General features: G+C 68.7%; 52 protein-coding genes. 21 read left to right on the top strand and 31 right to left on the bottom strand.

Annotated elements, in window-relative coordinates:
• The first annotated feature begins 109 nt into the window (after nucleotides 1–109).
• From mutY to Q4I23_RS02775, 3 genes are all read left to right on the top strand, one after another.
• A complete protein-coding gene (mutY, locus tag Q4I23_RS02785; RefSeq protein WP_498525232.1) occupies nucleotides 110–1,186 on the top strand; it encodes an A/G-specific adenine glycosylase in 1,077 nt (358 codons plus the stop codon).
• Between the two features lie 38 nt (nucleotides 1,187–1,224).
• A complete protein-coding gene (locus Q4I23_RS02780; RefSeq protein WP_498525231.1) occupies nucleotides 1,225–1,986 on the top strand; it encodes a DUF1194 domain-containing protein in 762 nt (253 codons plus the stop codon).
• A 158-nt stretch (nucleotides 1,987–2,144) separates the two neighbouring features.
• A complete protein-coding gene (locus tag Q4I23_RS02775) occupies nucleotides 2,145–4,655 on the top strand; it encodes a sensor histidine kinase (protein WP_498525230.1) in 2,511 nt (836 codons plus the stop codon).
• Nucleotides 4,656–4,659: 4 nt separating this feature from the next.
• On the opposite strand, the gene Q4I23_RS02770 is transcribed toward Q4I23_RS02775, so the two are convergent.
• From Q4I23_RS02770 to Q4I23_RS02755, 4 genes are all read right to left on the bottom strand, one after another.
• Nucleotides 4,660–5,043, bottom strand: a complete 384-nt coding sequence (locus Q4I23_RS02770) for a dihydroneopterin aldolase (protein ID WP_040134860.1) — start codon at nucleotides 5,041–5,043, stop codon at nucleotides 4,660–4,662.
• Between the two features lie 133 nt (nucleotides 5,044–5,176).
• Entirely contained in the window at nucleotides 5,177–6,262 is a 1,086-nt protein-coding gene (locus Q4I23_RS02765) for a site-specific DNA-methyltransferase (RefSeq protein ID WP_145627156.1), read from the bottom strand.
• A gap of 90 nt (nucleotides 6,263–6,352) precedes the next feature.
• On the bottom strand, nucleotides 6,353–7,042 hold the full coding sequence (rnhB, locus tag Q4I23_RS02760; RefSeq protein ID WP_498525229.1) for a ribonuclease HII: 690 nt from the start codon (nucleotides 7,040–7,042) through the stop codon (nucleotides 6,353–6,355).
• Entirely contained in the window at nucleotides 7,039–7,815 is a 777-nt protein-coding gene (locus tag Q4I23_RS02755; RefSeq protein WP_498525228.1) for a cyclic nucleotide-binding domain-containing protein, read from the bottom strand. The genes rnhB and Q4I23_RS02755 overlap by 4 nt, the downstream gene beginning before the upstream one ends.
• A 181-nt stretch (nucleotides 7,816–7,996) precedes the next feature.
• Here Q4I23_RS02755 and Q4I23_RS02750 point away from each other — a divergent pair, with 181 nt between their 5' ends.
• On the top strand, nucleotides 7,997–8,494 hold the full coding sequence (locus Q4I23_RS02750; RefSeq protein WP_498525227.1) for a YchJ family protein: 498 nt from the start codon (nucleotides 7,997–7,999) through the stop codon (nucleotides 8,492–8,494).
• 243 nt (nucleotides 8,495–8,737) lie between these two features.
• Nucleotides 8,738–9,334: a cold-shock protein gene (locus Q4I23_RS02745; RefSeq protein ID WP_498525226.1), complete on the top strand. Its 597-nt coding sequence runs from the start codon at nucleotides 8,738–8,740 to the stop codon at nucleotides 9,332–9,334.
• Between the two features lie 196 nt (nucleotides 9,335–9,530).
• On the opposite strand, the gene Q4I23_RS02740 is transcribed toward Q4I23_RS02745, so the two are convergent.
• The 11 genes from Q4I23_RS02740 to Q4I23_RS02690 all read right to left on the bottom strand — a co-directional run bounded on the left by Q4I23_RS02740 (nucleotide 9,531) and on the right by Q4I23_RS02690 (nucleotide 19,778).
• Nucleotides 9,531–10,979, bottom strand: coding sequence for a S41 family peptidase (locus tag Q4I23_RS02740; RefSeq protein ID WP_498525225.1), 1,449 nt, complete (start codon nucleotides 10,977–10,979; stop codon nucleotides 9,531–9,533).
• A gap of 317 nt (nucleotides 10,980–11,296) precedes the next feature.
• Nucleotides 11,297–12,019 (bottom strand): sugar transferase, encoded by a 723-nt coding sequence (locus tag Q4I23_RS02735; RefSeq protein WP_237905177.1) that lies wholly within the window; start codon nucleotides 12,017–12,019, stop codon nucleotides 11,297–11,299.
• A 174-nt stretch (nucleotides 12,020–12,193) separates the two neighbouring features.
• The gene (gene hypE / locus Q4I23_RS02730; RefSeq protein ID WP_498525224.1) at nucleotides 12,194–13,240 is read right to left on the bottom strand and encodes a hydrogenase expression/formation protein HypE; all 1,047 of its coding nucleotides are present in this window, start codon (nucleotides 13,238–13,240) and stop codon (nucleotides 12,194–12,196) included.
• A gap of 16 nt (nucleotides 13,241–13,256) precedes the next feature.
• On the bottom strand, nucleotides 13,257–13,508 hold the full coding sequence (locus Q4I23_RS02725) for a HypC/HybG/HupF family hydrogenase formation chaperone (protein ID WP_454017039.1): 252 nt from the start codon (nucleotides 13,506–13,508) through the stop codon (nucleotides 13,257–13,259).
• Complete coding sequence (gene hypF / locus Q4I23_RS02720) at nucleotides 13,481–15,748, bottom strand: carbamoyltransferase HypF (RefSeq protein ID WP_498525223.1); 2,268 nt, start codon at nucleotides 15,746–15,748, stop codon at nucleotides 13,481–13,483. The genes Q4I23_RS02725 and hypF overlap by 28 nt, the downstream gene beginning before the upstream one ends.
• Nucleotides 15,745–16,356, bottom strand: coding sequence for a LysE family translocator (locus tag Q4I23_RS02715; RefSeq protein WP_498525222.1), 612 nt, complete (start codon nucleotides 16,354–16,356; stop codon nucleotides 15,745–15,747). Before Q4I23_RS02715 ends, hypF begins: the two co-directional genes overlap by 4 nt.
• Nucleotides 16,353–17,288, bottom strand: a complete 936-nt coding sequence (gene hypB, locus Q4I23_RS02710) for a hydrogenase nickel incorporation protein HypB (protein ID WP_498525221.1) — start codon at nucleotides 17,286–17,288, stop codon at nucleotides 16,353–16,355. Before hypB ends, Q4I23_RS02715 begins: the two co-directional genes overlap by 4 nt.
• Nucleotides 17,288–17,629, bottom strand: a complete 342-nt coding sequence (gene hypA / locus Q4I23_RS02705) for a hydrogenase maturation nickel metallochaperone HypA (RefSeq protein ID WP_454017035.1) — start codon at nucleotides 17,627–17,629, stop codon at nucleotides 17,288–17,290. Before hypA ends, hypB begins: the two co-directional genes overlap by 1 nt.
• A gap of 3 nt (nucleotides 17,630–17,632) precedes the next feature.
• On the bottom strand, nucleotides 17,633–18,808 hold the full coding sequence (locus Q4I23_RS02700) for a nickel-dependent hydrogenase large subunit (RefSeq protein WP_498525220.1): 1,176 nt from the start codon (nucleotides 18,806–18,808) through the stop codon (nucleotides 17,633–17,635).
• Nucleotides 18,805–19,509, bottom strand: coding sequence for a [NiFe]-hydrogenase assembly chaperone HybE (hybE, locus tag Q4I23_RS02695; RefSeq protein ID WP_498525219.1), 705 nt, complete (start codon nucleotides 19,507–19,509; stop codon nucleotides 18,805–18,807). The genes Q4I23_RS02700 and hybE overlap by 4 nt, the downstream gene beginning before the upstream one ends.
• The gene (locus Q4I23_RS02690) at nucleotides 19,506–19,778 is read right to left on the bottom strand and encodes a HypC/HybG/HupF family hydrogenase formation chaperone (protein ID WP_454017032.1); all 273 of its coding nucleotides are present in this window, start codon (nucleotides 19,776–19,778) and stop codon (nucleotides 19,506–19,508) included. The genes hybE and Q4I23_RS02690 overlap by 4 nt, the downstream gene beginning before the upstream one ends.
• 235 nt (nucleotides 19,779–20,013) lie before the next feature.
• Here Q4I23_RS02690 and Q4I23_RS02685 point away from each other — a divergent pair, with 235 nt between their 5' ends.
• Nucleotides 20,014–20,616, top strand: a complete 603-nt coding sequence (locus tag Q4I23_RS02685; protein WP_454017031.1) for a HupE/UreJ family protein — start codon at nucleotides 20,014–20,016, stop codon at nucleotides 20,614–20,616.
• 106 nt (nucleotides 20,617–20,722) lie between these two features.
• On the opposite strand, the gene Q4I23_RS02680 is transcribed toward Q4I23_RS02685, so the two are convergent.
• Entirely contained in the window at nucleotides 20,723–22,786 is a 2,064-nt protein-coding gene (locus Q4I23_RS02680) for a methyl-accepting chemotaxis protein (RefSeq protein ID WP_498525218.1), read from the bottom strand.
• Nucleotides 22,787–23,343: 557 nt separating this feature from the next.
• Between Q4I23_RS02680 and Q4I23_RS02675 the strand changes: the two genes are divergently transcribed.
• Complete coding sequence (locus tag Q4I23_RS02675) at nucleotides 23,344–24,360, top strand: MBL fold metallo-hydrolase (protein ID WP_498525217.1); 1,017 nt, start codon at nucleotides 23,344–23,346, stop codon at nucleotides 24,358–24,360.
• A gap of 22 nt (nucleotides 24,361–24,382) precedes the next feature.
• Here the strand turns inward: Q4I23_RS02675 and Q4I23_RS02670 are convergent, their stop codons facing one another.
• From Q4I23_RS02670 to Q4I23_RS02645, 6 genes are all read right to left on the bottom strand, one after another.
• Entirely contained in the window at nucleotides 24,383–24,862 is a 480-nt protein-coding gene (locus tag Q4I23_RS02670; RefSeq protein ID WP_137105400.1) for a HyaD/HybD family hydrogenase maturation endopeptidase, read from the bottom strand.
• A 153-nt stretch (nucleotides 24,863–25,015) separates the two neighbouring features.
• Nucleotides 25,016–26,719 (bottom strand): nickel-dependent hydrogenase large subunit, encoded by a 1,704-nt coding sequence (locus Q4I23_RS02665; protein WP_498525216.1) that lies wholly within the window; start codon nucleotides 26,717–26,719, stop codon nucleotides 25,016–25,018.
• 18 nt (nucleotides 26,720–26,737) lie between these two features.
• Nucleotides 26,738–27,907, bottom strand: coding sequence for a Ni/Fe-hydrogenase cytochrome b subunit (gene hybB / locus Q4I23_RS02660; RefSeq protein ID WP_498525215.1), 1,170 nt, complete (start codon nucleotides 27,905–27,907; stop codon nucleotides 26,738–26,740).
• A 12-nt stretch (nucleotides 27,908–27,919) separates the two neighbouring features.
• A complete protein-coding gene (gene hybA, locus Q4I23_RS02655) occupies nucleotides 27,920–28,978 on the bottom strand; it encodes a hydrogenase 2 operon protein HybA (protein WP_498525214.1) in 1,059 nt (352 codons plus the stop codon).
• A 36-nt stretch (nucleotides 28,979–29,014) separates the two neighbouring features.
• A complete protein-coding gene (locus Q4I23_RS02650; RefSeq protein WP_237905162.1) occupies nucleotides 29,015–30,178 on the bottom strand; it encodes a hydrogenase small subunit in 1,164 nt (387 codons plus the stop codon).
• A 320-nt stretch (nucleotides 30,179–30,498) separates the two neighbouring features.
• The gene (locus tag Q4I23_RS02645) at nucleotides 30,499–32,190 is read right to left on the bottom strand and encodes a methyl-accepting chemotaxis protein (protein WP_498525213.1); all 1,692 of its coding nucleotides are present in this window, start codon (nucleotides 32,188–32,190) and stop codon (nucleotides 30,499–30,501) included.
• Nucleotides 32,191–32,464: 274 nt separating this feature from the next.
• On the opposite strand from Q4I23_RS02645, the gene Q4I23_RS02640 reads away from it, so the two are divergent.
• From Q4I23_RS02640 to Q4I23_RS02625, 4 genes are all read left to right on the top strand, one after another.
• Nucleotides 32,465–32,683 carry a hypothetical protein gene (locus tag Q4I23_RS02640; RefSeq protein ID WP_498525212.1) on the top strand — a complete coding sequence of 73 codons (219 nt, stop codon included), beginning with the start codon at nucleotides 32,465–32,467 and terminating at the stop codon, nucleotides 32,681–32,683.
• Nucleotides 32,684–32,776: 93 nt separating this feature from the next.
• Nucleotides 32,777–34,486, top strand: a complete 1,710-nt coding sequence (gene ade / locus Q4I23_RS02635) for an adenine deaminase (RefSeq protein ID WP_454017023.1) — start codon at nucleotides 32,777–32,779, stop codon at nucleotides 34,484–34,486.
• A gap of 155 nt (nucleotides 34,487–34,641) precedes the next feature.
• The gene (locus Q4I23_RS02630) at nucleotides 34,642–35,358 is read left to right on the top strand and encodes a hypothetical protein (RefSeq protein WP_454017022.1); all 717 of its coding nucleotides are present in this window, start codon (nucleotides 34,642–34,644) and stop codon (nucleotides 35,356–35,358) included.
• A 60-nt stretch (nucleotides 35,359–35,418) separates the two neighbouring features.
• Nucleotides 35,419–36,228 (top strand): FkbM family methyltransferase, encoded by an 810-nt coding sequence (locus Q4I23_RS02625; protein WP_498525211.1) that lies wholly within the window; start codon nucleotides 35,419–35,421, stop codon nucleotides 36,226–36,228.
• A 19-nt stretch (nucleotides 36,229–36,247) separates the two neighbouring features.
• Here the strand turns inward: Q4I23_RS02625 and Q4I23_RS02620 are convergent, their stop codons facing one another.
• Nucleotides 36,248–37,171 carry an EamA family transporter gene (locus tag Q4I23_RS02620; protein ID WP_498525210.1) on the bottom strand — a complete coding sequence of 308 codons (924 nt, stop codon included), beginning with the start codon at nucleotides 37,169–37,171 and terminating at the stop codon, nucleotides 36,248–36,250.
• A 75-nt stretch (nucleotides 37,172–37,246) separates the two neighbouring features.
• Here Q4I23_RS02620 and yddG point away from each other — a divergent pair, with 75 nt between their 5' ends.
• The gene (gene yddG, locus Q4I23_RS02615; RefSeq protein ID WP_454017019.1) at nucleotides 37,247–38,179 is read left to right on the top strand and encodes an aromatic amino acid exporter YddG; all 933 of its coding nucleotides are present in this window, start codon (nucleotides 37,247–37,249) and stop codon (nucleotides 38,177–38,179) included.
• A 5-nt stretch (nucleotides 38,180–38,184) separates the two neighbouring features.
• On the opposite strand, the gene catB is transcribed toward yddG, so the two are convergent.
• The 4 genes from catB to gloB all read right to left on the bottom strand — a co-directional run bounded on the left by catB (nucleotide 38,185) and on the right by gloB (nucleotide 40,770).
• Nucleotides 38,185–38,826 (bottom strand): type B chloramphenicol O-acetyltransferase, encoded by a 642-nt coding sequence (gene catB / locus Q4I23_RS02610; protein WP_454017018.1) that lies wholly within the window; start codon nucleotides 38,824–38,826, stop codon nucleotides 38,185–38,187.
• 61 nt (nucleotides 38,827–38,887) lie between these two features.
• Nucleotides 38,888–39,316, bottom strand: coding sequence for a cupin domain-containing protein (locus Q4I23_RS02605; RefSeq protein WP_498525209.1), 429 nt, complete (start codon nucleotides 39,314–39,316; stop codon nucleotides 38,888–38,890).
• Nucleotides 39,317–39,330: 14 nt separating this feature from the next.
• The gene (locus tag Q4I23_RS02600) at nucleotides 39,331–39,936 is read right to left on the bottom strand and encodes a glutathione S-transferase N-terminal domain-containing protein (RefSeq protein ID WP_454017016.1); all 606 of its coding nucleotides are present in this window, start codon (nucleotides 39,934–39,936) and stop codon (nucleotides 39,331–39,333) included.
• Between the two features lie 72 nt (nucleotides 39,937–40,008).
• Nucleotides 40,009–40,770 (bottom strand): hydroxyacylglutathione hydrolase, encoded by a 762-nt coding sequence (gene gloB / locus Q4I23_RS02595; RefSeq protein ID WP_498525208.1) that lies wholly within the window; start codon nucleotides 40,768–40,770, stop codon nucleotides 40,009–40,011.
• 61 nt (nucleotides 40,771–40,831) lie between these two features.
• Between gloB and Q4I23_RS02590 the strand changes: the two genes are divergently transcribed.
• Both Q4I23_RS02590 and Q4I23_RS02585 read left to right on the top strand, forming a co-directional pair.
• Nucleotides 40,832–41,608: a class I SAM-dependent methyltransferase gene (locus Q4I23_RS02590; protein WP_035678754.1), complete on the top strand. Its 777-nt coding sequence runs from the start codon at nucleotides 40,832–40,834 to the stop codon at nucleotides 41,606–41,608.
• Between the two features lie 61 nt (nucleotides 41,609–41,669).
• Nucleotides 41,670–42,233 (top strand): RBBP9/YdeN family alpha/beta hydrolase, encoded by a 564-nt coding sequence (locus tag Q4I23_RS02585; RefSeq protein ID WP_498525207.1) that lies wholly within the window; start codon nucleotides 41,670–41,672, stop codon nucleotides 42,231–42,233.
• 4 nt (nucleotides 42,234–42,237) lie between these two features.
• Here the strand turns inward: Q4I23_RS02585 and Q4I23_RS02580 are convergent, their stop codons facing one another.
• From Q4I23_RS02580 to metX, 3 genes are all read right to left on the bottom strand, one after another.
• A complete protein-coding gene (locus Q4I23_RS02580) occupies nucleotides 42,238–42,822 on the bottom strand; it encodes a PRC-barrel domain-containing protein (protein WP_498525206.1) in 585 nt (194 codons plus the stop codon).
• A 97-nt stretch (nucleotides 42,823–42,919) separates the two neighbouring features.
• The gene (gene metW / locus Q4I23_RS02575) at nucleotides 42,920–43,567 is read right to left on the bottom strand and encodes a methionine biosynthesis protein MetW (RefSeq protein ID WP_498525205.1); all 648 of its coding nucleotides are present in this window, start codon (nucleotides 43,565–43,567) and stop codon (nucleotides 42,920–42,922) included.
• Nucleotides 43,564–44,787, bottom strand: coding sequence for a homoserine O-acetyltransferase MetX (gene metX, locus Q4I23_RS02570; protein ID WP_498525204.1), 1,224 nt, complete (start codon nucleotides 44,785–44,787; stop codon nucleotides 43,564–43,566). The genes metW and metX overlap by 4 nt, the downstream gene beginning before the upstream one ends.
• Nucleotides 44,788–44,932: 145 nt before the next feature.
• Between metX and Q4I23_RS02565 the strand changes: the two genes are divergently transcribed.
• From Q4I23_RS02565 to Q4I23_RS02545, 5 genes are all read left to right on the top strand, one after another.
• Nucleotides 44,933–45,847 carry a chorismate mutase gene (locus Q4I23_RS02565; RefSeq protein ID WP_454017010.1) on the top strand — a complete coding sequence of 305 codons (915 nt, stop codon included), beginning with the start codon at nucleotides 44,933–44,935 and terminating at the stop codon, nucleotides 45,845–45,847.
• An 8-nt stretch (nucleotides 45,848–45,855) separates the two neighbouring features.
• On the top strand, nucleotides 45,856–46,950 hold the full coding sequence (gene hisC / locus Q4I23_RS02560) for a histidinol-phosphate transaminase (RefSeq protein ID WP_498525203.1): 1,095 nt from the start codon (nucleotides 45,856–45,858) through the stop codon (nucleotides 46,948–46,950).
• 164 nt (nucleotides 46,951–47,114) lie between these two features.
• Nucleotides 47,115–48,008: a prephenate/arogenate dehydrogenase family protein gene (locus Q4I23_RS02555; protein WP_498525202.1), complete on the top strand. Its 894-nt coding sequence runs from the start codon at nucleotides 47,115–47,117 to the stop codon at nucleotides 48,006–48,008.
• A gap of 193 nt (nucleotides 48,009–48,201) precedes the next feature.
• On the top strand, nucleotides 48,202–49,218 hold the full coding sequence (locus Q4I23_RS02550) for a sulfate ABC transporter substrate-binding protein (protein ID WP_498525201.1): 1,017 nt from the start codon (nucleotides 48,202–48,204) through the stop codon (nucleotides 49,216–49,218).
• Between the two features lie 47 nt (nucleotides 49,219–49,265).
• Nucleotides 49,266–49,877, top strand: coding sequence for a helix-turn-helix domain-containing protein (locus tag Q4I23_RS02545; protein WP_498525200.1), 612 nt, complete (start codon nucleotides 49,266–49,268; stop codon nucleotides 49,875–49,877).
• Nucleotides 49,878–49,900: 23 nt separating this feature from the next.
• On the opposite strand, the gene Q4I23_RS02540 is transcribed toward Q4I23_RS02545, so the two are convergent.
• Entirely contained in the window at nucleotides 49,901–50,857 is a 957-nt protein-coding gene (locus Q4I23_RS02540; protein ID WP_149650118.1) for a hydrogen peroxide-inducible genes activator, read from the bottom strand.
• 222 nt (nucleotides 50,858–51,079) lie between these two features.
• On the opposite strand from Q4I23_RS02540, the gene ahpC reads away from it, so the two are divergent.
• Nucleotides 51,080–51,643, top strand: coding sequence for an alkyl hydroperoxide reductase subunit C (gene ahpC / locus Q4I23_RS02535; protein ID WP_014198402.1), 564 nt, complete (start codon nucleotides 51,080–51,082; stop codon nucleotides 51,641–51,643).
• A gap of 265 nt (nucleotides 51,644–51,908) precedes the next feature.
• Nucleotides 51,909–53,489 (top strand): alkyl hydroperoxide reductase subunit F, encoded by a 1,581-nt coding sequence (ahpF, locus tag Q4I23_RS02530; RefSeq protein ID WP_454017004.1) that lies wholly within the window; start codon nucleotides 51,909–51,911, stop codon nucleotides 53,487–53,489.
• The last annotated feature ends 75 nt before the right edge of the window (nucleotides 53,490–53,564 follow it).

The following is a 53,564-nucleotide window of genomic DNA, read 5'->3' as shown; positions in this document are numbered from 1 at the left end:
CCCCCCCCCCCCCCCCCCCCCCCCCCCCCCCCCCCCCCCCCCCCCCCTTTTTCATGATCCGGCGACCACCGAGATCTACACTCGCGTATAATCGTCGGCAGCGTCAGATGTGTATAAGAGACAGGCCCCGAAGAGTGCCCCCAGGGACGCCGCCCCACGACTGCTCTCCTGGTACGATCACAACCGCCGCGACCTGCCTTGGCGCGCCAAGCCGGGGGAGGTCGCCGACCCCTACCGGGTCTGGCTGTCGGAGATCATGCTGCAGCAGACCACGGTGCCCGCCGCCGCACCCTATTTCCGCGCCTTCACCGAACGTTGGCCGACGGTGCGCGACCTCGCGGCGGCGCCGCTGGACGACGTGCTGGTGGCCTGGGCCGGGCTCGGCTACTACGCGCGGGCGCGCAACCTGTACAAATGCGCGCAGGTGGTGGCGACGGAGCGGGCGGGGCGCTTCCCCGACAAGGAGGTGGCTCTGCTGGACCTGCCGGGCATCGGCGCCTACACCGCGGCGGCGATCACCGCCATTGCCTTCGGCCACAAGGCGACGGTGGTGGACGGCAATGTGGAACGGGTGGTTTCCCGCGTGTTCGCCGTCGAGGAACCGCTTCCCGGCGTGAAGCCCAAGCTGCGCGCGCTGGCCGCCCTCCTGACGCCGGACGAGCGGCCCGGCGACTACGCCCAGGCGATGATGGATCTGGGCGCAACGGTCTGCACGCCGCGCAAGCCGAAATGCATGCTCTGCCCCTGGTCGGACTGGTGCGCCGCCCGTGCTGCCGGCATCCAGGAGCAGCTTCCCCGCAAGGCCGCCAAGGCGGATAAGCCGACCCGGCGCGGCGTCGCCTTCTGGCTGCTGAACCCGGAGGGGGCCGTTCTGCTGCGCCGCCGGGCGGAGGAGGGGCTGCTGGGCGGGATGACCGAAGTGCCCTCCACCCCCTGGGCCGGCCACGCGCCGACCGATGCCGAGATCGCGGCGGCGGCACCGCTGGATTTGTCCTGGCGCCGCCTGCCGGGCGTGGTCCGCCATACTTTCAGCCATTTTCACCTCGACCTTGAGGTCGTCGCGGCCAAGGCCGGCGACGGCTGGCGGATGGCCGAGGGGCTGTGGGTTCCGGTGGACCGGCTGGGCGGGCAGGCCCTCCCTTCCGTCATGATGAAGGTGGTGCGTCACGCCCTGGCTCACGCGTAAACGGGGCGCACGCGTAAACGGAAGGTGGATGGAGCGAGATGAGGCGGCGGACGATCCTGGCCTTGCCGGCCTTCCTGGCCGGCGCGTGGCTTGCCGGACCCCTGCGGGCGGAGCCGCCTCAGCGGGCGGAGGCCAAGGCGAAGAAGGGGCCGGCCCCCGCCGGGCGTCGCGTCGCCTTGGAACTCGTTCTGGCGGTGGACGGGTCGGCGTCGATCACCGATGGGGATCTGGAGTTCCAGTTGCAGGGCCACGCCGCGGCCTTCCGCGATCCGGACGTCCGCGACGCGGTGACCGCGGGTGGCGTTGCGGCGACCCTGGTGGTCTTCTCAGGCCCGCACAGCCTGCGCGTCCTGGTGCCCTGGACTCCGCTGACCAGCGCGGAGGAGGTGGCCGCCTTCGCGGACCGGATCGACAAGGCGCCGCGTGGTTTTCAGGGGGATTCCACGGCGCTGGGCAGCGCCATCGACGAATCGGCGAAGCTGTTCGCCGGCAACGGCTTCGACGCCGCGCGCAAGGTCATCGACATCGTGTCGAACGGCTTTTCCAACAGCGGTCCGGACCCCGCGGGTGTGCGCGACCGGGTCGAGCGGCAGGGGATTACCATCAACGCCCTGGCCATCCTCGACGAGTTTCCGTGGCTGGAAGAGTATTATCAGGAGAATGTCGTCGGCGGCATGAATGGATTCGTGAAAACGGCAATGGACCGCAGCAGCTTCGTCGAAGCGCTCCGGCAAAAACTCATCCAGGAAATCGCCGTTCTTCCTGCGCCGCGCTCGGTTATCACCGCAGCTAATTTTTGAGCAATGCCGCTCAACGGCGCTGAATTTTGGAAAATCGTCTGGAGGAATGAGGCCAAATCGGGATACTTTACCGTTGTTTGCAAAACTCCATTCATGCACATCGCTTGAAGTGTCTTTTTGTGCGATTTTCGTCCTGGGAGATGCGCTGGAACGGTGGGATGGACAATCGAAAGCCGGTGGGGCCGGGCGACATCGCGGTAGCGGACATCGTGGCGGCGGCCGGCGCGCCGGTCACCGGGAGCGCCGACGCCCATGGCGCGGTTCCCCCTCCCAACGGTCCCTCTCGCGACGTTCCAACGGTTGGGGCGGTCAACCGCTCCGGGGGCAAACCCCGTCTGCAGGCTGTGGCGATGATGCTGGCCGCCGCCGTGGTCCTGGTGCTGGGGACTCTGATGGTGGTGGTCGGGTCGGCCTTCCTCGGCATCGCCGGCATCGCGGAGGAGGCGCGCAACGTCACCATGCCGCGCGCCGGCGCGCAGCACCGCGACGCCCTGACCGCCGCCGAGCTGAGCCGGCTGGCCGAGGTGATCCTCAACAGCCGGGACCACGCCCGCCGCGCCGCCGCCCTGGACGAGGCTGAGGCGTTGGCCAGCCGGTTCGCCCTGGTGGTCGATGCCGACGTCTTGGACAAGCTCGACCGTGCGCTGAGCGCCGTGCGGCGCAGCAACCATCGCGCCAACCTGATCGACTCGCTGTCCGCCAGCATCCGCGAGCAGTTGGCCGGGGTCGACGAAGCGCTGGCCGGCGCCACCGCGCTGCTGGCGGAGCCGGACAAGGCGGTCCAGGACTATGCCTTCCTCAGCAACCTGTACCATCTGCGCCGGCTCTACGGGCAGGCGGCGGCCGGTGAAACGGCGGAGCAACTCGCGCTGCTGGACAGCGAGGCCACGGGGCTGCTGCGCAACCAGCAAGCCTTGCTGGACAGCCTCTCCAGCATGAGGACGGGGCCGACGGTCCAACCCAACCGGCTTGCCATCCTTCTGGACCGGTTCGCGGCGGCGCGCACGGTGATCGACCTGCAACGCGGGCGTCTGTCCGTGCTGGCACAGGTTCGGCAGGACGGCGACCTCGTTTATCGTCAACTGAGAACGCTGGCCGACAGCCTGTCCAGCGACGCTGCCGCGACCACCCTGCTGATGACGGACCGCATCGTCGCCGATGGCTGGCGCGGGTTGTGGACCGGGGTGGCGGGAATCGCTGCGGCCATCCTGCTGTTGGGCATCGTGACGGCGCTGCTGCGCCGCCATGTGGTGGCTCCGGTGTTGCGCGTCAGCGACACTCTGCACGCCTTGCAGAAGAGCCCGCAGACGGTGGCCTTGCCGCCGGCCTCGCTGGAGGAATTCGATCGCATCGGCAATGCGGTGGAGCGGTTCGCCGAGGCGATCGGCGCGCTGCACCGCCAGTCCGCGGCTTTGCGGGCGAGCGAAGGGCGGCTGAACGTCATTCTGCAGTCCTCGCCCTTTCCCATCGTCATCGCGCGGGGTAGCGATGGGCGCATCCTGTTCGCGAACGCTTCCGCCGCGGAGCTTCTGGAAACCACGGGCACCGCCCTGCTGGAGCGCGCGATGCCGGATTTTCTGGAGACTTCAGCTGATTGGCAGGGATTCGCCGATGGCGTGTTCCGCTGCGGACGGCGGCCGGATGTCGAGACGCGGCTGAGAACCGCCGAAGGGCGTCCCTTCTGGGGTGTGTTGTCGGCAATGGCGATGGATCACGACGGTGTGGAATCGCTCTTCGTGACTCTTCACGACATCTCCGCTCGCAAATACGCCGAAAAGGCGCTGGTCGCCGCGAAGGAGGAGGCGGAGCGCGCGCTGCGCGACCTCCGGAGGACCCAAAGGAGCCTCGTCCAGGCGGAGAAGCTGGCGTCGCTGGGGGCACTGGTGGCTGGAGTGGCGCACGAGATCAACACGCCCGTGGGAATCGGCGTGACCGCCGCCAGCCATCTCGCCGAGCAGGCGCGGCAGTTCAGGGCCGGCCTGGCGGATGGCCAGCTGCGCCGCCGCGACCTGGAGGACTTCGTGGACCGGATCGAGGAGGGGGCCTCCATCGTCCTGGGCAATCTGGAGCGCGCCTGCGCGCTGGTGCAGAGCTTCAAGCAGGTGGCCGTGGACCAGACGTCGGAGGCGCGGCGGCTGTTCGAACTGCGCGGCTATCTGGACGGCGTGCTCGGCAGTCTGGCCCCACAGCTGAAAGGCACCGGGCATCGGGTGACGCTGGACTGTCCGGACGGGTTGATCATGGACAGCTATCCGGGCGCCCTGTCGCAGGTCGTGTCGAATCTGGTCATCAACGCGCTGCTGCACGCCTTCCGGCCCGACGTGCCGGGGACCATCACCATCGCCGCTGGCACCGGCGGTCCGTCCTCCGCCGGCGCGGGGAGCGTCGTGCTGGACGTCGCCGACGATGGCCGCGGCATTCCGCCGGACCAGATCGAGCGTATTTTCGAGCCCTTCTTCACCACGCGCCGCGCCGAAGGCGGCAGTGGGCTCGGCCTGCACATCGTCTACAACATCGTCACGGGAACACTTGGCGGGCGCATCGCCGTGGCGTCACAACCGGGGTCCGGCTGCCGCTTCACCATCCATTTGCCGCTGACCGCGTCACCCATGGCGCCGCCCGCCGTCACCGCCGGCCGCGTGACGGTGGAGGAAACGGAACCCGCCTGACGGGTCAGGCGCGGGCGCGTTCGATCTCGACGCCGACGCTTGCGGCGTCCGGGAACACGTCCAGCTTCTCCACCCGCACCTTGACGCTGGCGATCCGCTCGTCGGACAGGCAGCGCTCGGCGATCCGTTCGGCCAGCGTTTCGATCAGGGTGACGTGGCCCTGGCTGACCAATCCCTTCACCACCGCCGCCATGTCCTCGCCGGTGACGCCGGGGGCGACGACGTCCAGGTCGAGGCTCAGGCGGATGCGCTGCGGCTTGATCCGTTCGTGGGCATAGACGCCGATCAACGCATCCATGACCAGATCGCGCACGAAGCAACGGGTGGAAAGCGCCGCCGGGGCCGAACGGGGCGCCGGAGCGGTGACGGTGGCGAAGAGCTTGTTCATGGCGGACACGCCTATCACGCCGTCCCCGTCCTGCCAAGGCATGCGGGCGGCGCTTGATGAGGGGCTCCAATGCCGAACTCGCGGGAACGGGGCGGCGTGAACGGCCGCTCCGTCTCCAGTCCGGCGCCGGGGATCAGGCGGAGGCTTCGGAGCGGATGCGCTCGCGCAGCACGTCGATGGGGCGCAGGTCGCCGCCGTCCTCATAGTGCCAGAAGGTCCAGCCGTTGCAGGCCGGCAGCCCGGCCATGGCGGCCCCCACCTGATGGATGGAGCCGCGATGCTCGCCGCGCGGGCCGGCCCCGATCAGCGTGCCGTCGGCGCGCACGCGGGCGACCACCCGGCGGCGCAGGTCGAACAGCGACGTGCCGGGTCGCAGCAGGCCGCGCTCCACCACCCAGCCGAAGGGAATGCGCGGGGCCGACCGCTTCGGCGGCGTGTCGAGAACGGCGGCGTCGGGCGCCTCCTCCACCGCCTCGATGCGGGCGGTGGCCGCCTTGGCGTAGGTCGGGTCGCGCTCCAGCCCGATCCAGTTGCGGCCCAGCCGCTTCGCCACCGCACCCGTGGTGCCGGTGCCGAAGAAGGGGTCCAGAACCGTGTCGCCGGGGCGGGAGGAGGACAGGATGACGCGGTAGAGAAGCGATTCCGGCTTCTGCGTCGGGTGGGCCTTGCGGCCGTCCTCGTCGCGCAGGCGCTCCGCGCCGTTGCAGATCGGCAGCAGCCAGTCGCTGCGCATCTGCAGGTCGTCGTTCAGCGCCTTCATGGCGTCGTAGTTGAAGCGGTAGCGGGCGTCCTTTTCGCGCGAGGCCCAGATCATGGTCTCATGCGCGTTGGCGAAGCGCGTGCCGCGGAAGTTCGGCATCGGGTTGGTCTTGCGCCACACGATGTCGTTCAGAATCCAGAAGCCCAGATTCTGCAGCGTGGCGCCGACACGGAAGATGTTGTGGTAGCTGCCGATCACCCACAACGATCCCTCGGGCTTCAGGATGCGGCGGGCGGCGGCGAGCCAGTCCCGCGTGAAGCGGTCGTAGGTCTCGAAATCCTCGAACTTGTCCCAGTCCTCCTCCACTCCTTCGACACGGGAGTGGTTCGGGCGCAAGAGTTCGCCCCCCAGCTGGAGGTTATAAGGCGGATCGGCAAAGACAAGGTCCACCGATTCAGCCGGCATTTCATTCATGAGGGCGATGCAATCGCCCACGAGAATTTTGTTCAGGGGGAGCATTGACGAAACCAAAACAGCGAATCAGTCGTTGGGACAATGATTCGCCGCCGAGTCGCCGTCAACTGATTTCTTATCCCGGAATCGCGGCGGTCAGCCGGCCCGCTCGATTTGGGCGCGGACTGGTGCAAAAGTGACTCGGTGGTGGGGCGTCACGCCGTGGCGGCGCAGCGCCTCCAGATGCTCCGGCGTCGGGTAGCCGGCGTTGCGGTCCCAGCCATACTCCGGGTGAAGCTCGGCCAGCCGTATCATCTCGCGGTCGCGCGCCACCTTGGCGACGATGGAGGCGGCCGCGATCGACTGGCTGCGCCCGTCGCCCTTGACGATGGCTTCCATCAGGCAGGACAGGTCGGGCTTGAACTTGCCGTCGATCAGCGCGACGGCGGGCGGCTCGCCGGGCAGCGCCTCGTAGGCGCGCTTCATGGCCAGCAGCGTGGCCTTGTGGATGTTGAGGGCGTCGATTTCCGCCGCGGACGCCGCGGCGAGCGCGACGGCCAGGGCGTGGGCGCGGATCTCCGGCTCCAACGCCTCGCGGGCGCGCAGGCTCAGCGCCTTGCTGTCGTTGATGGCACGGGCCAGCGCGTCGGGCAGGCCGCCCGCCGGCAGCACCACGGCGGCGGTGACCACAGGGCCGGCGAGCGGGCCGCGCCCCACCTCGTCGATTCCGCAGACCAGCCGCCCCTGGCCCAGCGCGGTTTCGAAGGACAGGTCGGGCTGCGGGCGGGGAACTTTCGGGCGGGCGGTTTTGACGCGGACGGCTTTGGTGGTGGTCTTGGACGTCATGGAGGGTCGGTTCTTGCGGGTTCGGCGTGGTGGGGCAGGAGCCGTCCGCCGGACAGCTGTTCGATGTAGATGCGCGTCAGCGAGCGCAGGATGGGCGGCATCGTCTCGATGGCTTTGGCGAACTGGTCCTTGCGGATGATTTCGCAGACCGTGGCCTCCAGCGCAACGACGGTGGCGGCGCGCGGCCGGTTTGCGAGGAGAGCCAATTCCCCGAAGATGCGTCCCGGCCCCAGCACGCCGAGGTCGGTCTCGTCGCGCCGAACGCCGACCGAGCCGGACTGGATCAGGTAGGCCGCCGTTCCCTCGTCCCCCTGGCGGAAGAAGCTGTGGCCGTGGCGGAACATGCGGCGGTCCGCCACCGTGGCGAAGGAATCGGAGGAGCGGATGGCGGCGCCGCCCTCCTGCCGCTCGGGCTGGGACAGGCCGTAGCTGCGGCGGATCGCGGCGACGAGGCTTTCCAGCAGGTAGGAGGTCAGCGGCGGGCAGCGGCCGCGCAGCGCGCGGAAGGTGCCGCGGGACAGTTCCACCGCCTCGACGGTGGTCAGGGCGCGCACCGTGGCGCTGCGCAGTCCGTCGTCCAGCAGGGCCATCTCCCCGACGATGGCGTTGGCGCCGACGGTGCCCAGGTGGCGCGGGCCGTCCGGACCGTCCAGCAGAACCTCCAACTCGCCCGACTGGATCAGCCAGGCGCAGTCCCCGGCCTCGCCCTGGCGGATCAGCACGGTGTCGGCGGCGATGCGCCGCGTGGGAAGGTCGGGTCCGCGTCTGGTCATCACCGGTTCCATCGCTCCGGGCCGGGCGCCCCTGTTTTGTACAGGTTAGCGCGAATGCCGGTCCGGTTCAGGCGAATTTGCGGCGGCCAGTTCACGCGGCCAACCGGCGGCGGCCGTGACGCTTGGCGCGCCGCGCCGGCTGCGCTATGCATGGCGCCCTCAAATCGAGAGGCCGGAAGTCATGACCACCACCGCCACCACCGAATGCCCCTGCCGCTCCGGCAAGCCCCTGGACGCTTGCTGCGGCCCCTATCTGGACGGCAGCGCGCTGGCGCCGACCGCCGAAGCGCTGATGCGGTCGCGCTATTCGGCCTTTGCCTGCGGGAAGATCGACTATCTGCAGGAGACGCTGCTCCCGGAGACCCGCGAGGACTTCGACCGCAAGGAGATCGAGACCTGGGCCGCCAACAGCCAGTGGACCGGCCTCGAGGTCCGCAGCACCGAGGCCGGCGGGGCGCAGGACGAGGACGGCGTGGTCGAGTTCGTTGCCCACTTCACCATGAACGGCAAGCCGCAGAAGCATCATGAGACCAGCCGCTTCACCAAGCGGGACGGCCGCTGGTACTATGTGGACGGCACTCTGGGCGCCCGCCCGCGCAGCGGCCCCAAGGTCGGCCGGAACGATCCCTGCCCCTGCGGCAGCGGCAAGAAGCACAAGAAGTGCTGCGGGGCGGTCTGACGGTCCAGTTCTGATAGGGCGGTCTTGAGCGCCCGGACTTGACCGGTAATCCGCCGATTCTCGCAGCAATTGCGATATTTTTGGTCGCCCGGTGACCGCCGGGCGGCCTTCGGCTGGGTTTTTGCCGAATCTTTCTTTCCGGCGCGCGCGATCTCAATTGAAAAGCGCGGCGGAACGGATCATCTTCGGAGGGCCATGTTCCGCCTGTTGGGGCATGGCCTATCACGACAGATGAGACCACGTATGTTCGACCGTCCGCAGCGCAACAGCTTCCGCGCTCCCGAGATCACCCAGCGCAACATCCGCGCCACCGTCAAGTGGTTCAACGCGACGAAGGGCTTCGGCTTCGTCACGCCCGAAGACGGCTCGCCGGATGCCTTCCTGCATTCCACGGTTCTGCAGTTCTGCGGACACGACAGCCTGCCCGAGGGTGCCACCATCACCTGTGACCTGTCCCGCGGCCCGAAGGGCCCGCAGGTCGCCACCATCCACGACGTCGACACCTCGACCGCCAGTGAGTCCCCGCGCCCGGCGGCGCGCGCTCCGCGCGGCGACAGCTACGGCGGCGGTTACGGTGGCGGCGGCAGCTACGGCGGTGGCAGCAGCTACGGCGGCGCCGCCGGCGGCGCCGAGGAGACGGTCGACGGCACCGTGAAGTGGTTCAACGTGTCCAAGGGCTTCGGCTTCATCGCCCCGTCCACCGGCGGCAAGGACATTTTCATCCACATCCGCGCTCTGGAGCGCTCGGGCCTGGACGTGCTCGCCGACGGCGAGCAGGTGCGGGTGACCGTCCGCCAGGGCGTCAAGGGTCCGGAAGCGCAGCGCGTCGAAGTGGTCTGACGTCGAACAGCCGGGTTTGAGGGGGCGGGGCGGACCCATCCCCTCACGTCCGGTCGCGGAAGCAGCACCATTTCCCCCGCCGTCGCGATCCGCCAACACGGTTCGAGACGGTGAGTGGGGCACAAAGAAAAAGCCCTCCGTTCCACTGGAACGGAGGGCTTTTTTGTTGGGTCTCGCCGAGGAGAGGGGCTTTTGCTTATGGCCGCCCGATCAGCGTGCCCATCAGGCGGGTGCGGATAGCGGCGACAGCGCAGTCCAGCGGGCGGTCGGCGTCCGGCTTCGACGGGGCGGCGGCCACGTCCGGGCACAGGTCCTCGATCCTCCAGGCGCGCGGCGGCGGCGGCGGGGTGGCGTGCGGGTCGCAGGTCGCCGGGTCGGGATGCGTTTCCTCGCTGTTGTCGTTGGCCGGCTTGATCTCCAGGTTTGGCGACACGCCGAAGCAGTCGACCAGTCCGCCGGACGGGCGGAAATAGCGTGCGGTGGTCAGGCGAATACCGATGTCGCCGGACAGCGATGAGATGGTCTGCACCGAGCCCTTGCCATAGCTGCGCGTGCCGAACAGCAGCGCCCGGCTGTGGTCCTGAAGGGCGCCCGCCACGATCTCCGACGCCGAGGCCGACCCGCTGTTGATCAGCAGGACGATGGGCAGCCCGGCCAGCAGGTCGCCCGACGTGCCGGTGTAGCGGCGGTTTTCGTCCGGATCGCGGCCCCGCACCGACACGATGTCCACCGCCTCCAGGAAGCGGTCGGCGACGTTCACCGCTTGGTCGAGCAGGCCGCCGGGGTTGTTGCGCAGATCCAGCACCGCCCCGGCCAGCCGGCCATGGGCCTGCCGGCGCATCTCCTCCACCGCCTCGTCCAGCGCGTGGGAGGTCTGCTGATTGAAGGCGGCGATGCGGATATAGGCGACGTCGCCCTCCAGCCGGTAGCGCACGGGCTGGATCTTCACGATCGCGCGGGTCAGCGACACCCGGAAGGGAGCGTCGGGACCGCCGTTCCCGCTGTTGCCGCCGTTGCGCCGCATGGTCAGGGCGACCGAGGTGCCGACCGGGCCGCGCATGCGGGCCACCGCGTCGCGCAGGTTCATGCCCTTGACCTGCGCCTCGTCGATGCGGGCGATCAGGTCGCCGGTGCGCAGTCCGGCGCGGGCGGCGGGGGAGCCGTCGATGGGCGATACGACGCGGATCAGGCCGCTGTCCTCGTCCATGGTCACCTCGATGCCCAGCCCGCCGAACTCACCCTGGGTCTGCTCCCGCATGTAGCGGAAGTGCTCCGAGTCGAGAAAGGCCGAATAGGGATCGAGGGAGGTCAGCATCGCGTCCAGCGCCGCCTCGGTGAGCGTCCGGTCGGTTGCCCCCGGCTCCTCCTTCTTCTTCTTCTGAAGGCCGGCGACGGCCTTTTCGACCAGAACCTGCGGCGTGCCCGGCTTCACATGTTCGGCCAGCACGCGGCGCATGACGTCGGAGAAGAGGAGATAGTTGCGGTCCGCCGGGGAGGGGAGGGTGGAGGTGCCCTTGGCTTTTGCGAATTCCTGCCGGTAATGCTCCAGCGCGATGCTGGTGTCGGCGCGGGAAGCGGGCACCACCGCACAGGCGGGTCCCATCGCCACCATCAGCAGCAACAGCGCCGCCAGCAGTTTCGCCATCCTGCGCCCCTCTTGACTGACCGGCCCGGCCGGCGGAATCAAAGCCATCAACGCGACTGCAAGCCTTATTGTACCAGGGGTTTCGCCTGTCGGACGCCCAAGGCCGGTGCGTCTGTGCTTTCGTACGGCGGAGCATGGCCTTTCGGCCGGTCCCGCCGGTCGTCCATTCGCAACCTAGCACGTTGACCGGGCAATCTCAAATCCTGCCCCCTGGTGCCGCAGGGCCCGTCGCCTCGCCCAGGATAGGATATGTGTCTCTGCCCTCCGCGCCGCCACTCTCCGGGCGAGGGAGGGCGGCGGCGCGGGGATTCTAAGCCTTAATAGGCACCTTTTCCGCTGAGCATCACGCCGACCGTGCGCAGCAGGATGCGGAAGTCGCCCCAGAAGCTCCAGCCCAGCAGATAAGCGGTGTCGAGCTGGACGCGCCGGCCATAGTCCACGTCGTTGCGGCCGCTGACCTGCCACAGTCCGGTCAGGCCGGGGCGGCAGCGCGTGTAGAAGGGGAAGCAGACGTGATAGCGCGCCACCTCCTCCTGCACGATGGGGCGCGGGCCGACCAGACTCATATCGCCGGTCAGGACGTTGAAGAGCTGCGGCAACTCGTCCAGGCTGGTGCGGCGCAGGAAACGGCCGATCCAGGTGATGCGGGGATCGTTGCGCAGCTTGCGCGTGGCCTCCCATTCGGCGCGGGCCTCCGGATCGGATTCGATCAGCTTTTCGAACACCTCAGGTGCGTTGACGACCATGGAGCGGAACTTCCAGCAGGTGAAGTCCCGACCCTCCGTCCCGATGCGCCGGTGGCCGAACACCGCGGGGCCGCCGTCCAGCGTGATGAGGAGCCCGACGATCAGCATCAACGGTCCGAAGAACAGAATCAGCCCGACCGCCCCCACGAGGTCGAAGGCCCGTTTCACCCGGTTGCGGTGCAGCGGTGCCGTGGCCGGCAAGCGCGCGACCAGCTCAGCGGCGGACGCCGTGCCGGCGAGCGTCGCCGGCTCCAGCGGTGCAGCACCCAACTGGATGGACTGCGGAATACCCATCGATCCCCCGTACTCACAATTCGGCTGGCGGAAACACGACCGCCTTCCGGGGGAGGCAACGCGTGAGGCGCGTCCGGGGTCCCCCGGCTGGGCCGATCCGCCACAGTTCCATTGCGGTACGCCGGGTGGCGTGAGCGAAGCCGACGGAGTGCCTCTTCCGGCGCAAGCGGAGGCTCAGCAGATGCGGGGAAGCTGCTCGCCAGACAGCCAATCGACGATGCGCTTGCCGCCGAAGCGCGTCTCCATCTGCACGAAGCGGTGGGAGTCCACGACCACCGTGCCGACGACCGCGGCATCGACCCCCAGCGGATGGGCGCGCATGGCCGACAGAAGGCGTTCGGTGTCCTCGGCTGCGCAGATGGCGATCAGCTTGCCTTCGTTGGCGACGTAGAGCGGGTCGAGCCCCAGGAGTTCGCAGGCGGCTGCGACCTCCGCCTTCAGCGGGATGTCGGCCTCGCGCAGCAGCATGCCGACTCCCGACTGGTGGGCGATCTCGTTCAGCGTCGTTGCCAGACCGCCGCGAGTCGGGTCGCGCAGGACATGCACGTCCGGCACCGCCGCGACCATGCCGGCGACCAGCCCGTGCAGCGCCGCGCTGTCCGACCGGATGTCCGTCTCGAAGCTGAGATTCTCGCGGGTGGACATGATGGCGACGCCGTGGTCGCCCATGGTGCCGCTGACCAGGATCGCGTCGCCGGGCCGCGCCCGCTCGCCGGACGGGGCGACGCCGGGCGGCACCACGCCGATGCCGGTGGTGGTGATGAAGACGCCGTCGCCCTTGCCGCGCTCCACAACCTTGGTGTCACCGGTCACGATGGACACGCCGGCCTCGCGCGCGGCGTGGGCCATGCTGTCCACCAGCCGCTTCAGGTCGGCCAGCGGGAAGCCTTCCTCCAGGATGAAGCCGGCGGTCAGATAGAGCGGCACCGCCCCGGCCATGGCGACGTCGTTCACCGTGCCGTGCACGGCCAACGAGCCGATGTCGCCACCGGGAAAGAACAGGGGCGAGACGACGAAGCCGTCGGTCGTCACCACCATCCGTCCGGCGGGCGGGTCGAAGGCCGCCTGGTCGTTGCCCTGGTCGAGCAGCGGGTTGGCGAAGGCGGCGGCGAACAGTTCCCGCACCAGCTGGGCCATGGCCTTGCCGCCGGATCCGTGGCTCATGTCCACGGTGCCGCGGGCGAGGTCGAGCTTGCGGGTGAAGAGACGGCGGTCGGTCATGGCGGGGTCCACAAAGTCAGGCGGCATCCGAGGCGGGCGGCAAGGCACCGGTGCCAGTGCCGGTTTCGGCGAGCAGGGCAAGCGTGCGCTCCGCCTCTTCCGGGTCGAGCTTGGACAGGGCGTAGCCGACATGCACGATGACGTAGTCGCCCACCGCCACGCCCTCGACCAGCGCCAGGGAGCAGGCGACCTTCACCCCGCCCAGGCTGACGGTGGCGCGGTCGTCCTCCAGAAGCTCGATCACGCGGGCGGGAACGGCGAGGCACATGGGGGCGGTCCTTCCTCAAGCAAACTCTGCATGGCGACCCAGGCCTGTCCCAGGCTGAGCCCGCCGTCGTTGGCCGGTGCCTGGCGCGGCAGCAGCGCGGTGACGCCGCGCGCCGCGAAGCCGGCGCTCAACCCCTCCGCCAGAACGGCGTTCATCAGGCAGCCGCCGGACAGGGCGATGCGGTCGAGGCCGCGCGCCGTCAGCGCCGGCATGGCCCAAGCGACCAGCGCCGCGGCCAGGGTGCCATGGAACCGGTCGGCCCCCTCCTGCGCATTGATCTGCAACAAACTTTCCAGGAGGGGGGTGATATCCAGCACGCCGCCGTCGATCCGCCAGCCGCCCTCCAGCACCGTGGGGCGGCGCACCAGCGATTCCAGGGCCATCGGCGCCTCGCCCTCGAAGCCGGCGTCGGCGCGAATCCCCAGCAGGCCGCAGGCGGCGTCGAACCAGCGCCCGCAGGAGCTGGTGGGCGGCGCGTTGACGCCGGCCTCGATCATCCGCCGCACGCCGTCCGCCGGCCCGCAGGAGGCGAAGCGCCCGGTGATCTCCGCGCCGCGCCCCATGCGGGCCAGCGCCGCCGCCGCCATGCGCCAGGGCTGGCGCGCCGCGACATCGCCGCCCGGCTGGGTCAGCGGCGCCAGATGGCCGAGGCGCGTGAAGCCGGTGCCCTCCGCCAGCAGCATCTCCCCGCCCCAGGACCCGCCGTCCGTCCCCAGCCCGAACCCGTCCAGCGCCAGCCCCAGCGCCGGGCCGTCCAGGCCGTGTTCGGCCAGCACCGCGGCGATGTGGGCGTGGTGATGCTGCACCGGCAGGGTCGGCAGGCCGAGCGATTCGGCGAAGCGGGTGCTCTGGAAGTCGGGGTGGAGGTCGTGGGCGACGGCCACCGGCTCCACCGCCAGGATGCGGCGCAGATGGGCGACGCTGTCCTCAAGGAACGCTACGGTCGCGGCGTTGTCGAGATCGCCGATGTGCTGGCTGAGGAAGGCTTCGTCGCCGCGGGTCAGGCAAACGGTGGCCTTCAGGTGCCCGCCGACCGCCAGCACCGACGGTCCGGAGCGCGGTAGACGGATGGGCACCGGCGCATGGCCCCGTCCCCGTCGCAGGAACGCCGGCGCGCCTGCCACCACCCGCATGACGCTGTCGTCGACGCGGATCAGGATGTCGCGGTCATGATCGACGATCAGGTCGGCGATTCCTGCCAGCCGTTGCCGCGCCTCGGCGTTGCCGATGGCGAGCGGTTCGCCGCCTGGGTTGGCGGAGGTCATGACCAGGGTGAGGTCCTGCGGCCGCTCCAGCCATGCCGTGCCGTCCGGGCGTCCGGCGGCCTCGTGGAACAACAGGTACTGGATCGGCGTGTAGGGCAGCATGACGCCCAACCAGGCGAGACCGGGAGCGATGGCGTCGGGAAGTGTGGGGGCGCCGTCCCGCCGCCGCAACAGCACCACAGGCCGCTCCACCCCCTCCAGCAACGCCCGTTCCGCCTCCCCGATTTCCACGAACCGCTCCGCGGAAGCAGCGTTGGCGACCATCAGGGCGAAGGGCTTGCCGTTGCGCTGCTTGCGCGCTCGCAGCCGTTCCACCGCCGCCGCGTTGAACGCGTCGCAGGCGAGGTGGAAGCCGCCCAGCCCCTTGATGGCAACGATCCGTCCGCCGCGCAGCGCGACCAGCATTTCCTCGATGGAATGGGACAGGCGCGGGCCGCAGGCCGGGCAGGCGGTCGGCTGGGCGTGGAAGCGGCGGTTGGCGGGATCGGCGTATTCGGCGGCGCAGTCCGGGCAGAGCGGAAAGCCCGCCATGGCGGTCTGCGGCCGGTCGTAGGGCAGGGCGCGCGTGATGGTGAAGCGCGGCCCGCAATGGGTGCAGTTGAGGAAGGGGTAGCGGTGGCGCCGGTCCGCCGGGTCGAACAGCTCGGCCAGACAGGCCGGGCAAACGGTGGCGTCGGGGGCGACCCCGGTGGTCACCGTTCCGTGCCGCGACGCAAGGATGGCGAAACCCGCCTCGTCGGGGCGGATGGGGCAGTCTTCCGCCTCGACCGCGTCGATCCGCGCCAACGGTGGGGCATCCTTCGCGAGCGCCGTCAAAAAGCGCTCCAGGGTCTCGCCCTGCACCTCCGCCAGCACCCCGGCCCCGTCGTTCAGCACCCAACCGGTCAGTGCGAGGCGGTGCGCCAGCCCATGCAGGAAGGGCCGGAAGCCGACCCCCTGCACCTGCCCGCGGACCCGGAGGCGAAGCCGTTTCACCGCGCGGCGACCGCCACGCCAGCGCCGATCATCAACGTGCCGGCGCCCTGGTTCAGTGCCTTCATGGCCCGCTCGCTGCGGAACAGATGACGGGCGCGCGACGCCGCCATGGCGTAGGTCAGCAGGACGGCGCTCAACACGCCCACCACGATGCCGGCCATCAGCACGGCGTCGGTGGCGGATACGCGGGTCAGATCCACGAAGGCCGGGAGAAAGGCCATGTAGAACAGGATGGTCTTCGGGTTGGAAAGGGTCAGGGCCAACCCGCTCGCGAAGCCCCGCAACTGCGCGCCTTCGGCCACCGGCGGGTCTCCACCGAGGGTGACGGGCGCGCGCCATGTTCGGATGCCCAGCCAGATCAGGTAACCGGCGGCGGCGAAGCGCAGCAGGGTGAACAACTCCTCGAAGGTGTGGGCGACGGCGGCCAGCCCGCCGAGGGCGAGCGCCAGCAGCACGAGGTCGCCCACCACCATTCCGGCGAGGAAACCCAGATTGCGCCGCCAGCCCAGGGCGAGGGAGCGGGCGACCACAGCGAAAATGCCGGGTCCGGGGGTGGCCATGAAGTACAGGCAGGCCCCGGCCATCAGAAGGAAATCGGCGGGGCTCATGCGCCGCGTCCCGCCACGGCCGTCGCAAGCCCCTCCTCGATCCAGCCGTACCAGTCATCGAGCCCCTGGCCGGCGGTCGCGGAAACCTCGATCACGCGCAGGTTCGGCTTCAACTGGCGGGCGTAGGCGATCATGCGCGCCACGTCGAAGGTCAGATGCGGCAGCAGATCGACCTTGTTGACCAGCAGCAGGTCGGCGCCCGCGAACATCGCCGGGTATTTCAGGGGCTTGTCCTCCCCCTCCGTCACCGAGAGCACGACGACCTTGTGCGCCTCGCCGAGGTCGAAACCGGCCGGGCAGACGAGGTTGCCGACATTCTCGATGAACAGAACGCTGCCCGCCTCCATCGGCAGGCGCCCCATTGCCAGGGTAACCATTTGGGCGTCGAGATGGCAGCCCTTGCCGGTGTTGACCTGGATGGCCGGGGTGCCGGTGGCGCGGATGCGGTCGGCGTCGAAGGAGGTCTGCTGGTCGCCCTCGATCACCGCCATCGGGAACCGCCCCTTCAGGTCGATCAGCGTGCGGGTCAGCAGGGTCGTCTTGCCCGAACCGGGGCTGGACATCAGGTTCAGCACGAACACGCCCTTCGCCGCGAACAGCTGGCGGTTCACCGCGGCGAAGCTGTCGTTCTTGGCGAGGATGTCCTGTTCGATGGCGACCAGCCGGGTCTGCGACATTCCCGGCACCTCCGTCCCCGCCGGGCCGCGGCCGAGGTCGATGGTGCCGTGGTCATGCCCATGATCATGGCCATGGTCGTCGCCGTGCGTGTGCCGGTAGACCTTGCCGTCCGGGCCGAGATGCTCGTGGCTGTGGTCGTGATGATGATGGTGGTCATGATCATGATGATGGTCGTGACCGTGGTGGTGATGGCCGTGCGCGTGGCCGGCTTCGATTTTCGTTTCGCCTTCGGCGCAGCCGCAGACCGTGCACATCACTCCACCTCCAGTTCCTTGACGCGCATTTCCTCGCCGCCGGTCACCATCAGCTGGTGGCCGCCGCAGTCCGGGCAGGGGGCCGACCGCTCGGGCAGCGGGACCGGCTTCTCGCAGGACAGGCAGAAGGCCTGACCCGGCGGGCGTTCGATGTCCAGAACGGCGCCCTCCGCGATGGTGCCGCGGCTGACCGCGTCGAAGCCGAAGGCGATGGCCTCCGGTTCGACGTGGGACAGGGTGCCGATGACCAGACGCACCGTCTTCACCGTCGTGAAGCCCTGGGCCGCGGCCTGATCGCGGATCACGTCGATGATGCCCTGGCTGAGCGCCAGCTCGTGCATGGGTCAGTCCTCGTCCTGAATCGTGATGGCGGAGGCCACGCAGGGATCGAGTGCGGCCACCAGCAGGCCGGCACGTTCGGCCAGACCCGCGTCGGCCGCGGTGCCTTCCAAACCCCGGGCCAGCGGTCCGTCCGCGGCGAAATTCCATTCGGTCGGCGCCGCGATGCGATAATCGGCGATACGACCGTCCTCAAGCCGCAGCCAGTGGGCGAGGCGCCCGCGGGCTGTTTCCACGACGCCACTTCCCGCGCCGCGCCGCGTGGCGCCGGTGTGCGGAGCCGGTTCGGCGTCGTCGAGGCGGTCCGCCCAGGATGCCAAGCGCTCCGCCAGTCCCGCCAGTTCCACCAGCCGGGCGGCGGCATGAGCGGCGAGACCGGAGCCGTGCCGGGCCAGCAACGCGGCGACCAGCGGATGCGCATGCGCGGTGCGGCGGGCCAGCGGCCCGGTGTGGGCCGGGGCACCGTCCTGCCGGGGACGCGCGGAGAACTCCGCGTCGACGGACAGCCGCTCGCCGAACCAGCCCGCCGGACGCGGCTCCAGCGCCGCCACGCCGCAGGCGCCGAAGCCTGCCATGCCCGGTGCCAGGACGCGGCGAATCAGCCGAGCCGCACCGGTTCCGCCCGCCTCGGCCCAGCGCTCCAACGCCGCCACGTCGGTGGGAGCCGGGGCGGCGAAGACGGCGCGCTCCACCCCCTTGCGCAGGGCCGCGATGGCGGCGGTCAGAGCGGCGCGGTCGGGCCGCAGGGAGCCGCCGCCGAGGCGCAGCCCGTCGCGGGCCGGGTAGAGCGCAGGATGGATCGCCGCCGCCGCGGCGCGCAGGACTGCCAACTCCTTGGGCTGCGGCGCCTCGCCGAGCCGTGCCGGCCAGTCCATCAGGACTTGCCACGCGTGGTTCGTCGCGGCTTCCGCCTCGGCCAGCAGGACGCGGGCGGTGATGTGCGGTCGGGCGTCGAGACCGAGCGCACCCTCAAGAGCCTCAAGCGCGGCCAGCGACTGGGCGGTGCCGCACAGGCTGAACAACAGCGGCACGAGGCGCATCGCCTCGTCTGGCGTGCGTCCGCACAGGGCGCGGGCGGCGGCGGGGCGGCGGACCTGCACCGACACGGCGCGCACCCGCCCGTTGGCGGTCCGCAGCCGCACCGACACGGTGCCTTCCAGTCCACCGCCCACCACGCTCATCGGCGCGCTCTCCCGAACAGGGAGCGGCGGGACAGGGCGGGCTTCGCCGCCTCCGCATCGCTTGCCGGCGGCGGCTCGGTCTGTGGCGCCAGTGGCTGCGGCTCCCGCATCAGATGGTCGAGCGCCAGGGCGGCGGCGTCGCGGGCGTCCTGCTGATCGGGAAACACGTTCATAGCCGAGGCGAGCGGGATCACCGCCAGCGTTCCCAGGACGCCCACGCGCGCCGCGGTGAAGCGGTAGGCGCCGGAGGGCAGGGCGATCTCCATCTTGTCGCCGTCGCGCCGCTCCGCCCATAAGGCGGGATCGCGCGGGATCAGCACGGCGTTCAGGAACCAGGGGGCGATGACGCAGCCGATCCAGCCCGGCCCTTGGGGGCGGAACCCCAGCGCCTCCACCGCAAGGGCGGCGTTGCAGATGGGAACGCCGGCCATGTCGCGCTCCGCGATCAGGCGGTAGCTGGCGGTCAGGGCGGCGACGCGCGCGTCCATCGCATCGCCGCCGGGCGGTGCCGCGACGGTGAAGCCATGCTGCGGCCCGCCGCAACCCGGGCAGCGCCAATAGTCCGGCAGGCCGCCGAAGGGCGTTCCCGGCGGCACTTCCCGCCCCGGATCGCCCGCCGTGGGGTTGTAGACCGCGCCGCAAGACCCGCAGGCGGGACGCGCGTCGGCGGCGAAGCCCGCCTCGGGGCCGCCGGGGGTCATGCGGTCGCCTTTTCCATGAGGTCGGCGAACAGGTGGTCCACATTCTCCCCCTTCGCGGCCAGCAGGATGGCGTCCAGCGCGCGGTTCAGCGGCTCCACCTCTTCGAACTCCAGTGGGCGGACGGCGCGGTCGAGATGGACGAGGACCCAGCCGCCTTCCGGCACCTCCTCGATCAGCATGACGTTGACGCGCCGCTCCTCGCCGCGGCCGGTGCAGCGCGCGGTGAAGCCATCGGTTTCCAGGACCTGCATCGGGATGCCGAGACACATGCGCGCGTCCTCACGCGGGGAAGCCGGTCGTCGTGACACTGGCGACGTAACCGCGGCATCTTGACCGGGGGTTGAATCCGCACATTGATGTGCGTCAAACATGCGGTCCGACGCAATTTCATGGCGCTCCGCCATTTCCAATCGGAACGGTTCTGCTAAAGTGGCGACCGCTTCGCGCGCGATGGGGTAGGGGTCGGTCGTGCGCCGCTCAACGATACAGCAGGGGTTTTCACGAATGAAACGCATCGCTCTCGCGTCGGTCACCGCGGCGGCGGCCCTGGCCGCGCTGCCCAACGCGGCGTTCGCCCACACCTTCGGCGCCCATGATGCCGGGTTCGTCCATGGGTTCATGCACCCGGTCGGCGGCTGGGATCACCTGCTGGCCATGGTCGCCGTCGGCCTGTGGGCCGCGCAGCGCGGCGGCAAGGCCCTGTGGGCGCTGCCGACGGCCTTCGTCGGCGCGATGATCGGCGGCGGACTGCTGGGTGTCGCCGGCATCGACCTGCCGCAGGTCGAGCTTGGCATCGTCCTGTCCGTGGTCGCCCTGGGCGCCCTGATCGCCCTGCAGTCCCGGCTGCCGCTGCTGGCCTCCGCCGGTGTGGTCGCCCTGTTCGCCGTGTTCCACGGCCACGCCCACGGCGCCGAGATGCCGGAGGCGGCGGAGCCGCTGCTCTACGGCCTGGGCTTCGCCCTGTCCACCGCGCTGCTGCACGGGGCGGGCATCGGCGCCGCCCTGTCGCTGCGCCGTCTGGTGGAAGGCCGCAGGGGGGCCCTGGCGCTGCGCGGCACCGGCGCCGTGGTCGGTCTGGCCGGCGTGGCGCTGCTCGCGCTGGGCTGATCCGGAGCACCGCCTTCGACGCAATCGAAAAGGCCCGGCGGGTTTTTCCGCCGGGCCTTTTTGTATGCCGCGTTCCACGCGGCGCATCGCATCGACGGCGTTCCGCCTAGGCCGCCCGGATGGCCGCGAGGAAGGTCGAGACTTCCTGATGAAGTGCGTCGGCCCATTGCGACAGGGTTCTGGCGGACTCCAGAACCTCGGCGGCGGCGGTGCCGGCCTGCGTGGCGGCGCCGTTGACGTTGGCGATGTTGCCGCTGACCTCCTGGGTGCCGCGCGCCGCCTCGACGATGTTGCGCGAGATCTCGCCGGCGGTGGCGTTCTGCTCTTCGGTCGCGGCGGCAATGGTGGCGGAGATCTCGTTGATCGACGCGATGGTGGCGCCGATCCCTTCGATCGCCGCCACCGTGCCCTGGGTCGCGGACTGCACGGAGGCGATCTGCGCCGAGATTTCCTCGGTAGCCTTGGCGGTCTGGTTGGCGAGGCTCTTGACCTCTCCCGCCACGACCGCGAACCCCTTGCCGGCCTCGCCGGCCCGCGCCGCCTCGATGGTGGCGTTCAGCGCCAGCAGATTGGTCTGGGCGGCGATGCCCTGGATGAGCTTGACGACGTCGTCGATGCGCCCGGCGGCGCTGGCCAGGCTGCGCACGCTGTCGCTGGTCTGCCCGGCCTCCGCCACCGCCTTCCCGGCGATTTCGTTGGAACGGGTGACCTGACGGCCGATCTCCTGGATCGCGGCGGTCATCTCCTCGCTGGCCGCCGCGACGGTCTGGACGTTGGTGGCGGTCTGCTCGGCGGCGGCGGCGGTGGCGGTCGATTGCCGGTGGGTCTGGTCGGCCAGCGCTGCCATCAGCCCCGCCGACTGGCTCATCCCGGCGGTGGAGGCGCCGAGCTTGCTCAGGATGTCGGCGGACTTGCGGTCGAAGCCGCGGATCAGATCCTCCAGCGCCCGCGTCCGCTTTTCCTTGCTGACAACCTCGGCCTTGCCGGTTTCGGTCAGACGGACGCGCTCTTCGGCGCCGTCCTTCAGAACCTGAAGCGCGCGGGCCATGTCGCCGATCTCGTCGGTGGCGGTGGGTTGCGGAATCTCGACGGCGAGATCGTTTTGCGCCAGCCGCAGGATTGCGGCGGTCAGCCGGTGCAGGCGGCGGATGACCTGCCGGAACATCAGCAGCAGCGCCAGGCCGAAGGCCGCCAGGATGGCCGCGATGACCGTCAACGCGATGCCCAACTGCCACCACGCCCGGCTCAGGGTGTCGGCGTTCTGTTCCTTGGCGTTGACCAGCGCCGCATCCCGCATCACCAGGATGTTGTTCAGCATCGGGCCGGCCCACTTGTTCCATTCGGCATAGGTGACGGGCGGCGGCGCGCGATCCCGCGCCGCGGCGAGGGCGGCCTGGAAGCGCGCCTCGCCATCCGACATCACCGTCGCCTTCATATGGTCCAACGCCTTCACGAGGTCCGGAGGACTGCCCATAGCCTCGACCGCCTTCCCGATCTGCTGCCAGAGCAGGGCGATCTTGCCGGTCATTTCGGTCAGGGTCTTGATGCGCTCGGGGGTCTGCTCCGTGCCATTGACAAAAATGGCGAGGAAGGAGGAGCGAACCCCATCGATGTCACGCAGGTCCTGGGCCGTGCGGGCGAGGCTGGTGGTCGAAAGCAGGGTTTGATCCGCCTTTATCGTCGCGCGGAAGGCTTCGTCGGTGGCTTTTCCTCCCAGATCGCTTGCCTTCGCAAGGCCGTCGACCACGGTGGCATAGGCGTTGGCGGGACGGGAGGAGGGGGGCTGCATCAGCGCATTCCGTCCGTCCGTCCGCATCGTCTTCAATTCCGCGGTGAGACGGTCGATCGTCGCCGTCGGCAATCCAGCCGCCGCGAAGCGCTGCCGCGCCGCGCCGATGGACTCGTCGAGCGCGGCGCCCGTCGTTTCGAGCCGCTTGTTCGTCTCGGCGTCCAACTGGCCGGAAACCCCGAAGGCATAGCCCCACGCCGACCGTTCGGTGGGCACCTTGGAGCCGATCGCGATGGCGGTTTCATACGCGGCAAGGTTGCGTTGCGCTTCCAGTTGCGTGCGCACGTCGGATACCGCGTCGTACGCGATGAACCCAGCCAGGCAGAGTGGGACGACGGCCATAATCGCGTTGGCCGTAATGATTTTTCCGATAATTCTCATCCCGGTCTCCCTATGACCTTCAAGGACGAAGGACACTGCGCGGCTTTTTGTTATGTGCTTGGATTGTTAATTTTCCTATAATTTCATAAACAGGCAAAAATTGAAAATCTTCGATAAGCGAGTGGTGTTTTGGTGACGCGCAAAGCGGCTTTGCTTCCTCGTCGCCCAGTGCTTGTCCGATTGCTTTCAGCCGTGACGCGATCGGACGGGCCGGCCCGTGGTGGTTGAAGCCAGGCTCGCGTCACGACACGTCCGGCGCCGCCTGGTCCGGATGGGGGTGACGGGCTAATCCTCAAGACAACTCTCGCCGGGTGGCCGTTCCGTGCCGATGCCTCGACGATGTCGACTTACCCGCGGGTGTCCGCCGCCTCGTGCAGCGGGGACCGAGTCGCTGGCGATGATCCGGCAGACCTTCCACCGGGCGATCCCATGCGCAGCGGTGACGACATTTCCATGGTCTCGATCAATGCATTGGCGTCATGCGCGCGGTTGCCCTTCCGCCGCGCGGCCAGGACGGCCATGCTGGGCGCCGACCATTCTGAAGGGGAACCTCGCCGATGACTCCGCCGACCTTCGTCACCTTGCGCAGTGCCCTGCTCACCCTGGCTGTCGCCGTTCCCGCCGTCTTGACCGCCGGTGCCGTCCTCGCCCCTGCGGCGCCGGCCCTGGCGGAGGTGCCGGGCCAGCAGCGGACCCAGGCGCCGGGCTACTACCGCATGGCCATCGGCGATTTCGAGGTCACCGCTCTGTATGACGGCTTCATCGACCTCGACCGCAAGATCCTCAGCGGCGCCAGCGCCGACGATATCCAGAGCCTGCTCGCCCGGATGTTCCTGGCCGACACACCGGGCGTCCAGACGGCGGTGAACGCTTTCCTCGTGCACACCGGCGCAAACCTCGTCCTGGTGGACACCGGGACGGCCAAGGCCTTCGGTCCGGCGCTGGGCTTCATTGCCGACAACATCCGCGCCGCCGGCTACAGCCCGGAGCAGATCGACACGGTTCTGCTGACCCACCTGCACCCGGACCACGCCAACGGCCTGCTGCGTCCGGACGGCGCCATGCTGTTCCCCAACGCGACGGTCCAGGTCGCCAAGGCCGACGCCGACTTCTGGCTGAGCGAGGAGGTGGCGGCCAAGGCCCCGGCCGACAGCCAGCCCTTCTTCGCCATGGCCCGCGCGGCGGTGGCTCCCTACGCAGCGGCGGGCAAGCTGAAACCCTACCAGCCCGGCGACAGCCTCGTGCCGGGCGTGGAATCGGTGGCGGCCTACGGCCACACGCCGGGGCACAGCGGCTATCTGTTCACATCGGGGGAGCGCAGCATCCTGATGTGGGGCGACGTCGTGCACAGCCACTCCGTGCAGTTCGCCCGCCCGGAGGTCGTCATCGAGTTCGACGCCGACAAGGCGCAGGCCGTCGCGTCCCGCAAGAAGCTCTTCGCCGACGCCGCGGCGCAGAAGCTGTGGGTGGCCGGCGCCCATCTGCCCTTCCCCGGCATCGGCCATGTCCGCACCGAAGGCAAGGGCTACGCCTGGGTCCCGGTGGAGTTCGGCCCGATCCGCGCCGACCGCTGAGGATTGATCGTGATCGCCACGCTCAGTTTCGGGGCGTGGCGGTCACACCGAGGCGGGCCAGTTCCTCGACGATCATCGTCACCATCCGCGGGATCACCGCCTCGATCTCCGGAGACATCATCAGGCCGGTGCCCAGCGCCATCGGCACGCAGCCGACCACCGTCACGCTCTCCGGCGCCTCGTCCTGCAGGCGCAGCGAGGCCAGCAGGTCGCTGAGGCCGAGTTGGTGGGGCGACAGCTTGCCCTTGAAATAGGCCGGAACCTCGTCGCCGCGCAGCACGGTCAGGCTGGCCGGCGGCGCGCCGGTCTTCACCGCGTCCACCGCGATGAGGTGCTTGTGGCTGGCGATCAGGTCCAGCATGTCCATGCCACAGGTGCCGCCGTCCACCACGCTGACATGGTCGGGCACGCTCCAGGCGGCGTCGAACGCCTCCATGGCGCGCACGCCCACCCCTTCGTCCATCAGGAGGATGTTGCCGAGGCCGAGGACGAGGATGGACATGGCGCGGACGCTCCGTTCGTTGATTTTGAAACAGAAGGATGAGGCCGGATCGGCGCCGGGCGCCGTGAACTGGATCAATCGGCCTGAACAGGCGACGCGAAAAGCCCCTCCTCCATGGGGAAGAGGGGCTTTCGGCCGGTCAGAAGGCTTGGATCAGGCGACCTTCACCTGATAATGCGACTTCGTTTCCGTGTCGGTCAGGTGCACGGCGCAGGCCAGGCACGGGTCGAAGCTGTGCAGGGTGCGGATGATCTCCAGCGGCTGGTCGGCGACCGCCACCGGGTTGTCGATCAGGGCCGCCTCGTAGGCCGAGATGTTCCCGTCCTCGTCGCGCGGACCGGCGTTCCAGGTGGTCGGCACGACCGCCTGGTAGTTCTTGATCTTGCCGTTCTCGATCACGACCCAGTGCGAGAGCATGCCGCGCGGCGCCTCGTGGAAGCCGAAGCCGCGGATCTCGCCCTTCGGGAACACCGGCTTGTTGAAGGTCTTGGTGTCGCCCTTCGCGATGTTCTCCATCAGGAGCTTCCACTGGTTCTGCAATTCCTCGTGCAGGACCACGCAGCGCACCGCGCGGGCGGCGTGGCGGCCGATGGTGGAGTGCAGAGCGTCGACGCCGACCTTGCTGCCGAGATGGCCCGACACCGCGTCCAGCACCGCGTTGACCCAGAACTGCGTGCGCTGGTGGCCCGACGCGTACATGCCCAGCACGTTGGCCAGCGGGCCGACCTGGGCGCGCTTGTCGTAGAAGGTCGGCGACTTGATCCAGCTGTACTTGCCGTCGTCCTGCCAGTCGGTGAAGTTCGGGATCGTCTCGCCGTCGTAGGGGTGCAGGGGACCCTTGCCGCCCTGGTACCAGGAATGCTTCACGCTCTCCTTCACGCCCTTCTCGAAGTAGGGGTCGTGGAAGTCCTTGATCGGGGTGAACTTGGTGAGGTCGCCGCCATCGATGTAGCCGGCGGGCAGGGCGAAGGTGGTGCCCTTGGTGTCCAGCGGCATGTCCGGGATGGACAGGTAGTTCACCACGCCGCGGCCATACTGCGTCCAGTCGGCGTAGAAGGCGCCGATGGCCGCCACGTCGGGGATATAGACCTGGGTGATGAAGTCGCCCACCTCGTCGATCAGCTGCTTGATGTACATCAGCTTTTCGAGGGTCAGGGTGGACTGGCTATCCATGTTGATCGGGTTGGTGACGCCGCCGACCGCCATGTTCTGGATGTGTGGGGTCTTGGAGCCGAGGATCGCCACCACCTTGTTCATGCGCCGCTGGTAGTCGAGCGCCTGGAGGTAGTGGGACGCCGCCATCAGGTTGGCTTCCGGCGTCAGCTTCATCGCCGGGTGGCCCCAGTAGCCCGAGCCGAAGATGCCGAGCTGGCCGGAGTTGATGAAGGCCTGCAGCTTCTTCTGCGCGGTGGCGAACTCCTGCGTGCTGTTCCGCGGCCAGCCGGAGATCGACTGGGCCAGCTTGGCGGTCGCCGCCGGGTCGGCCTTCAGCGCCGAGACGATGTCCACGAAGTCGAGCGCGGACAGGTGATAGAAATGGACGATGTGATCGTGGACGTTGTGGGCGCCCTGGATCATGTTGCGGATGTACTGGGCGTTGAGCGGCACCTCCAGCTTCAGCGCGTTCTCCACCGCGCGGACGGAGGTGATGGCGTGCACCGTGGTGCAGACGCCGCAGATGCGCTGGGCGAAGACCCAGGCGTCGCGTGGGTCCTTGCCCTGAAGGATCAGCTCGATGCCGCGCCACATCTGGCCCGACGCCCAGGCGTTGGTGACCTTGCCGCCGTCCACTTCACAATCGACCCGCAGGTGGCCCTCGATGCGGGTGACCGGATCTACAACAACTCGCTGAGCCATAATGAAACTCTCCTAAACTCAGCCGTGCTCGGGATGGACGGCGTGCATGACGGGCAGCTTCTTCACGAAGAGGAGATACAGCGCGATCTCCAGCGCGAAGACGCCGACGGTGACCATGATTTCCTTGACCGAGGGGAAGTAGTGCCAAGGGCCGACCGCCGGCGTGAAGCCGATGAGATAGACGTTCAGGCGGTAGAGGATGCCCGCCGCCAGCAGGAGCGAGGCCGACAGGAACAGCGCCCGCGACCGGTTGCGGTTGGCCTTGGGGATCAGCAGCACGAGGCCGGAGATCATCAACACCATTTCCGCGATGAACCAGCCGGACTGCGGGCCGCCGAAGATCTGGCCGATCTGGCCGCGCACGATCAGGTCGACGAAGCGCAGCACGACGAACAGCGAGGCGACGACCAGCATCAGGCCCGACAGCTTCGACAGCACCGGCGTTTCCATCGGGCGGCGGAAGTTCAGCGAGGCCATGACCGATTCCCACACCACGATGGCGAAGCCCATCAGGATGGCGGTCAGCAGGAAGAAGACCGGCAGCATCTGCGACTGCCACAGCGGCGACAGCTTGTGCCCGACGATGACCATCATGGTGCCGAGCGAGGATTGGTGCATCGTCGGCAGCAGGACGCCCAGCGCGATGAAGACCCACAGCACCTTGTTCAGCTTGGCGCGCAGCCCCTCGATGCCGAAGCGCTCCAGGAAGGCCGGGGCGAACTCCACCACCAGCACCAGCGTGTAGGTCGCCACGCACAGGCCGACCTCCAGCATCACGGAGTTGGGCTGCGCGTACCACGGCAGCATCATGTGGTAGAAGTTCCAGTAGCGGCCGAGATCGACCAGCACCGCCAGACCGGCGAGGCCGTAGCCGAACAGGCTGGCCAGCACCGCCGGACGGACCAGCGGGTGGTACTCGCCGCGGTTCAGGATGTAGCAGAGCAGCGCGATGACGTAGCCGGCGCAGCCGAAGGCCGAGCCGATCACCACGTCGATGGCCACCCAGATGCCCCAGGGATAGCCGTCGTTCAGGTTTGACGCGGCGGCCAGACCCTGCGTGTAGCGCTGGAACAGGATGACGCCGGCGACGGCGACGAGCGCGGCGCAGATCAGGAAGGGAAGGGTGAGGACCCGGCCACCGAGCGGCTGGTGCTCGTGTCCATGATGCTCATGAGCTTGCGAAGACATGGCGTGGCCCCCTCACTCGTCGGTGTGGTTCTTGGTGTTGCGGTGCGCCAGATAGGCGAGACCGGCGAACACCGTGGCGGGGGCGATCATGCCCGCGTAGAGCGTGTGCTGGATCCCTTCCGACAGGGTCGGATAGCCGTTCTCCGGCACGTTGGTGGGCAGGTTCAGCTTGTCGAACGGCACGGCGGACACCGCGAGGCACTGGGTGCCGCCCAGCTCCTTCTCGCCGTAGATGTGCGTCTGGTAGGCCGCCTCGACGAGCTTCTCATGGCCGGAGCGCGGACCGCCGACCTTGCCGGCGATATCGCCGCGCGGGTAGTGGGTGTATTCGCCGACCGTCAGCGCGGTGCGGCGCTTGGCCTCCGCCTTGAGGTCCTCCGTGCGGCCGAACAGCGTCGCCCCAGTGGGGCAGACGTCGGCGCAGCCCGGAAGCTCGTTCTTGGCGAGCTGCTGCTTGCAGAGCTGGCACTTTTTGATTTCGCCGAAGGCGTCGTTGTAGTCGTACTTCGGCACGCCGAACGGGCAGGACAGCACGCAGTAGCGGCAGCCGATGCAGGCGCTCGGGTCGTGGTTGACGATGCCGGTCTTCGCGTCCTTGGTCATCGCCGACACCGGGCAGACCGACACGCAGGACGGATCGGCGCAGTGCAGGCACTGCCGCTTGATGAAGGCGAAGCCGTTCTCCGCCGCGTCCTTGGTGGCGCCGGTGCCGTGGCTGTAGGCCTTGATGACGTTCAGCGTCCTGGCCGACAGCTCCACCGGGCTGTCGTAGATCGGCTTGTCGCCGCCCCCCGCGTTCCAGCCCTGCTGGGCCGGGCCGACGTCGGGCGGCATGTGGTTGACCTCCTTGCAGGCGGTCACGCAGGCCTTGCAGCCGATGCACAGCGTGCTGTCGTAGAGCAGGCCGACCGCGTCGGGCGGCAGCGGCTTGGGCGGGCGGACCAGCGCGTTGGCTTCCGGCGGGGCGGCGACAACCGTGGTGCAGGCCGCGGCGGCGGCGGCCGCGCTGCCCTTGACCGCGTTCCGCAGGAAGCCGCGCCGCGAGACCGATGTCCTGCTTTTCGACATCATGTTCTTTGACATCATGTTTTTCGACATGGCGTCACCTCACTCGGCGGCGGTGGAGGAGGATTCGGTCTTCGCGTCCTGCTTGCCGAGCCGGCTGGAGATGACGGCGCCGGCGCCGACCGCCGCGCCGGCGATGCCGGCGACCACCGCCGCGGCCCCGGCGGAGATGCCCTCGCCCTTGTCCACGGCGACCGCCGGGTAGGTGTTGGGCGGCGCCACCGACTTCAGCGAGGCCAGCTCATGGATGCCCTTGGTGAAGCCGACGCCCTTCTCGGTGCAGCCGAAGCAGGGATGGCCGGTGCCGACCGGCCAAGTGCCCTGGCCGACATCGTTGAAGCCGACGGACGGACAGTTCGCGTAGGTCTCCGGCCCCTTGCAGCCGAGCTTGTAGAGACAGTAGCCCTGGCGGTGGCCGTAGTCGCCGAACTCCATGGCGAAGCGTCCGGCGTCGAAATGCGGGCGGCGCTCGCAATTCTCGTGGATCAGGCGGCCGTAGGCGAACTTCGGGCGCATCTTGTCGTCCAGCTCCGGCAACTTGCCGAAGGCGACGAAATGCAGGACCAGCGACAGGAAATTGTAGGGGTTCGGCGGGCAGCCGGGGACGGAGACGACCGGCTTGTCCTTGATGATCTCGTTCAGCCCGACGGCGCCCGTCGGATTGACGCCGGTCGACGGCCAGCCGCCCCAGGAGGAGCAGGACCCCATGGAGATGACCGCGGCGGCGCCCTTGGCGCACTCCAGCACGGCGTCCTTGTAGGTCTTGCCGGCGACCTTGCAGTAGACGCCCCCATCCTTCGTCGGGATGGAGCCGTCGGTGACCATCAGGTACTTGCCCCAATTGTCCTTCATCGCCTGCTGCTTCCAGTTCTCGGCCTGGTGGCCGGAGCCGGTCATCAGCGTCTCGTTGTAGTCGAGCGAGATGGTGTCGAGGATCAGCGTCTCCAGCGACGGGTGATGGGTGCGCAGCAGCGATTCGGTGCAGCCGGTGCAGGCCTGGCCCGACAGCCAGATCACCGTCGGGCGCGGCGCGGCCACGGCGGCGTTGGCGATCTTCACGCCAAAGGCGGGGGACAGGCCCAGCGTGGCGGCCACGCCCGTGCAGTAGGTCAGGAACTCCCGGCGGGACAGGCCGGCCAGCGCACCCTCATACTCGTCGAGATCGCCGATGTGCTCGGCGTCGAGATCCACATGTCCGTCGGGCATGATTTCCCCCAAAGACCCTTTTGCATTGATCCGCTGGCCGCCCGGTTGCCGGACGCCGGATGCGCAGCACGCCACGGCGCGTCCTGGGGAACCCGATGAGGGAAACCCACGGCGCGGCGTAATCCCTATCAATTGTAGGGGTATTTTGGCGCGAAACGCTCGCCGGCATTGCACCAGCTTCGATGCAGGCGCGGCATTGATCTACATCAAATGGGGTATGAGGCGGGTAAGCTTCGAACGCCGAGGCGGTATCAACGGAAAGGATGCGTCGGGAAAAGCCTCCTCTCCGGCGCGAAAGCCGGAGAGGAGGAGGGAGGGGGTCAGACCGCCTTCATCTGGCGGGTGAAGTCGTCCACATCGGTTTGCAGGGTGCGCGCGTGGACCGACAGGCCCTTGGCGGCGCTCAGCAGGCCACCGGCGGCCTCTCCGGTATGGTCGGCGGACTGCGACACGCCGGAGATGGTCGAGGAGACCTCCTGCGTGCCGATCGCGGCCTCCTGCACGTTGCGGGCGATTTCCTGGGTGGCGGAGCCCTGCTGCTCCACCGCGGCGGCGACGTTGGTGCTGATGTCGCTGATCCGCTCGATGGTGCCGACGATGCCGCTGATTGCGCCGACCGCCTGCTGGGTCTCGCTCTGGATGGCGACGATCTGGGCGGAGATCTCCTCGGTGGCGCGGGCGGTCTGGTTGGCGAGGCTCTTCACCTCCTGCGCCACCACGGCGAAGCCCTTGCCGGCCTCGCCGGCGCGCGCCGCCTCGATGGTCGCGTTCAGCGCCAGCAGGTTGGTCTGGCTGGCGATCTCGGTGATGAGGTTGACCACCGCGCCGATCTTCTCCGCCGCCTGGGCGAGGCCCTGGATGGTGCTGTTGGTGCGCTGGGCCTCCCGCTCCGCCTCGCTGGCGATGCGGGCGGCCTCGCCGAGGCGCTGGCTGATCGAGCCGATGGAGGTGGACAGCTCCTCGGTCGCCGCGGCCACGGTCTGGACGTTGCCGGTGGCCTGCTCCGCCGCCGCGGCGACGGTCGAGCTGCGGCGCGAGGCGTCGGCGGCGGAATGGGTCAGCGATTCGGCGCTGCTGCGGATGCTGTCGGCCTCCCCGTTCAGGGTGCGGCACAGCCCCTCGATCTTCTGGGCGAAGCCCTGGGTCAGGGCCTCCAGCCGTTCCTGACGCTGGCGGCGGACGTCGATCTCGCGGCGCTCCTGCTCGGCCAAGTCATTGGCGCGCCGCAGCCCGTCCCGGAAGACCAGCACGGCCTCCGCCATGTCGCCGACCTCGTCGCCCTGGCCGGTGCCGGGCACCTCGGCCATGGTGTTGCCGGCGGCGATGGTCTTCATCGCCGCGGTCATGCGGGCGATGGGGCGCGCGATCATGTCGCGGGCGACCAGCACGGCCAGCAGGATGCCGAAGAGCACGCCGCCGACGCCGATGGCGAGCATCAGGGTGGTCCAATGCCGGCGGGCCGACTCCAGCTCGTCGTGCAGGCGGTCGATCATGCCGTCCTGACTGGCGCTGAGCGCCTGGATCGCGGCGTTGAGCGCCTGGCGGTTGCTGCGGTTGGCGTCGTTGTCGCCGTAAGTCCGGGCTTCCGCCGACCCTTTCTCACGGGCGAGGCGCACCGTTTCGGTGCGGAAGCGGATGAACTCCTCGGCCTTCGCCGCCACCGGAGCCAGCGCGGCCTGCCCCTCCGCCGGGGTGAGGCGCTTCAGGGTGCCGAGCCGCTCGCCAAGGGTGTTCAGATTGTCCAGCAGGGGCTTGCCGAACTTGTCCACCTCGGCCCGGTCGCGGGCCATGTAGACGCCGCGCGAGTCCATGACGACGGCCAGGACGAGGCCGTTGAGCTGCTCGCCCAGCACTTGGCGGTCCGACGCCCGTTCGATGGCCTCGGACTTGCCGGCCAGATCCTGCATGGCGGCCAGCCCCATCAGGCCGGTCACCGCGGCCACCGCCGCCTGCAGCCCCACGAGAAGATAGACCTTCGGCCCGATCTTTAGATTCTTAAGCGCTTTCAACATGCTGGACGTCCCCATTGCGGCGGTCTTGTGCCGCCTCTGCGTCTGACGATAATGAGGCACCCATTGGTTTCCGAAGCGTTAAATCGTTCCATGACACGTTGCCGCGCCGCCTTTTGGCCAGAACTGGACGAAACGCATATTGTTTTTGGAGCGAACCAATTTTTTCAGGAATAGCCAAAGTCACGGCGTGTTTGTTTTCATGAGGGTGCAACGCGTCGGAGCGGGCGGGTGGATCATGAAACCCATCGCAGCCATCATCGGAACGCTCACGCAATTGTTCATTGCCGTTCTGCTTCTGGTGCTGACGGCATGCGGAGACAATGGTCCGCCCGAGGCGGGCAACTACGGCGTCGGCTATGGTGGAAGCGGGCCGGTCTACACGCTGGGCGGCGGTCTCCCGGCCTACCGGCTGGAGCCGCGCACCTACTGGAACTACCCGGACTATCGTGGCACCGCACCAGTGATCGAACTGGCGAGTCGTCCGGGGGGCTGAGCGCGCAATCGACGTTATGGAATATCCGATTGAAGGGCGCCGTCCGGCCATTTACCTAAAGAAGACTTGGAATGGGCTGGACGAGGCGGAGCGATGGCGGTCACCCGGGACGAATTGAAGACGCGCATCGGCCAAGCCCTGGGCGAGACCAAGGCCGATCTGGTCATCAAGAACACCCGTTTCCTCAACGTCGTCACCGGCGAAACCGCAGCGGGCGACATCGCCATCTGTGCCGACCGGATCGTCGGCACCTATGAATCGTACGACGGGGCGGAGGAGATCGACGGGTCCGGACTGACCGTCGTTCCGGGCTTCATCGACACCCACGTCCATTGCGAATCCACCTGCGTCACGCCGATGGAGTTCGACCGCTGCGTCCTGCCGCGCGGCACCACCACGGCCATCTGCGACCCGCACGAGATCTGCAACGTGCTGGGGGAAAAGGGGCTTCGCTACTTCCTGGACTGCGCCGAGGGAACGGTGCTGGACCTGCGGGTGCAACTCTCCTCCTGCGTGCCGGCGACGGAGCTGGAGACCTCCGGCGCGCGGCTGGAGGCGGCGGATCTGCTGCGCCACAAGGACCACCCGAAGGTGCTGGGGCTGGCGGAGTTCATGAACTTCCCCGGCGTCTTCCACAAGGTGGACGGGGTTCTCGACAAGTTGGCCGCCTTCGACGGCCGCCACATCGACGGCCACGCTCCGCTGCTCAGCGGGCGGGAACTGAACGCCTATCTGTCCTGCGGCATCCGCAACTGCCATGAGACGACCAGCGCGCCGGAGGCGATGGAGAAGCTGCGCAAGGGCATGCAGGTGCTGATCCGCGACGGGTCGGTGTCGAAGGACGTGCACGCGCTGGCCCCGGTGATCCAGCCGGAAACATCGCCCTTCCTGGGCTTCTGCACCGACGACCGCAACCCCCTCGACATCGCCGAGGAGGGGCACATGGACCATCTGATCCGCAGCGCGATCCGGCTGGGCGCCCCGCTGGCCCATGTCTACCGCGCAGCCACTTGGTCGGCGGCGCGCGGCTTCGGCCTGTTCGACCGCGGCCTGATCGCGCCGGGGCAGCGCGCCGACCTCGTCCTGCTGGACGATCTGGAGGAATGCGCGGTCAACCGGGTCATCCGCAACGGGCGGGTGGTGACACCGGAGACTTTCGCCGGCCGTCCGGCGGTCAGCCCGGTGGGCCTGCGCTCCGTCAAGCTCCACCCGGTGACGGCGGAGGACTTCGCGGTGCCCGCCCGCGGCTCTGTCCAGTCGGTGATCGGTGTGCTGCCCGGCAAGATCATCACCGCCCATCTGCGGCTGGAGGTGCCGGCCAGGGACGGCAAGCTGGTGGCCGATCCCGACCGCGACATCCTGAAGATCTGCGTCTTCGCCCGCCACGGCACCAACCAGAATGTCGGGCGCGGCTTCGCCAGCGGCTTTCACATCCGCGAGGGCGCGCTGGCTTCCTCGGTCGGGCACGACAGCCACAACATCTGCGTGGTCGGCGCCTCGGACGAGGACATGGCCATCGCCGTCAACCGCCTGATCGAGCTTCAGGGCGGCTTCGTCGCGGTGCGCAACGGTCAGGTGGTGGGGGAACTTGCCCTGCCGCTGGCCGGGCTGATGAGCCTGGAGCCCTTCGAGACGGTGGAGCGTCATCTGCGCAGCCTGCGCGCCTCGGTGAAGGAGATGGGCTGCCCGCTGGCCGAACCCTTCCTGCAACTGGCCTTCCTGCCGCTGCCGGTGATTCCGCATCTGAAGATCACCGACCGCGGGCTGGTGGACGTCGACACATTCGCGCTGGTGGAAGCGTGACCCCGGCAATTCCTGCCGGACGGGGTGCGGATCTTGCCGGCCCCTTCGGCAGGAGCCCCGGCTCAACCCTTTGAAAGTCATGGAAAGCCTTTTGGCCCGCCTCCTGCAAGGGGCCGCCCGACAAACGCGAAGAATGCCGGTCGGAGGGGCGTGCCATGGTTGGAATGAGCGACATCAGCGGCTTGGCGCAGAGCATCCAGACGTCCATCGACGCGGCGATGAAGCGCGTCCAGGAGCAGGCCAAGCAGGCGACCGACGCCAAGCCCAGCGGCAACGTCCAGGAGTATGAGCAGACCGTCCGCAAGTCGGCCCTGAACGCCGCGCCCTTCGCCACCAACGTCGGCACGCTGGTGAAGGACACCAGCCGCCTCAACGTGCTCAGCACGCTGGCCGCCAACGACCCGGCGGACTTCTACAAATTCAATCTGGCGACGCCCGGCGAGGTCGCCCTCGGCCGCGTCGGCGACACCGGCGTGCGCGTCCAGCTGATGGACAAGCAGGGCAAGATCGTCGCCGACAGCAACAGCGAGGCCGGCTCTACCTACGACGCCTACAAGAAGTTCGAGGCGGGCACCCTGTCGCTCGACCGTGGCGACTACACGCTGCGCGTCTCCCGCGACAAAGGCGTGGCGGCGAAGGAGGAGAAGAACTACGGCCTCCAGCTCCGCATGGGTGATTACAGCAAGGATTACGACACCATCGCCAAGCAGCCGGCCAAGGGCGACAACCCGCTCCAGCAGACGCCGCAGCTTCAGCGCCTGACCTCCCTGCTGACCGGTGGCACGACGACCAGTTCCGGGGCGCTGGGCATCCTCACCGGGGGAAGCAGCGGCTACAGCGGGCGCGGGTCTCTGCTGAACGGGCTTTTCTGAGGCGCGGCGGGGCGGCGGCGGCTACACTGCCGGTCCGCCGCTGCCGGAGACCACGCCGCCATGACCCCTGAAGAGCTGTTCCGCGCCGTCGCCGACTACGTCGCAGAGCATCAGGGAAAGGCCGGCCAGCAGGATTTCTTCCGCGCGATCCACCGGCAGGCCCTGAAGGGGATGGGTCTGGTCAACGACGCCGACATCCAGACCTCGGGCGAGGCCGGAGTCCTCCGCTACATCCAGGGCGAACTGAAGCGGCGCGGCGTCGCCGACGCCGTGATTCTCGATGTTGGCGCCAACGTCGGGGTTTACACGGCGGCGGCGCTCGACCGCTTTCCCGCCGCAACCGTCTGGTCCTTCGAACCGTCGCCGACGGCGTTCCGCGCGCTGCAGGAGACGGCCACGCGTTATCCCGGCCGTTGCCGCCCCGTCAACCTCGGCCTGTCCGACCGGGCCGGCGCAGCCACCCTGCACAGCGACCGGCCCGGTTCGACCCTGGCCTCCCTCCACGATCGCGCGATCCGGGAATTTCAAGAGGGCGGGAGCGGGGAGACCGTTCGTCTGGCGACTCTGGATGGGTTCTGCGCGGAGGCTGGCATCGACCGCGTCCATTTCCTCAAGATCGATGTGGAGGGCCACGAGATCGCCGTCCTGGACGGGGGGCGCGGCCTTCTGGAGCGGCGCGCCGTTGACTTCATCCAGTTCGAGTTCGGCGGCTGCAACCTCGATTCCCGGACCTTCCTGCGCGACTTCTGGAGCCGGCTGGACGGCTTCGCCGTCTGCAAGATCGTCAAGGACGGGCTGTACCGGCTGTCCGCCTATTCCGAGTTCGACGAAATCTTCGCGTACCAGAATTTCCTGGCCATCCGCCAGTAGGGCATCGGGCCGCCGGGCCTCAGGCCGCGAGGCGCAGCGACGCGGCGCCGAGCACGATGACCGCGCCGGAGGCCAGACGTACCGGACCGACCCGCTCCTTGAGCACCAGAGCGGCCAGCGCCATCGCGAACAGGATCGAGGTTTCGCGCAGCGCCGCCACCACCGCGACCGGCGCCAGGGTCATCGCCCAGAGTGCGAGCCCGTAGGAGGCGATGCTGGCCGCCCCGCCGGCCAGCGCCACCATCCAGCGCCGGCAGGCGTGGCTCAGGAAGCCCCGGGCGTCGCTCAGCAGCGCCCCGCCCACCATGGGCACGCTCAACAGCAGGAATCCCCACAGCGTGTAGCCGGCCGCCGAACCGGACAGCCGAACGCCGATGCCGTCCACCACCGTGTAGGCGGCGATCACCAGGGCGTTGGCGAGCGCGCAGGCGGTGCCCCGCCACGATCCCGACGGGGCCGAGCGCCGCCCCAACAGGGTCAGCCCGAGGATTCCGCCGCAGACCAGCAGCGTTCCCATCCAGGCGCCGGTGGATAGCCCCTCGCCCAGCAGCACGCCGCTGCACAGCGCCACGATCAGCGGCGGCGTGCCGCGCATCAGAGGATAGGCGTGGCTCATCGCCCCGTCGCGATAGGCGGCGGCGAGGAGACGGAAATAGGCGACGTGCAGCACCGCCGTCACACAGAGATAAGGTGCGCTGGCGAGCGATGGCGCTGGAACGACGGGAAGCAGCAGCAAGGCGATGAAGGCGGACCCGGCGACCACCAGGACCGCGTCGGACGCACTGCCGCCGCCGGCCTTCAGCGCGGTGTTCCAGCCGGCATGGAGAAGGGCGCCGGCCAGGACGGCGAGAAGGGCTTCGGTGGGCAAGGCGGGAGCCGTGGTTGGGATGGTGACGACCTGGACGGAGGCGCGGCATGGGACCCGCCGGGTGACAGGATACACGCCCAGCTCCGCTGCCGGACAGTCCGATTGCCCGGGCCGATTGCCCGGCGGCGTTCTTTGCGCTAAGCGTTCGCCATGCCGACCGATAGCTTCCCGCCCCAAAGTCTCCCGGCCGCCGCGGCGTCAGCCCCGGCCGCCGTCCGCCGCGCCACCGCCATTGGCGGGCTGGCCATCCTGATGTGGTCCACGCTGGCGCTGCTGACGGCGCTGTCGGGAACCATTCCGCCGTTCCAACTCGTCGCGATGTCCTTCGGCGTCGCCTTCATCGTCGGGACGGCGGCGGGGGCCGCGCGGGGCAAGGACGTAATCGGCGTGCTGCGCCAGCCCTGGCGGGTCTGGCTGCTCGGCGTCGCCGGGCTGTTCGGGTACCATTTCTTCTATTTCCTTGCCTTCCGCCTCGCTCCCGGTGCGGCGGTCGAGGTCAATCTGCTGAATTATCTCTGGCCGCTGCTGATCGTCCTTTTCTCCGCCCTTCTGCCGGGGGAGCGGTTGAAGCGCGGCCATGTGCTGGGCGCGCTGTGCGGGCTGGCCGGGACGGTGCTGATCGTGACCGGTGGCGGGCGCGGCCTGTCGCTCGACGCCGGGGACACGCCGGGCTACCTGTCGGCCATGGCCGCGGCGGTGCTCTGGGCGTCCTATTCGGTGCTGTCGCGCCGTTTCGGCGATGTCCCGACCGAGGCGGTCGGCGGCTTCTGCCTCGCCACGGCGGTGCTGGCCGGGCTGTCGCACCTGCTGTTCGAAACCACCGTGGCGCCGTCGGGCGGCGAATGGCTGGCGGTGCTCGCCATGGGGATCGGGCCGGTCGGCGCGGCCTTCTTCGTGTGGGACCACGGGGTGAAGCGCGGCGACATCCGGGCGCTGGGTGTGCTGTCCTACGCCACGCCGCTGACCTCCACGCTGCTGCTGATCCTGTTCGGGCAGGCGGCGGGAGGCTGGACCGTCTGGGCGGCCTGCGCGCTCATCATGGGCGGCGCCGTGCTGGCCAGCCGCGACGTTCTGCGGGGGTGAGGCTTTTACGGCGCGCGGTCGGTGGTCCTTGACCACTGCGTGTGGAGGGCAGCGATGTCGCCAGCGCAGAGCATCGGCATGGCCTCGGCGATCTGTTCGATCGGCCAATCCCACCAAGCCATCTCCAGAAGTTGGGCGATGTCGGAGTCAGGGAACCGCTTGCGGATCGGCTTCGCCGGATTCCCGCCGACGACCGTGTAGGGCTCGACGTCTTTGGTGACGAGCGCCCGGCTGCCGATGATGGCGCCGTGACCGATTTTGACGCCCGCCATGATCATGGCCTCCGAGCCGATCCAGACATCGTTTCCGACGACCGTGTCTCCGGCGGGTGCGTATCCGTCGCGTGCTCCGACAAAGGCGGCTTCTTCCTTCATGTAGAAGAAGGGGAAGGTCGAAACCCAATCGTTTCGATGTCCCTGGTTGCCCGCCATGATGAAAGAGGCACCCGAACCAATCGAGCAGAAGCTTCCGATGATCAGCTTGTCCACATCGGTTCGGTCGGGTATCAGGTACCGGGCGCAGTCGTCGAAAGAGTGGCCGTGATAATATCCTGAATAATAGCTGTAGCGACCAACAATAATATTTGGATTCGTCACCTGTTCGGACAGTAATTTTCCTTTGAAGGGTGATTCGAAGAAATTCGTCATGATTGCTTTTTCCGTTGCCAATGCAGATAAGTATAAAGAAGATGAGGCGCCCGCTGACGGCTCACCCCGGCTCCCATCCTTCCGGCGCCATTTCGAAGCCGGAGAATTCGAAGGCGGGGGACACGGTGCAGCCCACCAGAACCCAACCTTCCATTGGCCGTGCCGCCTGCCACGCGTGGGCCGGAACGACCCCCTGCGGGCGTTGACCGCCCGCAAGGTCCATCCCGAGGATTACCCGCTCCACCGACCGCCCGTCTTCGGAGATGGACAGCTCCAGCGGCCCCCCGGCGTGCCAGTGCCACATCTCGACCGCGTCCACACGGTGCCAGTGGGAGCGCTCTCCCGCCTGCAGCAGGTAGTGGATGCCGGTCTTGACCCCGCGCCCGCCGCCCGGCGGGGCGTCCCGGAAGGTTTCCACATAGTGGCCGCCTTCCGGATGGGGCTGCATGCCCAGCGTCGCGATGATGCGCTCGGGCGTCAGGGGCTCCATGGCGTCGTCTCCGTTCACGCCAGAGGCGGCGCGGTGCGGCGGAAACTGTCGAGGTCGGAAGCCGAGGCGAACCACGCCGCCAGCTCCGGGCGGCCCACCCGCCAATCCTCATGCCCGAACCGGAAGTCGAGGTAGCCGAGCGCCACCAGGACGGACAGCGTGCCGATGGTCAGCGTGCCGTCGAGGGCCGGCGCCTCCGCCTCCAGCACGTCGAGGGCGCGGGCGACGGCGCGGCGCTGGCGGTCCGCCCAGGAGTCGGAGCGCTCGCCGTCCGGGCGCTGAAGCTCCAGGCGACGCAGGATGGCGGCGTCGCAGATGCCGTCGGCCAGGGCCTGCTGGCGCAGCGCCGTCCAGCGTGCCGGGCCGGAGACCGGGAACAGGCGCGGGCCGTCGTGCAGCGAGTCCAGATACTCGGCGATCACCGGGCTGTCGTAGAGCGTCGAGCCGTCGTCCAGGATCAGGGCCGGCACCTTGCCCAGCGGGTTGTCCGCCGGCAAATCGGTGTCCGGCGCCCAGGCGTTGGTCACCTGTTTCTCGACCGCCGACTCCAGCCCGCATTCGATGAGGACCATCGCGACCTTGCGGACGTAGGGCGAGGTCGGGCTCCAGCGCAGCTTCATGAAAATCTCTCCTCCCGTTTTGTGGGCGTCAGCGTAGCGCGAGGGCGCTCCTTCTTAAAAGCAGTCCTTGCCTTAAAAGCGGTCCTTGCGGCCGCGGATCTCGGCGAAGACCGCCACCGGATCGGCCCCGGCCATGCCAATGGCGGACTGGACCTCCGACACGTCGGCGCGCAGGAAGGGGTTGGTGGCCTTCTCGACGCCCAGCGTGGAGGGGATGGTCGGCTCCCCGCGCTCGCGTTGCGCGGCGATGTCCGCCGCGCGGGCTTTCAGGGCAGCGTTGTCCGGCTCCACCGTCACGGCGAAGCGGGCGTTGGACAGGGTGTATTCATGGCCGCAATAGACGCGCGTGTCGTCCGGCAGGCCGCGCAACTTGACCAGAGAGGTCCACATCTGGGCCGGGGTGCCCTCGAACAGCCGCCCGCAGCCGAGCGCGAACAGCGTGTCGCCGCTGAACAACGCCTTGGCCTCCGGAAACCAGAAGGCGATGTGGCCGGAGGTGTGGCCGGGGACGAAAAACACCTGCGCGGTGAGCGATCCGAACGAAATGGTCTCGCCTTCGCCCAGGCACGTCTCCATATCGGGAATGCGGGCTGCGTCGGCGCGCGGGCCGATCACGTCGGCGCCGTAGCGCGCCTTCAGCGCGTGGTTACCGCCGATGTGGTCGTTGTGGTGGTGGGTGTTGAAGATGTGCGTCAGTGTCCAGTTGCGCCGGTCCAGTTCCGCCAGCACAGGCTGCGCGTCGCCGGGATCGACGACACCGACGGCGCCGCTGGCCGGGTCGTGCAGGAGGTAGATGTAGTTGTCGGCGAAAGCCGGAATAAGATGGATGTCCATGGCCTTGGGCCCCTCCCGCATGAATGGACGTTCAATCGAAACGTGATAGCCTGGGATGACCATGTACACCGATATCGTCGATCTTCGTGAATTCTACGAGTCCGGGCTTGGTCAGGCGGCGCGGCGGATGATCCGCCGGCGCATCCGCACCATCTGGCCCGACCTGCGCGGGCAGATCGTGCTGGGGGTCGGCTACACGACGCCGTACCTGCAACCCTTCCGCGACGAGGCGGAGCGGGTGTTCTCCATCATGCCGGCGACCCAGGGCGTGACCTTCTGGCCGCCGGGTGGGCCGGGCCTGGTGGCGCTGGGCGACGAGGCGGACCTGCCGCTGGCCGACATGTCGGTGGACCGCGTGCTGCTCGTCCATGGGCTGGAGGGGACGGAGCAGCTCCGCCCGATGATGCGGGAGATCTGGCGCGTGCTGGCCGGCGGTGGCCGGGTGCTGGTGGTGGTGCCGAACCGCCGCGGCCTGTGGGCGCGAGCCGACTGGACGCCCTTCGGCCATGGTTTCCCCTACTCGGCTTCTCAACTGAAGCAGGTGCTTCGCGACACGATGTTCGTGCCGGAGCGCACCGGGCACGCCCTGTTCCTGCCGCCGCTGCGTTCCCGCTTCCTGATGAAGACCGCCCCGGCCTGGGAAGAGGTCGGCTGCCGCTGGTTCAAGGCCTTCGCCGGGGTCACGATGATCGAGGCGTCCAAGCAGATCTTCGCCGGGGTGTCGCGCAAGACCCAGCAGCCGGCCAAGCGCCGTCTGATCGTGCCGCTTCCCGGCGGGGCGGCTCCGGCCCGCCGCCCGGCGGGGTCCGGCGCGTGGCGGGTGTCGGAGGAACCGTAAGCCTTGCTCCGGGGGCGTTGCGGTTTGTAACCTCCCTGGTCACCGCAGCGGATCGGACCCTATGGCGAAGGCGAGCGTTCTCATCGTCCCCGGACTCGGCAATTCCGGCCCGGACCACTGGCAAGGCTGGTTGCAGCAGCGTCACCCATCTTTCACGCGGGTCGAGCAGGCCGACTGGGATGCGCCGCTTCTGGAGGACTGGGTGCGGTCGCTGGAGGAGGCCGTGACCGCCGCCTCTGCGCCGGTGGTGCTAATCGCCCACAGCCTGGGCTGCATGACGGTCGCCCATTGGGCCGTGCGGAGCGGATCGTCGGTCGGCAAAGTCGCCGCCGCCCTGCTGGTCGCCCCGCCCGACGTCGAATCGGCGGCGCACACGCCGCCGGAGGTCCACGGCTTCGCCCCGGTGCCCACCGATCCGCTGCCCTTCCGCGCGGTGGTGCTGGCCAGCCGCAACGATCCCTACGCCGCGATCGCGCGCTCCTGCGGGTTCGCGGTGGGGTGGGGTGCCGACTTCATCGACGGGGGCGACCTTGAACACATCAACACCGCCGCCGGCTACGGTCCCTGGCCGGACGGCGAGCGGCTTGTTCTCGATCTGCTGCGCGCGGTGGACAGCGGCGTTTGAGCCGCTATTGCGGCTGGCCGGTCACCGTCTTCACACCCGCGCCATAGGTGAATTCCGGCGCCCGCGCGAGTTCGGCCGCCGGCAGGTCCAGCGTCGGCGGTGTCGAGCCGTCGGCACTGGCGGCCGCGCCCGCGATGTCGGTGCGCAGCATGCTGACCGGCAGGGACCGCAGCTTCCCGTCCGCCCCGCTGCCCTCGGCGGGGGCCAGCACGATCCGTTCGATCGAGGCGGCGCTGCCGTCCAGTGTGAAATCCTTGATGGAGCCGCCGGGCTGACCGTCGCGGGTCCGCACCTCCTTGCCGATCAGGGTCCGCGCCTCCTCCGGCGTCAGCAGATGGGGGATCGCGGCGACGGAGGGAGCCGCGCGCTGCATCTCGTCGGAGGGCGCGTCGCCGCCGAGTCCCTCCGGCGACGACGCGGGCGGGGTGGCCGGTGTGTCGTCCGGGCGCGGCGCCGTCATCAGCGGGGGGCGCGCGGCGTCCGGTGACGCCTGTGGCGTTTGTGCCTGCGATGTTTGGGCCGATGCGGCGCCGGACAGCAGCAGGGCGGCGGCCGATGCGGCCAGGATGGAGGAGGGGACGAGGCGCATGGTGCGTGGCTCCCGCTGGTCTGTTGTTGAACGGACGTTGCCTAACAACAGCGCCAGCGGGGCAGGGGTTGCATCGCCGGGAAGCGGCGGGGTCCGGTCAGTCCCGGCGCAGCAGGAAGACGCCCTGCTCGCCCAGCAGGTTGGCGAGCCCGGAATGGGCGTGGCCGGTGACCCGGCCGGCGCGGTCCACGATCATGCAACGCTCGATGCGGATGCCCATCTCCTCCGCTAGGACGACGAAGTCCTTGATCGTGCAGAAATGGATGTTGGGGGTTTCCCACCACTGGTAGCCCAGCTTCTCCGTCACCGGCATGCGCCCGGTCAGCAGGAGCTGCACGCGGATGCGCCAATAGCCGAAGTTGGGCACCGACACGATGGCCCGCCGCCCGATGCGGGTCATCGTCTCCAGCACCGTCCGCGGCTCGCGCATCGCCTGGAGGGTCTGGCTGAGGATCACGTAATCGAAGGCGCCCGGCGGGTAGTCCTTCAGGTCGGTTTCGGCGTCGCCCTGGATGACCGACAGGCCCTGGGCCACGCACTGGTGCACGCCGTCCATCGACAGCTCGATCCCGCGCGCGTCCACCCCCTTCTGGCGGGACAGGAAGGCGAGCAGGGCCCCGTCACCGCAGCCGACATCGAGCACGCGGCTGCCCGGCTCCACCATCTCGGCGATCAGCTTCAGGTCGGTGCGGATGCCGTTGCCGGAAGCGGTGCGGGCGGCTTGATTCTCATCGAGGGGGCTCATGGCCGGGACGCCCGTGTCAGGCCCCGGTGTTCGGCGCAGCCATCCAGGAAGCCGCGGATCACCTGATGGAATTCCGGCTCGTCGAGCAGGAAGGAGTCGTGGCCCTTGTCGGTGCGGATCTCCACGAAGCTGACGTTGGCCGCCACCGCGTTCAGCGCGTGCACGATGGCCCGCGATTCGGAGGTCGGGAACAGCCAGTCGCTGGAGAAGCTGGCAAGGCAGAAGCGCACCGGCGTGCCCTTGCCGTCCTTGCGGAAGGCGTTGGACAGGGTGCCGCCCCCGTAATCCGCGGCGAGGTCGAAATAGTCCATCGCCCGCGTGATGTAGAGGTAGGAGTTGGCGTCGAACCGCTCGACGAAGGTGATGCCCTGGTGGCGCAGGTAACTCTCCACCTGGAAATCGGCGTCGAAGCCGTAGGTGACGGTCTGGCGGTTCTGCAGGTTGCGCCCGAACTTGCGGTGCAGCGCCGGTTCCGACAGGTAGGTGATGTGCGCGGCCATGCGCGCCACCGCCAGCCCGCGGTGGGGGCGGGTGCCCTCCAGCAGGTAGTTGCCGCCGGCCCAGTCCGGGTCGGCCATGATCGCCTGCCGGCCGACCTCGTGGAAGGCGATGTTCTGAGCGGAGTGGCGGGCCGCCGTGGCGATCGGCACCGCGGCGAACACCGACTCCGGATAGGCGACGGCCCATTGCAGGACCTGCATACCGCCCATGGAGCCGCCGATCACGCAGAACAGCTGGTCGATCCCGAGATGCTCCACCAGCAGCTTCTGCGCGCGCACCATGTCGCCGATGGTGATGACGGGGAAGCCGAGGCCGTAGGGCTTGCCGGTCGCCGGATCGGTCTCCTTCGGGCCGGTGGAGCCCATGCAGCCGCCGATCACGTTGGAGCAGATGACGAAGTAGCGGTCAGTGTCGACCGGCTTGCCCGGACCGACCAGCATCTCCCACCAGCCGGGCTTGCCGGTCACCGGATGCCGGTCGAGCACGTAATGGTCGCCGGTCAGGGCGTGGCAGATCAGGATGGCGTTCGACCGGTCCGCGTTCAGCGCGCCGTAGGTCTGGTAGGCGATCTCGAAGGGACCCAACTCCGCGCCGCTGTCCAGCCGCATGGGCCGATCCACCCCGAGCGTGACCCGGTGGCCGGGCATCGTCGCGGGCTCGGCAGGCGCGGCGGCAGGCACGGGGCCAGACACGGCGGCGGCGGGGTTCGGCGCGGACATGACGGGTCGGTGGCCTCCGGAAAACGGGAGTTCATAGCTACGGACCGGCGGTTGGGAGTGTCAACGTTTTCTTTGATTTCGCTCCGCTTGCGGACTACTACTATCCGGCTTTGGATTCGCCCTGGATTTGACGGTTTCCCGCCCCATGCCTCCGCCCAAGTCCCCGCTCGACGATCTGCGCCGCGAGATCGATCACATCGACGATACGATCCACGACCTGCTGATGCGCCGTGCCGCGGTGGTGGAGCGCGTCGGCGTCGTCAAAGGTCAGATCGAGGCCGCGGAAGGTCAGGTCAGCGGGAATCCCCAGACCCCGATCTATCTGCGCCCGGCGCGCGAGGCGGTCATCCTGCGCCGCCTGATGGCGCGCCACGCCGGCTCCTTCCCGGCGATGGCCGTCACCCGCATGTGGCGGGAGATGATCACCGCCTTCACCCGGCTCCAGGGGCCTTTCGCCGTCGCGGTCTACGCGCCGGAGGACCGCCGCGGATTCTGGGACGTCGCCCGCGACCATTTCGGCAGCGTCGTCCCGATGACCGCCGTCAACTCCCCCGCGGCGGCCATCCGCGCGGTGTCGGAGGGCACGGCCACCGTCGGCGTCGTTCCATACCCGGCGGAGGACGACGCGGACCCCTGGTGGCGCTTCCTGGTGTCGTCCGACGCGCGCACGCCGCGCGTGGTGGCGCGGCTGCCCTTCGCCGGGCGCGGCAATGCCCGCGGCGAGGACCGCGACGCGCTGGCCATCGCGCTGGTCCCGCACGAGCCGACCGGCGACGACCGCACCCTCCTGGGGATCGAGCTGGGGCATGACCTCAGCCGCGGCCGGCTCAAGGACCATCTGGAGACGAGCGGCCTCGCCCCGACCTATTTCTGCACTTGGCACGCCCGCGATCCGTCCGGCCCGTCGATCCATCTGGTCGAGGTCGCCGACTTCGTCGACCACACCGACCCGCGCCTGTCCGCCTTCGCCGGCCGGCTGGGCGAGATCCCGGTGCGGATCAACATCGTAGGCGGCTACGCCGTCCCGCTTCATTTCTCCCACGACGCCCGCAAGGTCTGAGACCTGATATGACCCAGCCGAACAACGGCCCGGCGCCCCGCCCGGGGATTCTCGACATCGCCCCCTACGTTGGCGGCGAGCATGCGGGGCACATCCGCCTCGCCTCCAACGAAGGCGCGCTCGGCCCCAGCCCGCGCGCCGTGGAGGCCTACAAGGCCGCCGCGGGCGAGCTGCACCGCTACCCGGATGGCGGCTCCGCCAAGCTGCGCAAGGCCATCGCCGAGCGCTTCGGCCTGGACGCCGACCGCGTGGTCTGCGGCGCCGGTTCCGACGAGCTGATCGCCCTGCTGATCCGCGCCTATGCCGGGCCGGGGGACGAGGTGCTGTATTCGCAGCACGGCTTCCTGATGTACCCGATCGGCGCCAAGTCGGTCGGCGCCACCCCGGTCCAGGCGCCGGAGACGAACCTGACCACCGATGTGGATTCGCTGCTGGCCCACGTCACGCCGCGCACCCGGCTGGTCTTCGTCGCCAACCCGAACAACCCGACCGGCACCTACATCACCGCCGACGAGATGGCCCGCCTGCACGCCGGCCTGCCGGAAAACGCCATCCTGGTCATCGACGCGGCCTACGCCGAGTACATGAACCACAACGACTATTCGGCGGGGCAGGAGCTGGTTGACCGCTTCCCCAATGTGGTGATGACCCGCACCTTCTCGAAGATCTTCGCGCTGGGCTCGGTCCGGCTCGGCTGGGCCTACTGCCCGGCAGGGATCGCCGACGTGCTGAACCGCGTGCGCGGCCCCTTCAATGTCTCCTCCGCGGCGCAGATCGCCGGTGTGGCGGCGCTGGAGGACACCGCGTTCCTGGAGCGCTCGCACAGCCACAACATCGAATGGCGGGAGTGGTTCGTCCAGCAGGTCCACGGCCTTGGCCTGAAGACCCATCCCAGCGTGACGAACTTCGTTCTGGTCGATTTCGCCGGCCAGACCCCCGGCAAGGACGACGCCGAGGCGGCGCGCCTGTTCCTGAAGGGCCGCGGCATCCTGGTCCGCCAGATGCCCGCCTACGGCCTGCCGAGCTGCCTGCGCGTCACCATCGGCACGGAGGCCGAAATGCGCGAGGTGGTGCAGGCGCTGAAGGACTTCCTGGCGGCGTAACAGGGCCGTCGGATCGCGCTGAAACAGGCCGGGCCATGCGCCCGGCCTTTTCGTTTGGGCTCTTGCGCGCGGTCGGCCGGGCAAAGTTTCGCTTGGTCAGGGGGCGCCTTGGTGCTTTATAGCGGAGCGTTCTGCAACCCATCCGCAGCCGGTGCCTTGAGATCATGAGCGAGACCGCCACTCCCTTGTTCGACCGCGTCGCCATCATCGGCGTGGGTCTGATCGGTTCGTCCCTGGCGCGGGCGCTCACGCATTACGGGGTGGCGCGTCAGGTCGTTTGCGCGGACCGCAGCCCGGAGCATTGCGCCAAGGCGATGGAGTTGGGCATCGTCGAGCGCGCCACCACCGATCTGGCGGAAGCGCTGGAGGGTGCGGACGTGGTGGTCCTGGCGACTCCCGTCGGCGCCTTCGCCGAGGTGGGGGAGCAGCTCGGACCGCTGCTGCGCCCCGGCATGATCGTGACGGACGTCGGCTCGGTGAAGCAGGCGGTGCTGCGCGACGTCGGGCCGCACATTCCGGACGGCGTGCATCTGATTCCCGGCCACCCGGTGGCGGGCACCGAGCATTCGGGGCCTGAGGCCGGCTTCGCCACCCTGTTTCAGGGCCGCTGGTGCATCGTCACCCCGCCGCCCGGCGCCAACGAGGGTGCGGTGGACAAGGTGGTGGCGATGTGGCGCCGCATCGGTTCCACCGTGGAACTGATGGACGCCAACCACCATGACCGCGTGCTGGCCATCACCTCGCACCTGCCGCACCTGATCGCCTACACCATCGTCGGCACGGCGTCCGACCTGGAGGACGACACCAAGTCCGAGGTCATCAAGTTCTCGGCCGGCGGTTTCCGCGACTTCACCCGCATCGCCGCCAGCGACCCGGTGATGTGGCGCGACGTGTTCCTGAACAACCGGGAAGCGGTCCTGGAAATTCTCCAGCGCTTCACCGAGGACCTGACCGCCCTCCAGCGCGCCATCCGCTGGGGCGAGGGGGAGCAGTTGCAGGACCATTTCACCAAGACCCGCGCCATCCGCCGCGGCATCATCGACGCCAAGCAGGCCTGACCGGTCCGGTTGCGCCGTTTGGCTGGCGCAACCGTTTGATGTCCTATTTTCACATTAAAATTTCGATAAATGATAATCGTGCATATGTGAATTACACACCAAACAACAAAAGACGACTTGCCTGATAGGGATCGTCCGTGTTCAATAATCCCCGGCACCACGCCATCGACCGTCAGCCTGGGGAACACCGTTCATGCCGTCGCGCTTCCGCCAGAGCCTCATCGCCGTCGGGCTGGTGACCTTGGCCGCCCTGGCGACCGCCAGCGCCGCGAGCCGCAGCACGATCCTGAACGTCTCCTACGACCCGACGCGGGAGCTGTACGAAGAGTTCAACCCGGCCTTCGCCCGCACCTGGGCGGAGGCGTCGGGGGAGACGGTGGTCATCCACCAGTCGCACGGCGGATCGGGCGCGCAGGCGCGCTCGGTCATCGACGGGCTGGACGCCGACGTGGTGACGCTGGCTCTGGGCTACGATGTGGACGCCATCGCCGATGCAGGGCTGATCGGCAAGGACTGGCGAACGCGCCTGCCGAACAACAGCTCCCCCTACACCTCGACGATCGTCTTCCTGGTCCGCAAGGGCAACCCGAAGCAGATCAAGGACTGGGACGATCTGGTGAAGCCGGACGTTGAGGTGGTCACGCCGAACCCGAAGACTTCGGGCGGGGCGCGCTGGAACTACCTTGCCGCCTGGGCCTACGCGCTGAAGACCAACGGCAACGACGAGGCGAAAGCCAGGCAGTTCGTCGCCGAGCTGTATCGGCATGTCCCGGTGCTGGACAGCGGCGCCCGCGGGGCCGCGCTGACCTTCACCCGCAAGGGCGTCGGCGACGTTCTGCTGGCCTGGGAGAACGAGGCCTTCCTGTCGCTTCAGGAGTTCGGCGCCGATCAGTTCGAGATCGTCGTGCCGTCTCTGTCGATCCTCACTGAACCACCGGTCGCCGTGGTGGACAGCGTGGTCGACCGCAAGGGCACGCGCAAGGTGGCCGAGGCCTATGTGCAATATCTCTACACCCGCGAGGGGCAGGAGATCGCCGCGCGGAACTTCTACCGCCCCCGCCATCCCGAGCTGGCGCGGCAATATGCCGGGCGCTTCTCCCCGGTGGCGCTGGTGACCGTGGACGACGTGTTCGGCGGCTGGCGCAAGGCCCAGGCGACCCACTTTGCGGAGGGCGCCCTGTTCGACCAGATCCAGTCGGCGCCCCGCTGAATCCCAGGGCATGAGCACGGATTGATGGAACGGGAGGGCCAAACACCATGAGCACGACATCGACCCCCCGGAGCACGGACTCCCGGACGGCGGACGGCGACGCCAACCCGCTGACCGGCGTCATCGCCGAGAACATCCGCAACTTCCGGCTCCGCCAGGGGCTGTCCGTCGACGCGCTCGCCAAGCTGTCGGGCAACAGCCGGGCGGAGCTGACGGCGATCGAAGCCGGGCAGGGGCGGTCCAGCATCGACTTCCTGTGGACCATCGCCCGCGCGCTCGATGTGCCCTTCTCCAGCCTGCTCAGCAGCGGGGGCAGCGGCGGGACCACGGTGATCCGGCGGGCGGACAGTCGGCCGCTGGCCTCGCGCGACGGGCGATTCAGCTCGCGGGCGCTGTTCCCCTTCCGCGGTGAGCGGCAGGTGGAGTTCTACGAGCTGCGTCTCGCTCCCGGCACCGACGAGCGGGCCGACGCCCACACCATCGGCACCGTGGAGAACATCCTGGTCGGGCACGGCGTCGTCGAGATCGAGACCGGCGACGGCACCCACCGGCTGGAGGAGGGCGACACGATCCAGTTCGATGCCGACGCTCCCCACGCCTACCGCAATGTGGGTGACGGCGAGGCGCTGCTGTATCTCGTGATGACCTACGTCTTCTGATTCCGGCGTTCTCTGGCCCTGGATCAGGCGGCGGTCCGCACGCTGGCATCGCCGTTGGCAGGGGCCTGCGGCCCGCTGTCGCGGGACATCTCCGTCTTCAGGGCGGCGGCGAGTTGACGGAAGGTCTCCTTGCGGCCGGAGGTGCGGCGCCAGACCAGTCCGATCCGGCGGAACGGCCGCTCCCCGCCCAGCGGGCGAACGACCACATCCAAACCGCGCAGAATCCCCGAGTCGAGCGCCATCTGCGGCAGCAGCGTCACCCCCAGACCGTTGGCGACCATCTGGACCAGCGTGTGCAGGCTGGTACCCTGGAACGTGGCGCTTTGCCGCGCCCCTTCCATGGAGCAGGCGGCCAGCGCGTGGTCGCGCAGGCAATGCCCATCCTCCAGCAGCAGCAGATCGTCCAGCGCGACGTCGGACGGGCGGGGCGTCGTGACGTCGCTCAGCCGGTGCTCGGGCGTGCAGACCACGGAGAAGCGGTCTTCGGCGATGTCGATCGATTCCACGTCGCCGGACGGATAGGGCAGGGCGAGGATGGCCGCGTCCAACTCCCCCGATTCCAACCGGTCGAGCAGACGGGCGGTCTGGTCCTCGCGCAGGAACAGCTTCAGCTTGGGGAAGCTGTCGCGCAGCGCCGGCATCACGCGGGGGATCAGGAAGGGGCCTATGGTCGGGATCACGCCCAGATGGAGCGGCCCGGACATCGGGTCCTCCACCGAGCGGGCCATGTCCACCAGCTCCTCCGCCCCCTTCAGGACGGTGCGGGCGCGGTCGGCGATCTCGCGGCCCAGCGGAGTCGGCAGGACGGTGCGCCGCGTGCGCTCCAGCAGCGGGGCGCCCAGCAGATTCTCCAATTCCTGGATGCCGGCGCTGAGCGTGGACTGGCTGACGAGGCACGCCTCCGCCGCCTTGCCGAAATGGCAGCGATCGACGACGGCGACGAGGTAGTGGAGCTGACGCAACGTGGGAAGGGGCTTCATGCACTGCACAATAATCGGTTTTATCGATCAAAGCGATTGGTATTTTTCGCTTCCATCGCTGACCCATTGCCCCTAACTTCCCTGGTGTCAAGCGACCAACGAGGGGGGAGCAGACTTCCGGCAGGGATGCCGCGGCACCGGTAGCCCATATGGGAAACGGCGCCAGGCTGGCAGGACACCGGAGTGACGCTTGCTCCAATCATTCAGACTGATGGAGAAATCATGTCCTTGATCAACACCGAGATTAAGCCGTTCAAGGCGACCGCTTTCAAGGGCGGCAAGTTCATCGACGTCAGCGACGCCGACCTGAAGGGCAAGTGGTCGGTCGTCTTCTTCTACCCGGCGGACTTCACCTTCGTGTGCCCGACCGAGCTGGAAGACCTGGCCGATAACTACAGCGAGTTCCAGAAGCTCGGCGTTGAGATCTACAGCGTTTCGACCGACACCCACTTCTGCCACAAGGCTTGGCACGACACCTCGCCGGCCATCGGCAAGATCGCCTACACCATGGTCGGCGACCCGACCGGCACGATCTGCCGCAACTTCGAGATCCTGATCGAGGAGAAGGGCCTCGCCGACCGCGGCACCTTCGTCGTCGACCCGGACGGCAAGATCCAGATCATCGAGATCACCGCCGGCGGCATCGGCCGCGACGCCCGCGAGCTGCTCCGCAAGGTGAAGGCCGCCCAGTACGTCGCCTCGCACCCGGGCGAGGTCTGCCCGGCCAAGTGGGAAGAGGGTGAGAAGACGCTCGCCCCGTCGCTCGACCTCGTCGGCAAGATCTAAGCCTTTCCGGCTTGATCCTCTGGGAACCGCCGGCCGCAACCGCGGCCGGACGGTTCGGCCGCGGTCACGCCGGCCGCGGCGCCACGGCTTCGGGCCCGGATCGATTCCGGGCCCGGATCACGAGTGGCCTTCATCCGTTCAACAAAATCTGGCGTTCACCAAGATCTGCCGTTCGACAAGAAACGCTTCAACGAACTTCTGCTGCCCGGACCCGCCCTGGCGCCACCGGGCTCGCTTCGAAAAACCACTTTCGGGAGCCCTCGCCGTGTTGGATAGCAACGTCAAAGGCCAGCTCAAGGCCTATTTCGACAAGATCACGCAGCCCATCGAACTGGCCGCCTCCCTGGACGACGGCGCCAAATCGCAGGACATGCAGGCTCTGCTGCAGGACATCGCGTCCCTGTCGGACAAGATCACCTTCGTCCGCACCGACGACGACGCGCGCAAGCCCTCCTTCGCGATCAAGCGCACCGGCACCGACGTCGGCGTCCGCTTTGCCGGCCTGCCGATGGGCCACGAATTCAATTCCCTCATCCTCGCCCTGCTGCAGGTCGGCGGCCACCCCTCCAAGGAGTCGGCGGAGGTCATCGAGCAGGTGAAGGCGCTGGAGGGTGAGTACAGCTTCGAGACCTACTTCTCGCTGTCCTGCCAGAACTGCCCCGACGTGGTGCAGGCCCTGAACCTGATGAGCGTTCTGAACCCGCGGATCAAGCATGTCGCCATCGACGGCGCGCTGTTCCAGCAGGAGGTGGACTCGCGCAAGATCATGGCCGTCCCGTCCATCTTCCTGAACGGCGAGCCGTTCGGCCAGGGCCGCATGGGGCTGGAGCAGATCCTCGCCAAGATCGACACCGGCGCCTCGCAGCGCGACGCGGAGAAGATCAAGGCCAAGGACGCCTTCGACGTGCTGGTGATCGGTGGCGGCCCGGCCGGCGCCGCGGCGGCGATCTACGCGGCGCGCAAGGGCATCCGCACCGGCGTCGCGGCGGAGCGCTTCGGCGGTCAGGTGCTCGACACCATGGCCATCGAGAACTTCATCTCCGTTTCCCACACCGAGGGTCCGAAGCTGGCCACCGCGCTGGAGCAGCACGTCAAGGAGTATGAGGTCGACGTGATGAACCTGCAGCGGGCGGAGAAGCTGATCCCCGCCGAGGGGCCGGGCGGACTGATCGAGGTCCAGCTCGCCAACGGCGCCTCGCTGAAGTCGAAGACGGTGATCCTGTCGACCGGCGCCCGCTGGCGCCAGATGGGCGTCCCCGGCGAGGACGAGTACCGCAACAAGGGTGTGGCCTACTGCCCGCACTGCGACGGCCCGCTGTTCAAGGGCAAGCGCGTGTCGGTCATCGGCGGCGGCAACTCCGGCGTCGAGGCGGCCATCGATCTGGCCGGCATCGTCGCCGAGGTGACGCTGATCGAGTTCGACAGCCAGCTCCGCGCCGACGAGGTGCTCCAGCGCAAGCTGCGCAGCCTGCCCAACGTGCGCGTCATCACCTCGGGCCTGACGACCGAGGTGCATGGCGACGGCACAAAGGTGACCGGTCTCAGCTACAAGAACCGCAACACCGGCGAGGTGCACCGCATCGACCTGGAAGGCATCTTCGTGCAGATCGGCCTCGTGCCCAACACCGAGTGGCTGAAGGGCTCGGTGGCGTTGAGCCCGCGCGGCGAGATCGAGGTGGACGCCCGCGGCCAGACCTCCATCCCCGGCGTGTTCGCGGCGGGCGACGCGACGACGGTCCCCTACAAGCAGATCATCATCGCCATGGGCGAGGGCTCGAAGGCCGCCCTGTCGGCCTTCGACTACCTGATCCGTATGGCGCCGGTGGAGGCCGTCGCCGCGGCGTAAGGGGACGTGGTCGTGTAGGGCTCCCACCCAACCCCTGTCTCTTATACACATCTGACGCTGCCGACGATTATACGC

Source organism: Azospirillum sp. UFLA03-27 (assembly GCF_059803775.1).
The sequence above is the reverse complement of the archived record's forward strand: the minus strand, read 5'-3'. Positions and strand labels throughout refer to the sequence as shown.

Bases quoted from the DNA above. Each gene is read 5' to 3' on its own strand.
- Q4I23_RS02780 (WP_498525231.1), top strand. From the start codon at position 1,225: ATGAGGCGGCGGACGATCCTGGCCTTGCCGGCCTTCCTGGCCGGCGCG.
- Q4I23_RS02775 (WP_498525230.1), top strand. From the start codon at position 2,145: ATGGACAATCGAAAGCCGGTGGGGCCGGGCGACATCGCGGTAGCGGAC.
- Q4I23_RS02770 (WP_040134860.1), bottom strand. From the start codon at position 5,043: ATGAACAAGCTCTTCGCCACCGTCACCGCTCCGGCGCCCCGTTCGGCC.
- Q4I23_RS02765 (WP_145627156.1), bottom strand. From the start codon at position 6,262: ATGCTCCCCCTGAACAAAATTCTCGTGGGCGATTGCATCGCCCTCATG.
- rnhB (WP_498525229.1), bottom strand. From the start codon at position 7,042: ATGACGTCCAAGACCACCACCAAAGCCGTCCGCGTCAAAACCGCCCGC.
- Q4I23_RS02755 (WP_498525228.1), bottom strand. From the start codon at position 7,815: ATGACCAGACGCGGACCCGACCTTCCCACGCGGCGCATCGCCGCCGAC.
- Q4I23_RS02750 (WP_498525227.1), top strand. From the start codon at position 7,997: ATGACCACCACCGCCACCACCGAATGCCCCTGCCGCTCCGGCAAGCCC.
- Q4I23_RS02745 (WP_498525226.1), top strand. From the start codon at position 8,738: ATGTTCGACCGTCCGCAGCGCAACAGCTTCCGCGCTCCCGAGATCACC.
- Q4I23_RS02740 (WP_498525225.1), bottom strand. From the start codon at position 10,979: ATGGCGAAACTGCTGGCGGCGCTGTTGCTGCTGATGGTGGCGATGGGA.
- Q4I23_RS02735 (WP_237905177.1), bottom strand. From the start codon at position 12,019: ATGGGTATTCCGCAGTCCATCCAGTTGGGTGCTGCACCGCTGGAGCCG.
- hypE (WP_498525224.1), bottom strand. From the start codon at position 13,240: ATGACCGACCGCCGTCTCTTCACCCGCAAGCTCGACCTCGCCCGCGGC.
- Q4I23_RS02725 (WP_454017039.1), bottom strand. From the start codon at position 13,508: ATGTGCCTCGCCGTTCCCGCCCGCGTGATCGAGCTTCTGGAGGACGAC.
- Q4I23_RS02715 (WP_498525222.1), bottom strand. From the start codon at position 16,356: ATGAGCCCCGCCGATTTCCTTCTGATGGCCGGGGCCTGCCTGTACTTC.
- hypB (WP_498525221.1), bottom strand. From the start codon at position 17,288: ATGTGCACGGTCTGCGGCTGCGCCGAAGGCGAAACGAAAATCGAAGCC.
- hypA (WP_454017035.1), bottom strand. From the start codon at position 17,629: ATGCACGAGCTGGCGCTCAGCCAGGGCATCATCGACGTGATCCGCGAT.
- Q4I23_RS02700 (WP_498525220.1), bottom strand. From the start codon at position 18,808: ATGAGCGTGGTGGGCGGTGGACTGGAAGGCACCGTGTCGGTGCGGCTG.
- hybE (WP_498525219.1), bottom strand. From the start codon at position 19,509: ATGACCCCCGGCGGCCCCGAGGCGGGCTTCGCCGCCGACGCGCGTCCC.
- Q4I23_RS02690 (WP_454017032.1), bottom strand. From the start codon at position 19,778: ATGTGTCTCGGCATCCCGATGCAGGTCCTGGAAACCGATGGCTTCACC.
- Q4I23_RS02685 (WP_454017031.1), top strand. From the start codon at position 20,014: ATGAAACGCATCGCTCTCGCGTCGGTCACCGCGGCGGCGGCCCTGGCC.
- Q4I23_RS02680 (WP_498525218.1), bottom strand. From the start codon at position 22,786: ATGAGAATTATCGGAAAAATCATTACGGCCAACGCGATTATGGCCGTC.
- Q4I23_RS02675 (WP_498525217.1), top strand. From the start codon at position 23,344: ATGACTCCGCCGACCTTCGTCACCTTGCGCAGTGCCCTGCTCACCCTG.
- Q4I23_RS02670 (WP_137105400.1), bottom strand. From the start codon at position 24,862: ATGTCCATCCTCGTCCTCGGCCTCGGCAACATCCTCCTGATGGACGAA.
- Q4I23_RS02665 (WP_498525216.1), bottom strand. From the start codon at position 26,719: ATGGCTCAGCGAGTTGTTGTAGATCCGGTCACCCGCATCGAGGGCCAC.
- hybB (WP_498525215.1), bottom strand. From the start codon at position 27,907: ATGTCTTCGCAAGCTCATGAGCATCATGGACACGAGCACCAGCCGCTC.
- hybA (WP_498525214.1), bottom strand. From the start codon at position 28,978: ATGATGTCGAAAAGCAGGACATCGGTCTCGCGGCGCGGCTTCCTGCGG.
- Q4I23_RS02650 (WP_237905162.1), bottom strand. From the start codon at position 30,178: ATGCCCGACGGACATGTGGATCTCGACGCCGAGCACATCGGCGATCTC.
- Q4I23_RS02645 (WP_498525213.1), bottom strand. From the start codon at position 32,190: ATGTTGAAAGCGCTTAAGAATCTAAAGATCGGGCCGAAGGTCTATCTT.
- ade (WP_454017023.1), top strand. From the start codon at position 32,777: ATGGCGGTCACCCGGGACGAATTGAAGACGCGCATCGGCCAAGCCCTG.
- Q4I23_RS02630 (WP_454017022.1), top strand. From the start codon at position 34,642: ATGGTTGGAATGAGCGACATCAGCGGCTTGGCGCAGAGCATCCAGACG.
- Q4I23_RS02625 (WP_498525211.1), top strand. From the start codon at position 35,419: ATGACCCCTGAAGAGCTGTTCCGCGCCGTCGCCGACTACGTCGCAGAG.
- yddG (WP_454017019.1), top strand. From the start codon at position 37,247: ATGCCGACCGATAGCTTCCCGCCCCAAAGTCTCCCGGCCGCCGCGGCG.
- catB (WP_454017018.1), bottom strand. From the start codon at position 38,826: ATGACGAATTTCTTCGAATCACCCTTCAAAGGAAAATTACTGTCCGAA.
- Q4I23_RS02605 (WP_498525209.1), bottom strand. From the start codon at position 39,316: ATGGAGCCCCTGACGCCCGAGCGCATCATCGCGACGCTGGGCATGCAG.
- Q4I23_RS02600 (WP_454017016.1), bottom strand. From the start codon at position 39,936: ATGAAGCTGCGCTGGAGCCCGACCTCGCCCTACGTCCGCAAGGTCGCG.
- gloB (WP_498525208.1), bottom strand. From the start codon at position 40,770: ATGGACATCCATCTTATTCCGGCTTTCGCCGACAACTACATCTACCTC.
- Q4I23_RS02590 (WP_035678754.1), top strand. From the start codon at position 40,832: ATGTACACCGATATCGTCGATCTTCGTGAATTCTACGAGTCCGGGCTT.
- Q4I23_RS02585 (WP_498525207.1), top strand. From the start codon at position 41,670: ATGGCGAAGGCGAGCGTTCTCATCGTCCCCGGACTCGGCAATTCCGGC.
- Q4I23_RS02580 (WP_498525206.1), bottom strand. From the start codon at position 42,822: ATGCGCCTCGTCCCCTCCTCCATCCTGGCCGCATCGGCCGCCGCCCTG.
- metW (WP_498525205.1), bottom strand. From the start codon at position 43,567: ATGAGCCCCCTCGATGAGAATCAAGCCGCCCGCACCGCTTCCGGCAAC.
- metX (WP_498525204.1), bottom strand. From the start codon at position 44,787: ATGTCCGCGCCGAACCCCGCCGCCGCCGTGTCTGGCCCCGTGCCTGCC.
- Q4I23_RS02565 (WP_454017010.1), top strand. From the start codon at position 44,933: ATGCCTCCGCCCAAGTCCCCGCTCGACGATCTGCGCCGCGAGATCGAT.
- hisC (WP_498525203.1), top strand. From the start codon at position 45,856: ATGACCCAGCCGAACAACGGCCCGGCGCCCCGCCCGGGGATTCTCGAC.
- Q4I23_RS02555 (WP_498525202.1), top strand. From the start codon at position 47,115: ATGAGCGAGACCGCCACTCCCTTGTTCGACCGCGTCGCCATCATCGGC.
- Q4I23_RS02550 (WP_498525201.1), top strand. From the start codon at position 48,202: ATGCCGTCGCGCTTCCGCCAGAGCCTCATCGCCGTCGGGCTGGTGACC.
- Q4I23_RS02545 (WP_498525200.1), top strand. From the start codon at position 49,266: ATGAGCACGACATCGACCCCCCGGAGCACGGACTCCCGGACGGCGGAC.
- Q4I23_RS02540 (WP_149650118.1), bottom strand. From the start codon at position 50,857: ATGAAGCCCCTTCCCACGTTGCGTCAGCTCCACTACCTCGTCGCCGTC.
- ahpC (WP_014198402.1), top strand. From the start codon at position 51,080: ATGTCCTTGATCAACACCGAGATTAAGCCGTTCAAGGCGACCGCTTTC.